General features: G+C 62.9%; 47 protein-coding genes and 1 tRNA gene (2 of these 48 running past the window's edge). 28 read left to right on the forward strand and 20 right to left on the reverse strand.

Going from position 1 to position 57,671, the window contains the following annotated elements; translation table 11 throughout:
• The 5 genes from CAER_RS0117485 to CAER_RS0117505 all read left to right on the forward strand — a co-directional run.
• Positions 1-697 carry the 3' end of a TolC family protein gene (locus CAER_RS0117485; RefSeq protein ID WP_027236571.1) on the forward strand. 764 nt of this gene lie to the left of the window's left edge, so the window shows 697 of its 1,461 coding nt (coding positions 765-1,461); the start codon falls outside the window, past its left edge; it ends in the stop codon at positions 695-697.
• A 14-nt stretch (positions 698-711) separates the two neighbouring features.
• Positions 712-2,070 carry a multicopper oxidase family protein gene (locus tag CAER_RS0117490; protein WP_027236572.1) on the forward strand — a complete coding sequence of 453 codons (1,359 nt, stop codon included), beginning with the start codon at positions 712-714 and terminating at the stop codon, positions 2,068-2,070.
• A 41-nt stretch (positions 2,071-2,111) separates the two neighbouring features.
• Positions 2,112-2,807 (forward strand): copper-binding protein, encoded by a 696-nt coding sequence (locus tag CAER_RS0117495; protein WP_027236573.1) that lies wholly within the window; start codon positions 2,112-2,114, stop codon positions 2,805-2,807.
• Positions 2,808-2,907: 100 nt separating this feature from the next.
• Positions 2,908-4,203, forward strand: coding sequence for an ABC transporter ATP-binding protein (locus CAER_RS28200; RefSeq protein WP_193747987.1), 1,296 nt, complete (start codon positions 2,908-2,910; stop codon positions 4,201-4,203).
• Positions 4,200-4,640, forward strand: a complete 441-nt coding sequence (locus CAER_RS0117505) for a c-type cytochrome (protein ID WP_027236574.1) — start codon at positions 4,200-4,202, stop codon at positions 4,638-4,640. Before CAER_RS28200 ends, CAER_RS0117505 begins: the two co-directional genes overlap by 4 nt.
• Positions 4,641-4,680: 40 nt before the next feature.
• On the opposite strand, the gene CAER_RS0117510 is transcribed toward CAER_RS0117505, so the two are convergent.
• A complete protein-coding gene (locus tag CAER_RS0117510; RefSeq protein ID WP_209320206.1) occupies positions 4,681-5,757 on the reverse strand; it encodes an MFS transporter in 1,077 nt (358 codons plus the stop codon).
• Between the two features lie 193 nt (positions 5,758-5,950).
• Entirely contained in the window at positions 5,951-6,979 is a 1,029-nt protein-coding gene (locus CAER_RS0117515) for a lysylphosphatidylglycerol synthase transmembrane domain-containing protein (protein WP_027236576.1), read from the reverse strand.
• Between the two features lie 77 nt (positions 6,980-7,056).
• Between CAER_RS0117515 and CAER_RS0117520 the strand changes: the two genes are divergently transcribed.
• Entirely contained in the window at positions 7,057-7,482 is a 426-nt protein-coding gene (locus CAER_RS0117520; protein ID WP_027236577.1) for a MerR family DNA-binding protein, read from the forward strand.
• A 217-nt stretch (positions 7,483-7,699) separates the two neighbouring features.
• Positions 7,700-8,383 (forward strand): hypothetical protein, encoded by a 684-nt coding sequence (locus CAER_RS0117525; protein WP_027236578.1) that lies wholly within the window; start codon positions 7,700-7,702, stop codon positions 8,381-8,383.
• Positions 8,384-8,587: 204 nt separating this feature from the next.
• Here the strand turns inward: CAER_RS0117525 and CAER_RS0117530 are convergent, their stop codons facing one another.
• From CAER_RS0117530 to CAER_RS0117545, 4 genes are all read right to left on the reverse strand, one after another.
• Positions 8,588-8,929, reverse strand: a complete 342-nt coding sequence (locus CAER_RS0117530; protein WP_027236579.1) for a copper-binding protein — start codon at positions 8,927-8,929, stop codon at positions 8,588-8,590.
• Between the two features lie 35 nt (positions 8,930-8,964).
• A complete protein-coding gene (locus CAER_RS0117535) occupies positions 8,965-12,144 on the reverse strand; it encodes an efflux RND transporter permease subunit (protein ID WP_027236580.1) in 3,180 nt (1,059 codons plus the stop codon).
• Entirely contained in the window at positions 12,144-14,330 is a 2,187-nt protein-coding gene (locus CAER_RS0117540; protein ID WP_036797408.1) for an efflux RND transporter periplasmic adaptor subunit, read from the reverse strand. Before CAER_RS0117540 ends, CAER_RS0117535 begins: the two co-directional genes overlap by 1 nt.
• A gap of 1,194 nt (positions 14,331-15,524) precedes the next feature.
• Positions 15,525-15,926 (reverse strand): hypothetical protein, encoded by a 402-nt coding sequence (locus CAER_RS0117545; RefSeq protein ID WP_027236582.1) that lies wholly within the window; start codon positions 15,924-15,926, stop codon positions 15,525-15,527.
• A gap of 1,253 nt (positions 15,927-17,179) precedes the next feature.
• Here CAER_RS0117545 and CAER_RS0117550 point away from each other — a divergent pair.
• Positions 17,180-17,269: transfer RNA gene (locus CAER_RS0117550), tRNA-Ser, on the forward strand.
• A 184-nt stretch (positions 17,270-17,453) separates the two neighbouring features.
• Here CAER_RS0117550 and CAER_RS0117555 read toward each other — a convergent pair.
• The 4 genes from CAER_RS0117555 to CAER_RS0117570 are packed head-to-tail and all read right to left on the reverse strand — an operon-like array spanning position 17,454 to position 21,670.
• Positions 17,454-18,236 (reverse strand): arginine deiminase family protein, encoded by a 783-nt coding sequence (locus CAER_RS0117555; protein WP_027236583.1) that lies wholly within the window; start codon positions 18,234-18,236, stop codon positions 17,454-17,456.
• A gap of 4 nt (positions 18,237-18,240) precedes the next feature.
• Positions 18,241-19,845, reverse strand: coding sequence for a 5-guanidino-2-oxopentanoate decarboxylase (locus CAER_RS0117560; protein WP_027236584.1), 1,605 nt, complete (start codon positions 19,843-19,845; stop codon positions 18,241-18,243).
• Positions 19,842-21,026: a pyridoxal phosphate-dependent aminotransferase gene (locus CAER_RS0117565; RefSeq protein ID WP_027236585.1), complete on the reverse strand. Its 1,185-nt coding sequence runs from the start codon at positions 21,024-21,026 to the stop codon at positions 19,842-19,844. Before CAER_RS0117565 ends, CAER_RS0117560 begins: the two co-directional genes overlap by 4 nt.
• Positions 21,023-21,670 carry a TetR/AcrR family transcriptional regulator gene (locus tag CAER_RS0117570; protein ID WP_027236586.1) on the reverse strand — a complete coding sequence of 216 codons (648 nt, stop codon included), beginning with the start codon at positions 21,668-21,670 and terminating at the stop codon, positions 21,023-21,025. Before CAER_RS0117570 ends, CAER_RS0117565 begins: the two co-directional genes overlap by 4 nt.
• Before the next feature lie 96 nt (positions 21,671-21,766).
• On the opposite strand from CAER_RS0117570, the gene CAER_RS0117575 reads away from it, so the two are divergent.
• The 11 genes from CAER_RS0117575 to CAER_RS0117625 all read left to right on the forward strand — a co-directional run bounded on the left by CAER_RS0117575 (position 21,767) and on the right by CAER_RS0117625 (position 33,093).
• The gene (locus tag CAER_RS0117575; RefSeq protein ID WP_027236587.1) at positions 21,767-22,564 is read left to right on the forward strand and encodes an ABC transporter ATP-binding protein; all 798 of its coding nucleotides are present in this window, start codon (positions 21,767-21,769) and stop codon (positions 22,562-22,564) included.
• 40 nt (positions 22,565-22,604) lie between these two features.
• On the forward strand, positions 22,605-23,369 hold the full coding sequence (locus CAER_RS0117580; protein WP_027236588.1) for a transporter substrate-binding domain-containing protein: 765 nt from the start codon (positions 22,605-22,607) through the stop codon (positions 23,367-23,369).
• Positions 23,370-23,378: 9 nt separating this feature from the next.
• Positions 23,379-24,125, forward strand: a complete 747-nt coding sequence (locus tag CAER_RS0117585; protein ID WP_027236589.1) for an ABC transporter permease — start codon at positions 23,379-23,381, stop codon at positions 24,123-24,125.
• Positions 24,122-24,883: an ABC transporter permease gene (locus CAER_RS0117590; RefSeq protein WP_027236590.1), complete on the forward strand. Its 762-nt coding sequence runs from the start codon at positions 24,122-24,124 to the stop codon at positions 24,881-24,883. The genes CAER_RS0117585 and CAER_RS0117590 overlap by 4 nt, the downstream gene beginning before the upstream one ends.
• A gap of 138 nt (positions 24,884-25,021) precedes the next feature.
• Positions 25,022-25,486 (forward strand): hypothetical protein, encoded by a 465-nt coding sequence (locus CAER_RS0117595; RefSeq protein ID WP_245597378.1) that lies wholly within the window; start codon positions 25,022-25,024, stop codon positions 25,484-25,486.
• The gene (locus CAER_RS0117600) at positions 25,477-27,666 is read left to right on the forward strand and encodes a NosR/NirI family protein (protein WP_027236592.1); all 2,190 of its coding nucleotides are present in this window, start codon (positions 25,477-25,479) and stop codon (positions 27,664-27,666) included. The genes CAER_RS0117595 and CAER_RS0117600 overlap by 10 nt, the downstream gene beginning before the upstream one ends.
• A gap of 11 nt (positions 27,667-27,677) precedes the next feature.
• On the forward strand, positions 27,678-29,585 hold the full coding sequence (gene nosZ, locus CAER_RS0117605; RefSeq protein WP_027236593.1) for a TAT-dependent nitrous-oxide reductase: 1,908 nt from the start codon (positions 27,678-27,680) through the stop codon (positions 29,583-29,585).
• A gap of 2 nt (positions 29,586-29,587) precedes the next feature.
• Positions 29,588-30,871: a nitrous oxide reductase family maturation protein NosD gene (locus CAER_RS0117610; RefSeq protein ID WP_027236594.1), complete on the forward strand. Its 1,284-nt coding sequence runs from the start codon at positions 29,588-29,590 to the stop codon at positions 30,869-30,871.
• Complete coding sequence (locus CAER_RS0117615) at positions 30,864-31,760, forward strand: ABC transporter ATP-binding protein (RefSeq protein ID WP_027236595.1); 897 nt, start codon at positions 30,864-30,866, stop codon at positions 31,758-31,760. The genes CAER_RS0117610 and CAER_RS0117615 overlap by 8 nt, the downstream gene beginning before the upstream one ends.
• Positions 31,757-32,578: an ABC transporter permease gene (locus CAER_RS0117620; RefSeq protein ID WP_027236596.1), complete on the forward strand. Its 822-nt coding sequence runs from the start codon at positions 31,757-31,759 to the stop codon at positions 32,576-32,578. Before CAER_RS0117615 ends, CAER_RS0117620 begins: the two co-directional genes overlap by 4 nt.
• A complete protein-coding gene (locus CAER_RS0117625; protein ID WP_027236597.1) occupies positions 32,575-33,093 on the forward strand; it encodes a nitrous oxide reductase accessory protein NosL in 519 nt (172 codons plus the stop codon). The genes CAER_RS0117620 and CAER_RS0117625 overlap by 4 nt, the downstream gene beginning before the upstream one ends.
• Before the next feature lie 28 nt (positions 33,094-33,121).
• On the opposite strand, the gene hisD is transcribed toward CAER_RS0117625, so the two are convergent.
• Positions 33,122-34,399, reverse strand: coding sequence for a histidinol dehydrogenase (hisD, locus tag CAER_RS0117630; protein ID WP_027236598.1), 1,278 nt, complete (start codon positions 34,397-34,399; stop codon positions 33,122-33,124).
• A gap of 148 nt (positions 34,400-34,547) precedes the next feature.
• The gene (locus CAER_RS0117635) at positions 34,548-35,519 is read right to left on the reverse strand and encodes a LysR family transcriptional regulator (RefSeq protein WP_027236599.1); all 972 of its coding nucleotides are present in this window, start codon (positions 35,517-35,519) and stop codon (positions 34,548-34,550) included.
• 180 nt (positions 35,520-35,699) lie between these two features.
• On the opposite strand from CAER_RS0117635, the gene CAER_RS0117640 reads away from it, so the two are divergent.
• The 3 genes from CAER_RS0117640 (at position 35,700) to CAER_RS0117650 (ending at position 38,864) form a co-directional block, all read left to right on the forward strand.
• A complete protein-coding gene (locus CAER_RS0117640) occupies positions 35,700-36,695 on the forward strand; it encodes a taurine ABC transporter substrate-binding protein (protein WP_027236600.1) in 996 nt (331 codons plus the stop codon).
• 100 nt (positions 36,696-36,795) lie between these two features.
• Entirely contained in the window at positions 36,796-37,602 is an 807-nt protein-coding gene (locus CAER_RS0117645) for a taurine ABC transporter ATP-binding protein (RefSeq protein WP_027236601.1), read from the forward strand.
• Positions 37,599-38,864, forward strand: a complete 1,266-nt coding sequence (locus CAER_RS0117650) for an ABC transporter permease (RefSeq protein WP_027236602.1) — start codon at positions 37,599-37,601, stop codon at positions 38,862-38,864. The genes CAER_RS0117645 and CAER_RS0117650 overlap by 4 nt, the downstream gene beginning before the upstream one ends.
• A 68-nt stretch (positions 38,865-38,932) precedes the next feature.
• Here CAER_RS0117650 and CAER_RS0117655 read toward each other — a convergent pair whose 3' ends face one another.
• Entirely contained in the window at positions 38,933-41,368 is a 2,436-nt protein-coding gene (locus CAER_RS0117655) for a GcvT family protein (RefSeq protein ID WP_027236603.1), read from the reverse strand.
• A 688-nt stretch (positions 41,369-42,056) separates the two neighbouring features.
• On the opposite strand from CAER_RS0117655, the gene CAER_RS0117660 reads away from it, so the two are divergent.
• The 4 genes from CAER_RS0117660 (at position 42,057) to CAER_RS0117675 (ending at position 46,688) form a co-directional block, all read left to right on the forward strand.
• Positions 42,057-43,181, forward strand: coding sequence for an extracellular solute-binding protein (locus CAER_RS0117660; protein ID WP_027236604.1), 1,125 nt, complete (start codon positions 42,057-42,059; stop codon positions 43,179-43,181).
• A 159-nt stretch (positions 43,182-43,340) separates the two neighbouring features.
• Positions 43,341-44,453, forward strand: a complete 1,113-nt coding sequence (locus CAER_RS0117665; RefSeq protein WP_027236605.1) for an ABC transporter ATP-binding protein — start codon at positions 43,341-43,343, stop codon at positions 44,451-44,453.
• 13 nt (positions 44,454-44,466) lie between these two features.
• A complete protein-coding gene (locus CAER_RS0117670) occupies positions 44,467-45,387 on the forward strand; it encodes an ABC transporter permease (RefSeq protein ID WP_027236606.1) in 921 nt (306 codons plus the stop codon).
• On the forward strand, positions 45,384-46,688 hold the full coding sequence (locus tag CAER_RS0117675) for an ABC transporter permease (RefSeq protein ID WP_027236607.1): 1,305 nt from the start codon (positions 45,384-45,386) through the stop codon (positions 46,686-46,688). The genes CAER_RS0117670 and CAER_RS0117675 overlap by 4 nt, the downstream gene beginning before the upstream one ends.
• A gap of 65 nt (positions 46,689-46,753) precedes the next feature.
• Here the strand turns inward: CAER_RS0117675 and CAER_RS0117680 are convergent, their stop codons facing one another.
• The 7 genes from CAER_RS0117680 to lpdA form a co-directional block, all read right to left on the reverse strand.
• On the reverse strand, positions 46,754-47,758 hold the full coding sequence (locus tag CAER_RS0117680) for a helix-turn-helix domain-containing protein (protein WP_245597379.1): 1,005 nt from the start codon (positions 47,756-47,758) through the stop codon (positions 46,754-46,756).
• Between the two features lie 97 nt (positions 47,759-47,855).
• Entirely contained in the window at positions 47,856-50,714 is a 2,859-nt protein-coding gene (gcvP, locus tag CAER_RS0117685; protein WP_027236609.1) for an aminomethyl-transferring glycine dehydrogenase, read from the reverse strand.
• A gap of 118 nt (positions 50,715-50,832) precedes the next feature.
• Entirely contained in the window at positions 50,833-51,198 is a 366-nt protein-coding gene (gcvH, locus tag CAER_RS0117690) for a glycine cleavage system protein GcvH (protein WP_027236610.1), read from the reverse strand.
• Positions 51,199-51,219: 21 nt separating this feature from the next.
• Positions 51,220-52,317: a glycine cleavage system aminomethyltransferase GcvT gene (gene gcvT / locus CAER_RS0117695; protein WP_027236611.1), complete on the reverse strand. Its 1,098-nt coding sequence runs from the start codon at positions 52,315-52,317 to the stop codon at positions 51,220-51,222.
• A 69-nt stretch (positions 52,318-52,386) separates the two neighbouring features.
• The gene (locus CAER_RS0117700; protein ID WP_027236612.1) at positions 52,387-53,757 is read right to left on the reverse strand and encodes an alanine/glycine:cation symporter family protein; all 1,371 of its coding nucleotides are present in this window, start codon (positions 53,755-53,757) and stop codon (positions 52,387-52,389) included.
• A gap of 25 nt (positions 53,758-53,782) precedes the next feature.
• Positions 53,783-54,727, reverse strand: a complete 945-nt coding sequence (gene lipA / locus CAER_RS0117705; RefSeq protein ID WP_027236613.1) for a lipoyl synthase — start codon at positions 54,725-54,727, stop codon at positions 53,783-53,785.
• 18 nt (positions 54,728-54,745) lie between these two features.
• Positions 54,746-56,128, reverse strand: coding sequence for a dihydrolipoyl dehydrogenase (lpdA, locus tag CAER_RS0117710; RefSeq protein ID WP_027236614.1), 1,383 nt, complete (start codon positions 56,126-56,128; stop codon positions 54,746-54,748).
• 173 nt (positions 56,129-56,301) lie between these two features.
• Between lpdA and CAER_RS0117715 the strand changes: the two genes are divergently transcribed.
• Both CAER_RS0117715 and CAER_RS0117720 read left to right on the forward strand, forming a co-directional pair.
• The gene (locus tag CAER_RS0117715) at positions 56,302-56,916 is read left to right on the forward strand and encodes a helix-turn-helix domain-containing protein (RefSeq protein ID WP_027236615.1); all 615 of its coding nucleotides are present in this window, start codon (positions 56,302-56,304) and stop codon (positions 56,914-56,916) included.
• A gap of 101 nt (positions 56,917-57,017) precedes the next feature.
• Positions 57,018-57,671 carry the 5' portion of a GntR family transcriptional regulator gene (locus tag CAER_RS0117720; RefSeq protein ID WP_027236616.1) on the forward strand. The gene runs 15 nt beyond the window's last position, so only the first 654 of its 669 coding nucleotides appear in the window; the start codon lies at positions 57,018-57,020; the stop codon falls past the right edge of the window.

The raw sequence follows: 57,671 nt of genomic DNA on the forward strand, positions 1-57,671 counted from the left end.
GTGGGGCAGCGATGCCAATTACTATGTGCCGGATGCGCTGCCGCCGCTGCCAAAGTCCCTGCCGCGGGTTTCGTCGATCGAGACGGCGGCATTGCGGAACCGGGTTGACCTGAAAGTCGCCAAGCTCGGGCTGGAAGCGCAGGCCCGCGCTTTTGGCCTGACCGACCGGACCCGGCTTGTCACCGACCTGGAGCTGATTGCCGGTGCCGAGGCAGAGCGCGAGCGCGAGGACGGGGAAACCCACACCGAAACCCTGCCGCAACTGGAGCTGGAGTTCGCAATTCCAGTATTCGACACCGGCAAGGCGCGGATGCGCAAGGCTGAACTCTCCTACATGCAGGCGGCCAATACGTTGGCGGAACGGGCGGTGAATGTCCGCTCGGAGGCCCGCAGTGCTGAGCTAGCATATCACTCCTCCTATGAGATCGCGCGCCACTACCGGGACGTGCTGGTGCCCCTGCGCAAGTCGATCGAGGAAGAAGGGCTTCTCAGCTATAATGGCATGATCACCAATACCTTCGAACTGCTGACCGATGTGCGTGAAAAACTGGCAAGCTCGCTGGAAGCGGCCAACGCCAAGCGCGACTTCTGGCTGGCTCAGGCAAATGTCAGCGCCGCGATTTACGGCGGCGGTTCCGGCTCAGCCCCGCAGGGCGGAAGCGTGGAAATCGCCGCGGGCGGCGGCGCAGGCCATTGAAAGGATCACATGACATGATGAACAGACGTCAACTGCTTGGGGCCGGCGCCGCGGGTGCTGCGCTGGTGTCCAGCCAGGCCTGGGGCAAGACCGTGAACATGGGCCTGCCCGAAGCCGCCAGCATGGACAGCGCGGCAACCCAGCCGCCGCTGTCGCCCTCCACCGGGCCGGACTACAACCCCGTGGTCACCCTGAACGGCTGGACGCTGCCGTTCCGGATGAACAACGGGGTGAAGGAATTCCACTTGGTCGCCGAACCGGTCGAGCGGGAGCTGGCCGACGGCATGATCGCGCATCTGTGGGGCTATAACGGCCAGTCCACCGGCCCCACCATCGAGGCGGTGGAGGGCGACCGGGTGCGGATCTTCGTGACCAACAAGCTGCCCGAACATACCTCGGTGCATTGGCACGGGATGATCCTGCCCTCGGGCATGGACGGGGTCGGCGGCCTCAGCCACCCAGGCATCCCGCCGGGCAAGACCTTTGTCTACGAGTTCGACCTGATCAAATCCGGCACCTTCATGTACCACCCGCACGCGGATGAGATGGTGCAGATGGCGATGGGGATGATGGGCATGTTCATCGTGCATCCCAAGGACCCGGATTTCATGCGGGTGGACCGGGACTTCCTGATCATGCTCAACGCCTTCGACATCGACCCAGGCTCCTATGTGCCGCGGGTGATGGAGATGACGGACTTCAACCTGTGGTGCTGGAATAGCCGGATCTTCCCGGACATCGACCCGCTGGTTGTGAACCAGGGCGACCGGGTACGGGTCAGGACCGGCAACCTGACCATGACCAACCACCCGATCCACATGCATGGTTATGATTTCGAAGTCACCTGCACTGATGGCGGCTGGGTGCCCGAAAGCGCACGCTGGCCGGAGGTGTCGATCGACATTCCCGTCGGCGCCATGCGCGCCTATGAGTTCGACGCGGTGCATCCGGGCGACTGGGCGATCCACTGCCACAAGTCGCACCACACGATGAACGCGATGGGCCATGACGTCCCGACCTTCATCGGCACCGACAAGCGCAAGCTGACGGGCCAGATCCGCAATCTGCAGCCCGAATACATGCCGATGGGCACCGCCGGCATGGCCGACATGGGCGAGATGTCGATGCCGCTGCCCGACAATACCGTGCCGATGATGGCTGGCTGGGGCCCGTACGGGCCGCTGGAGATGGGCGGCATGTTCTCGGTCGTGAAGGTGCGCGAAGGCATCGATGCAAACGACTACAGCGACCCCGGCTGGTACGAGAACCCGCCCGGCACCCAGGCCTATGAGTGGACCGGCGAACTGCCGGACTTTGCCCGCGCCGAAGACGCGCAGACCCGCATTACCCCAAAACCAACCGCCAAAGGCTGAACGGCCTCAGGCACCCACCCAAACCTCACGAGGAGACAGACATGAACAAGATCCTTTCCGCAGCCCTGATTGGAGCTCTATCCGCTGCGCCGGCCCTTGCTGGCGGCACCCACGGCGGCGGCCATGGCGGCATGGAAGTGGGCAAGCCCGGCGATGCCGCCCATGCGGACCGGGAAGTCGCCGTGACCATGAAGGAAACCGATGACGGCGAGATGCTGTTTGAGCCGTCGAGCTTTTCCTTTGCCAAGGGCGAGACGGTGAAATTCGTGATCACCAACGCCGGCGAGCTGGAGCATGAGTTCGTGCTGGACACGGCAGAGCGCAATGTCCACCACAAGGAGCTGATGGCCAAGATGGAGATGGAGCATGACGACCCGAACTCGGTGCGTCTGGACCCGGGCGCCAGCGGCGAAGTGGTCTGGACCTTCTCCAACGCCGGCACCTTCGAGTTCGCCTGCCTGATCCCCGGCCACTACGAATCCGGCATGCACGGCCCGGTTGCCGTGCTCGAAGGCAGCGGCGGCACCTTCACCGCGGGAACGGTCAAGAAGGTCGATCCCAAGTCCGGCAAGGTCACCATCATCCATGAGGAGCTTGTGGATCTGGACATGCCGGCGATGACCATGGTGTTCCGGGTCGCCGATGACACGATGCTGGAGCAGCTGAAAGCCGGCGACGCCATCGAATTCGTCGCCGAACGGGTCAAAGGCAAACTGACCCTGACCGCCCTGAAATAACCGGTGGCGGAGGCCGCCCGCCGGCCTCCGCCTTTTTCAAACCCCAGCGGTCCCAGCCAGCGCCCAGGAGCAGAAAAACACTTACTTTTCGGCGCCGCTGGTGAACATCAGACAACAGGCAATCATTCCCGCGATGCTGGATCTGCATTCTCTCACACACGACGCCGCGGGCGCTTTCGGGTTCTGGTATGATGATACCGCGCCCGGATGGCTGCACCCGGTGATGCATCTGGTTCTGGTGCTGGCGCCCGCGCTGCTTGTGCTGACCCTGGCAGGTCAGGCCGCCTGGCTGCTGCGCCAGCGTTTTCTGCGGCGGGCGGCACCGTTTACGCCACCCCAGTTACCGGCAGGCGGTCTGGAGCCGGGACTGCCACGCCATATCCTGCGCACGACCGGTAAGCAGCAGACGGTCCTAGTTCTGCTCAGCCTCAGCGCGATGCCGATCCTTTACCTGACCCTGGAATTGCCAAAGCAGATCGTGAACCGGGTCTTCGAAAGCGGAGACGCCGCGATTCCGGTCCTGAGCTTCGAGGTCTCGCAGGTCTCGCTGCTGTTTCTGCTCTGCGGCGGCTATCTGGTCGCGATTTCGCTCAACGGGCTCAACAAATACTGGCTGAACATCCGCAAGGGCCGGGTGGCTGAAAGCTTCGTGCGCCGGCTGCGGCTTGCTGTCTACCGCCAGTGGAGGCAGGATCAGCCCGCGCAGCGCCAGCCTGCCATCATGCCGGTTCTTGGACCCGAGGTTGAACCTGTCGGCGGCTTTGCCTCTGAACTGCTGACCGTCCCGCTGCTGCAGGGCGGGACGCTGGCGACGATCCTTCTGTTCATGTTTGTGCAGGACCCGATCCTTGCGGCGGCCGCCCTGACGGTGCTTCCGCTGCAGCTGATCATCGTGCCGCAGCTGCAGCGGCGGGTGAATGCGGTGTCCCGCAAACGGATCCGCGAGATGCGCCTGCTGGGTGAGAATCTGGACCGGGACATGCGGGCTTCGGGGCAGGGCGCGCTGCCGGTTGCGCGCAGTTTCCGGCAGCTGCAGGACCTGCGGCTGCAAATCCACCGGCTGAAGTTCCTGGCCAAGGCGATCAACAACTTCCTGACCGCCCTGACCCCGTTCCTGTTCTACTCCTTGGGCGGCTATTTCGTGCTGCAGGAGCGGGTTTCGCTGGGCGCGCTTGTGGCGATGCTGTCGGCACACAAGGAGTTTTCTTCGCCGCTAAAGGATCTTTTCCGTTTCTATCAGCAAAGCGAGGATGTGCGGATCCGCTACCAAGAGATCCGCGCCTTCGCATCCGGCTCCCGCGGGGAGCCCGGACCGGCGGAGGCCAGCCAGCATCAGTATGGCCCGAACCCGGCTCACGGCAATTCATTCACCTATGAAAGAAAGAGACCCTCATGAATAAGATTCTCGCCATCCTCGCGGCCGCAGCCGTGGCAGCGGCGGCGGCCTATTTCGTCTACAGCAGCGCCGGCGGCAACGATGCAACTGCGCAGCGCGCCGTTCCGGAGCCCGGCGCCCCGCTCGCCGAGGTTCAGCTGCCGCCGGACCTGAGTGAGGCCGCAAAGATCGGCAAGCGCGCCTTTGACGCGGTCTGCGCCGACTGCCACGGTGACAATGCCGCGGGCCGCAACGGCATGGGGCCGCCGCTGGTCCACAAGATCTATGAACCTTCGCACCATGGCGACGCCGCCTTCTTGCTCGCAGTCCGCAACGGCGTGCGCGCGCATCACTGGGATTTCGGAAGCATGCCTGCTCAGCAGGGGCTGACCGATGGCGACGTCAAAGGCATCACCCAGTACGTGCGGGAGCTGCAGCGTGCCAACGGCATAAATTAATTCGCCGGATGGCCAGGTCAGAGGCAATGTGGATGTGGGATCAAGGTGCGGCCTCCCCGGCCAGCCGGTCAAGTTGTTTAAGCACCGCAAACTGCGCAAGAGCGGCGGTGATGGCCGCCGCAAAAACCGCGGGCGTGGCGATCAGGCTGGCGAGGATGGCGCCCAGCAGGGGTGAGAGGGCGGCAGGTGCAGCGAAGGTGTTGAACCACGCTGAATAGGCGGGACGCCGGTCATCGGGCGAGATTTCCATGAGAAAGCTCAGGTAGCTGATGGTCACGCCATTCATCATTGCGCCGATGACAAGATAAAGCGCCGCAAAGCCCAAAATTCCCGCTCCGGCGGCGAGCAGGGCAAGCATGAGGGCGGGCGCCATGAGGCGGAGGAACGTCACGCACCACAATAATGGCAGTTTGCCCATGCCGTCGCCGATGCGGCCCCAAAGCGGGTTCGAGACCAGTGCTCCTGCGGTCTGCGCGGCCAGGAGCGTGCCAACCCCGGCCAGCCCGATCCCGCTTTCACGTGCAGCTACGATGTAGAAGGGCAGCGCCATCAGCGTGGCGGAGCCAAGCCAGTGAAAGATCAGAAACAGGCGGAACGCGCGGTTCTGCCGGAAGGTGACCAGCCCCTCGCGCAGAAAGTCAGCCGCTCCCGCGCTCCGGACGGCGGGACGCCTGCCGGGCGATGAAGGCGGCTCTCCGGCCGAGACAAACAGTGCTGAGGATAGGAACATCAGCGCCGAACCCAGCGCAAACATGAACGCATAGGCCTGCAACGGGGGCATCACTTCGAGGGCCAGACGCAGCGCCCCCGCGGCGGCGATGGCGAGCAGCCCGCCACCGAAAAACCGCCACGCCAGCATCCGGCTGCGGCGGTTGGAGGGGATCGCACGCCCTACGATATCGTTGTACGGAACCGCAACGACGCCGCTGACAAAAGCATAGGCCGTCCAGAGCGCAAGAAAGCCAGCGGCGAGCGGCTCCGGCGGCCAGTCAACTTGCGGCCAATCCGCTCCACGCCAGAGCAGAAGCGCGATGGCTCCGGCTGCTGCAGCCCGGCCAAAAGCACCAAAAACATAGAACGGCATCCTGCGCTTGGCGCGTTCGGCGAGGTATCCCACCGGCAGCTGCGGCAGAAGCCATCCCAGCCGCAGCACGGCGCTGGCATAGCCGACGGCCAGCGCGCTGCCTGTCAGCATGTGGGTCAGGCTGGCTACAACTGTTGCGCTGTCCACTGCCGCGGATCCGCCCTGAAAAGCCGCGCCCGCACCGGCAATCCGCCAGAACCCCCGCCGGCGTACGGCTTCTTGCGCTTCATGGCCCGGCATTGCCTGTCTCCGCCTTTACACGGGCATGGCGGATGTCGAGACCCGATTGCCAAAGCACAACAAGCCCGATGCCGACCACAAGAATAATCGTGAGGATATAGCTGAAAAGGATCATCAGAAGCGCAGGCTCGTCAGCAACCCCAAGCGCCTTGAGCGCAAAGCCCGCACCGAACACAAAGCCCGCCGGGATCCGCACGAACCGCCCGAGGACCATGGCAAAGCCTGAGAATACCATCAGAAAGAGGTAGTCCCAGGGCCTCAGGAGCACTCCCACCGCAAGTCCCGCCCAAAGGAAATGCGTCGCCGCCACCAGCTTGCCCGCGACGGCCGCGATGATAGCCGCGATGCGCCGCGCGCGCGCCCTTGGCCAGACGATGCCCGCGCCTAGCGATGCCCGCAGCCCCGGACCGCTCGCGCCCATGCGTTCGGTGATCCAGTCGAAGAGACGGCAGATCAGCGGTTCCTCGCGGTTGAAGAGGTCACGGAAACGAAAGAGCACCCAGAGCAGCCCGCCGAAGAGCAGCAGATTCAAGGCACCCGCAACGCTAAGACCGAGGCGCAGATCCCCCTCAATCTGCGGAATGCGCCCTGCGGCAGCCACCGCTCCGGCAAAAAGCGCGAACACGACTCCGTCGAGAAACCTGGCGATGACTGCTGTCGAAAGCACCGTGGCCATTTTTAACCCGTGCAGGCGCGCGACCAGCCAGGCCCGCACCAGCGGGCTGACGCCCAGCGGTACAAGCACGTTCACGCCGTACCCAGCGAGCAGCGCACCTGTCAGTGGCAACGAACCGACCGGTTTCACATCAAAGAGGATTTGCCGCCACTTCCAGCCGCTTAATACCTGTTCAAGCAGGATCGTGGCCGCCAGCACAGATAGCCAAACCGGGTTGGCCTGGCGCAGCCCGTCAAGGAAGCGTGCGAAGTCAAGGCTCCCGTACAGCCGGAAGATCAGCCAGAGCGCCAGTGCTGCACCCAAGACAGGAAGAAGCCAGCGTTTGATGAAAGGTCCCATGCAAATCCCGCTTGCCGGATATGCTACCCTCTGTATCATGGTACGGAGTCAATGGTTGATCCTGAGAGGAGGCTGCCATGGCAACTCTGACGATTGGAAAAGCCGCTCGTTCGGCGGGGATCGGAGTGGAAACTATCCGTTTCTATGAGCGCAAGGGGTTGATCCGCCAGCCGCCGCGGCCAACCGCTGGCGGTCCGCGGGACTATGGCGGCGGAACGCTGCAGCGGCTCAGGTTCATTGCGGGGGCCAAGCGGCTCGGCTTTTCGCTGGCAGAGACCGCCGGCCTGCTCGCGCTTCTGGAAGCGCCCGGCGCGAGCTGTAAGGACGTGCAGGCGCAGGCAAAAGCCAAGCGCGGCGAAGTTCAGGCCAAAATCGAAGGTTTAATCCGCATCCGGGATTCGCTTGACCGCCTCCTTGGTGCTTGCCCTGGAAAGGGAAGTCTTGCGGACTGCGCGATCCTCGAGGCGATTGAGAGTGCTGAGAACTCAGGAGGCACTTCCTGACAAGAGTACAAGTTGATGACGATGGTATGATAACTGGCTGTCAGGGACGGAAGCAGCTTCGCTGCCGCAGCGGATGAGTGCTTTCGTCAATGCCGTTCTCTGCCCGCCCTTTCCTGAATATGTTGACGGATAACCTAACTGGTAGAACAAAACGTTTTGAGGACTATGAGCGCCGCCCATCGGCTTCGTGCCGGAATGGGTGGCAATGCGCTGTGCAATGAATACATACTTCAGCATCAATATGCCTGCCTGGAAATTTGTCCGCAACACATTGGTTGTCAGTTGTGCAGGCCTGTTTCCGCTACTGCTGCTCTATATCGCCCTCACGCCGGGCTTCGGGGCATTGCTTTTGGAAAGTGGGCCCGCGTTCAGCCGGTTTCTGCGGCAGGTCGTGACAAATGGTGTACCTGTTGTATTTGCCGTCAACTACGTGAGCTTCTTTCTTTTTGCCGTAAGTACCGCCAAGCAGCGTGAAGCAGCCATGCAGGCCCGTATCCTCCTGATCGACCTGCCTGCAAGGGTCGTCATTTTCGTCCTGTTGCATGGAGTAATATATTTCATTTCGGCTGACTGGTTCGGCTCGTTCGGAGGGGATCACTGGCAGGCGTTGCAGGTGGTTGGGCCCACACTTGTCCGGTCCGCCTTCTTTGAGAACATTTCCGGTGTTTACCTTTACGCGACGCTGGTCAGCGCCTTGCCCCTATACGCAACAGTGATCGACAGCAGTCTTGAAAGGTGCTCCAGGCGATGGGAATGGCTGCGCGGCTTGGTATGCAAGCTGCCGGGCAAGCTCGGGCCGATCCTGCTTGCGCTGGTTTTCTTCGCAATATTCACGCTTGCTTTGACGGGTGCCGCAGCGGTGATCATGAATCTGCAATCGGTTTGGATCTGCAGCGGATGAGACCCGTGGCGCTATGGCGGGCGGGGCGGGCCCGGGCGGTGGCGGGCAATACTGCAACGGCTGGCAGCGCCGCCGCAAATGTGAACGCCGCGCTTGATGAGTGACCCGCCCCGAGTTTGCCTGTGGCAGCGGATCAGCGGCGCGGCGTTCATGCCCCGAAACCGGAATTTCGGGGCTTCTGGCGCGGCTTCAATGCCGCGCCGGTCAATTCGGCATGATGGCACCGATTGCGTACATTCCGTCAGCGCCCTTGAACAGCATAAGGGTGACTTTGTCGCCGGGTGCGACGTCTCCCATGATCTGCGCGCCGGCCTGCAGTGGCAGGTCCATCGTCATGCCGGGCCAGCCGATTTCGGGAATCGGGTCGTGGCTGACATTTGCGGAACCCTCGCTGATCGCGTTGAGGACGGCGGTGGCGTGTACTGCACCCTCGATCTGGCTCTCGCTCATGTGCATGCCGGAGTGATCCATGCCGTGGGTTGTTTGCGCGAAAGCACCGCTGGCGCAGAAGGCCAGGACAATGCTGGAGAAGGTGAGGTTCTTCATTGGTTTTCCTCTCATGGGTCAGAATTTGGTGCGTTTCATTCGGCCGGAACGGCCGCTTCGTCTGCTGCTGGAGGGGCGCTGATCTCACGATTGACGCGCCGCAAGGCCAACCGCTTCCAGATGACGAAGATTGCGGGGATGACGAAGAGCGTCAGCAGCGTCGCCGTGACCATGCCTCCGACCATCGGCGCCGCAATGCGCTGCATGATTTCCGATCCGGTGCCGTGGCCGTACATGATCGGGATCAGGCCGGCGAAAATCGTCGCAACCGTCATCACCTTGGGACGGACGCGCAGCAGTGCCCCTTCGAACACGGACTCCTCGATGTCGAATGGCGTCAGGCTTCGGTTTTCCGAGATCGCAAGTTTCTTCCTCTTTTCCCAAGCCAGGTTGAGATACAGGAGCATCACGATCGCAGTTTCGACGGCGACACCGGCCAGCGCAATGAAACCCACCAGCACGGCGACTGAAATGTCGAAGCTGAGGTACCACAGGAACCAGACCCCGCCTGCCAGAGCCACTGGCAGCGCGGCAAGGATGATGCCCACCTCGATCACGCGGTTGAATGCCAGGAACAGCATCAGCGTGATGAGCAGAAGTGTGGCAGGTGCCACCAGTGTCAACCGCTCTTGCATCCGCTGAATGTATTCGTACTGGCCCGACCAGGTGATAGAGTAACCTGGCGGGAGCGCTACCTCATCCGCGACGCGGGCGCGTGCCTCAGTCACGTAGCTGCCAAGGTCTCGGCCAGCGATGTCGATGAAGACGAAGCCGGTGCGCCGGGCGTTTTCGGACCGGATCATGCCCGGGCCGTCAACGATGCGGACCTCGGCAAGGGCACCAAGGGGGATGTGCGCCCCCGAGGGAGTCACAACCGGCAGACCCTGAAGGCGTTCAGGGCTGTTTCGCCATTCCTGCGGATAGCGCAGGTTGATCGGGAAGCGTTCGAGGCCCTCGACCGTTTCCGAGACCTGCATGCCCCCGATCGCTGTCTGCACGACATCCTGAACGTCACGCACGCTCATCAGGTAACGCGCGGCGGCTTCGCGGTTGACATCGATTTCGATGAAACGCCCGCCCACGGGCCGTTCGGCATAGGCCGATGCCGTGCCCTCGATCCCGGTCACGGCACGTTCGATTTCAACCCCGATCCCTTCGATGACAGAGAGATCCGCACCCGATATCTTCACCCCCACAGGGGTCTTGATACCGGTCGCCAGCATGTCGATCCGGTTCTTGATCGGCTGAATCCAAACGTTTGTCACCCCCGGCACCTGAACCGTGCGGTCGAGTTCCTCGCGGATCCGTTCCATCGTCATTCCCGGCCGCCATTCGGACTCCGGCTTCAACTGGATTGTTGTCTCGATCATTGTCAGGGGCGCGGGATCGGTCGCCGACTCGGCGCGGCCCAGCTTGCCGTGGACCGTCTTCACCTCGGGCACCGTTGCGATCAGCCGGTCTGTCTGCTGCAGGATCTCGCGCGCCTTGCCGATGGACACGCCCGGATACAGAGACGGCATATAGAGGAAGTCGCCCTCGTTGAGTTCCGGCATGAATTCGGTGCCTATCCGCTGAAGCGGCCACCACATCGAGGCGACCAGCGCCACCGACAGCAGCGTTGTTGCCCAGGGCCAGGCAACCGCGGCGTCGAGAAACGGGCGATAGGCCCAGATCACCATGCGGTTAAGCGGGTTTTTGTGTTCCGGCATAATCCGCCCGCGCACGAAGTACCCCATCAGGACCGGAACCAGAGTAATCGACAGGATCGCCGCCGCGGCCATAGCGTAGGTCTTGGTAAAGGCCAGCGGTTTGAAAAGCCTGCCTTCCTGGCTTTCCAGCACGAAGACCGGGAGGAAGCTTACAGTGATGATCGCCAGAGAATAGAACAGTGCAGGCCCCACTTCGGACGCGCATTCGCCGACGATTCGCCATCGGTTCTGATCGGTCAGCTTTTCCCGTTCCAGCCTGCGGTGCATTGCCTCGATCATCACGATCGCTGCGTCCACCATGGCGCCGATGGCAATGGCTATGCCGCCCAGAGACATGATGTTGGCATTAACGCCCTGCAGTTTCATGACAATGAAGGCCGCGAAGATCCCGAGAGGCAGAGACAGCAGGATCACCAGCGCCGAGCGCAAGTGCAGCAGGAACGCCGCACAAACGAGCACGACGACGATGAACTCCTCGGTCAGCTTGTCCTGCAGGTTGTCAATAGCGCGCTCGATGACGCCAGCGCGGCTGTAGGTAGTCACCAACTCGACGCCTTCAGGCAGGTTCGGGCGGATCTGCTCAATCCGCTCCTCGACGTTTTTGATCGTGGCAAGCGCGTTGCCGCCCCAGCGCAGGATCACGACGCCCCCCACGGCGTCGCCTTCTCCGCCGAATTCGCCAACGCCGCGGCGAAGCTCTGGGCCAAAGCGGATATCGGCGACATCTCCAAGTGTGACTGCCGCGCCTCGCTCGTTCACCATTAGAGGTGCGCGAGCGAGATCCGCCAGTTCATCGACATAACCGGTCGAGCGCACCATGAACTCGGCTTCGCCCATTTCAATGACACTGCCGCCGGTTTCCCGGTTCGCTGCCTGAATGGCGCCCCGCAGTTGCGGAAGTGTGATGTCGTAGGCACGCAGCTTGTCCGGGTCGACCACGACTTGGTACTGACGGACCATACCGCCGATGGTGGCGACTTCTGACACGCCATCGACGGTCTGCAGTTCGTACTTCAAAAACCAATCTTGCAAGGTCCGGAGCTGTGCCAGATCGTGGTTTCCGCTCCGGTCGATCAGTGCGTACTGGTAGATCCAGCCAACGCCGGTCGCGTCGGGGCCCAGCTGCGGAGACACTTCTTCAGGCAGGCGGGATGCGATTTGCCCGAGGTATTCCAGGACGCGGGTCCGCGCCCAGTAAAGGTCGGTGCCGTCCTCGAAGACAATGTAGACATAGCTGTCGCCGAAGAACGAGAAGCCGCGCACATCGCTAGCGCCAGGGACGGCAAGCATCGCGGTGGCAAGCGGGTAGGTGATCTGGTCCTCGACAACCTGCGGCGCTTGCCCAGGGTATGGGGTGCGGATGATCACTTGGACGTCCGAAAGGTCGGGGATGGCATCCACCGGGGTTTCGCGGATCGCCCATACCCCGGCAATTCCGATCATCACAGCAAGCGCAAGGATCATGAACCGGTTGACCAGGGAAAGACGGATGATAGCGGGTATCATTAGCTCACCTCCGGCACAGCTGTGATGCCGACCAGCGTCAGCGAGAAATCGGGGTTACGGCGGAACAGAAGGCCTACTCTCTCGCCGATCGGCAGGGTTGCCTGATCCAGGGTCTCATCCACCGCGAAATCCATGGTCATTCCCGGCATCCCGATCTCGGTCATGGCGTCATGGGTGATGTTCACCATGCCCCGCTCCGGATCCGCCGAGTTGATGGTGCCTGCGACTTTCATCGGGGCGATGACAGGTTCGGCATTCGCCAGCACCAGCGTCATCCCGTCGGGTCGGGCAAAGGTTAGGGTCATCTCGGTCCCAGTGGCCAATGCCGCCGGTTCCAGCTCCTCGGAGATGGGAAAGTCCATCGTCATGCCGGGCATCCCGAGTTCGGTCATCGGGGCATGGCTTATCGTCGCCGTGCGTTCAGCGGGGTCGACGGCGTCGATGGTGCCGCTGACGACGATTGGTGCCGCTGCCGCCATCTCGGTTTTCCCGGACGCCGGCGCCGCAGTGGCAGCTTTTTCCCGGACCGCGATAATGCTGAACATGCCCGCGTCGTTCTTGGCCAGATCGAACTCGACTGGTCTGTCCAGAACGACCGCCTCGGGATCCAGCCCGGCCACCTCGAACTCCATTTCCATTTCGGGCCAGCCAAGCGCCGGAATCGGATCGTGCGACACGGTCAGTGTGCCGTCCGGGTTCACCTCGTGGATCGTGCCAGTCCCCGTGGCGGCAATCCCGTCATCGGCACCGATCTCTATCAGTGCAAGAAGGTTATCCGCGCCCCGGGCAACCGTGAAAGCGATCCCGGAATCTTCGGCCAGATGATCAAGCGGCACATCTGCCCGCACTGGGAAAACGGAGGTCATTGCCGGCCAGTCGAGGCTGTCGAGGGGGCCGTGCTTGATCGTCGCCAGCCGGGTTTCGTGGTCCAGCGTGACAAGCCTGCCAGCGCCGTGCGCGGGCTCTTCGTCTGTTGGCGCCATGCGCATTAGACCGGCGCTGAGCGCGCTTTCGCTGTCAATCAGGAACTGCGCCGACGCGACGACTTCCTCACCCGGCGCGAGCCCTTGTACGATTTCAGTCCGGCCGCCCTCACCGAAACTGTCGCGCAGGCCGGATGTAACCAGCCGCGGTTTGAAGGTTCCTTCACCGGTCTTCAGAATCACGCGCTCGGCCGAACCGGTCCGGATGACCGCCTCGGACGGCACGGTCAGCGCTGTTCGTGTCCGGGACGGAACAAGACTGACGGTTCCAAACATGTTGGGCCGCAAAAGCCCCGCAGAGTTGTCGAACTTTAGCCGAACCGGCAGCGTGCGGGTTTTGGGGTCGAGTTCGGGATAGATATAATCGATTTCGCCTTCGAACGTGCGCCCGGCCAGATGCTCGAAGCGGGCGACCGCGCGCATGTCTTCGCTGAGCCGCGCGATGTCCCGCTCGAATACGTCAACGATCAGCCAGACAGTTTTCAAGTCGCTAAGTGAAACTGCAAGCGTTCCCGGCTGAAGGTACATGCCATCGGCAGCCGAAAGCGAGATCACGACGCCGTCTTGCGGAGCTTCGATCCTGATAGTCCGTGCAAGCTCGCCGCTAGCTTCGATCTCCGCAATCTGAGCCTCCGACATGCCGTGGCTAAGAAGCTTGTTCCGGGCGGCGTCGAGGATCCTGGCGTCTCCGGCCTTGACCGCGCGGACCAAATCTCCGGTCGCCGCGCTGATCACTGGCGAGAACATCTCGAACAGGACATCGCCTTTGAGCACGCGATCGCCGATGGCTCGGGTTTTTAGTTTCTCAATCCACCCGTCTGCACGGGTATGGACATGGCTCGTGCGATGCTCGTCGTACCGCACGAAGCCGACGGTCTCTATCCTCGACGATATGTCCGACATCCGTGAAACAGCGGTGCGTACACCGATTGCGTTGACCTCGGCCGGTGAGAGCGACACTTCAGCGGGATCACCTGCGGGCTCATGGCCGGCATAGACAGGGATCAGGTCCATGCCCATCGGCGATTTCCCGGGCTCGTCGCGCCGGTAGTTCGGATCCATCGGAGCAACCCAGTACAGGATCTCCGGGTCGCCCGAGGTCGGGCTTTCAGTGAGGTTGAGATATGTCCGTTCCAGAAGAACCCCGCCCACCGTTCCTGCGGCAAGGGCAAGGATGCTGAGCGCTGTGTAACGTCCGCGCATGATATCCTCCAGGCTGATCTTCCCGAAGCAGCCTACATAGTTGACAAATTACCGGCGCGTCTCATGAGCTCCGCCGGAAGCGAAATTTGTCAAACGTGCTTTGGAGGCCGGACCGGCGGCGGTGTTTCCAGGTGAACACCGAAATTACCCGCACCAGCTTTCAGGTGGAGCGAGGAGGCTGTCTGGGCTGCAGACGGGATGGCCGCGGACGGCAAGTCGGAGCTGAAGCATGAGCTGCCGATGCAACGGGAAGAAACCTGATCGTTTGCACAGCATGCAAGGTCAAGACTTTGCGATGGAGCCGCCAGGTGCAGGGAATGACCGGACCCGGAATGTGATGAGGGACTGGCTTCTTCCGCGAGGCTTTCCTGGTGCGGCATGTGCATGGCCATCGCTGACGTAAAATTCGCCGCAAAGGAGAAAGCCAGTGCGACGAGAATGATGGTCACGCGCCGTGCCAGACATATCAAGAATCTTCTGCCCACTGTCTGCATATAGCTGCGCTTTGTCTGGTTGCCAAGCTGTCCCGCTAAGGATCCTGTCTCCCAGAGTGCCGACCGCTGTCACAAACCGAGCGGCAGTTCACTTCGCGCTCTTCCAATGGGATGTGTTTCGTGAGTTGGAGCTGCTGGGGAACCTGGCGTGAGTTAGAGTGAGAAGAGGCCGCGCAAGGAACGTACCGGGAAGCTCGGTCAGATTTTGGAAGCTGGGCGTCGAGGCAAGAGTCCTTTCATTGTTACGAACAAAGCATCGGGTGCCCGCTTTTAGGATTTCGGTTTGCGCGATCCGTGATTTTCTATGCCTTTTGGGTTTGCCGTCGTTTCGTGCTGAGACTACGTGGCCTTAACGATGTGTGGGTGGAACGGGGTGTAATCTCCTCGTATGGATCTATCCGCTCGTGGTACAGGTGTTTCGGGTTTGATTTCGCTCTGTGGACACTCTCGGTGCATGCTGGAGCTGCGCAAACACCTCGCGGCTGCGACGACCATGTTTCCGCTCTCCTTCGAACCAGATCGGGCCAAAACTCGCCAGTTTGTACGCCGCCCGCAGCAAGGCCATGGATTCGCTGCCCTGGCAGGCTTTCGCACCGCTGCTTTCTCCCCCATGACCTGTTGCGCGTTGATGCGGCTCCAAGTATTGCGCTGGTTCAGCCACCGTTCACAACGTGGCACTGTCTACTTCCCATTCCGCTTTTCAGAGTTCCGCTTCGGTCTGGGTTTCGCAGAAAACCCGAAAGTGCTCTTCATCGTCCCAATCGTCTGCAACAAATTGCACCAACGAGCTCAGGTTGTCGGGATCCTGCACTGCGTCCAAGAGTATCTCAAAAGCTTCAGGGCTCTCGGCGGCATTGTAACGGGTCAAATAATGCTGGTCATTTTCGGCAATGTCTGAAGAAATCGAGACACCCCAGTTCACCTCCATATCACCATCGCTGTCTGCTTGTACGATTTTATCGACAAACAGGAACTGGGTGGACAGCCTGGCGATGGCAGATTCACGGCTACCGCACTCCCATACGTATTCAGAGAGTGCTTCCTCGCAGACCAGGTGGAGAAGATTTTCCGCGCGCATGATGCGGACAAGGTTTTCGTTCATCTGGTGGTTCACCTTTCATCCTGAATTTAGACTTGGGAGTAATGTGGGCGATGAGGTCGAAAATCCAAAGAGGCATTTGTCAGTTCTCCACAAGTCACGGGAGACATGAACCGCAGCCCCCGTTAACCTTCGAGGATCCCGCGCCGAGACCTGCTGCTGTTGCGGCAAGACCAGGGCAGGCTGCCTTTCAAGCCGGCCATTGCCCCCAGATGGCGCTTTCCCTTCTGTTCAACACAGGCATCAGGGCTCGATTAGCATGCAGGTTCCGTTACATCTTTGAAAACATTTGGTGATTGTCTTTATTTCATTGGCCGCCATACACCGAGGAGCTTGAAAATGCGATGTTCCTACCGCAGGCGGGGGCAGTGGCTCTGAAAAAAGTCATTTAAAATCAACGATGTAACGGTGTTACGCTGAGCGTTACACGCCTGTTACGGGGTTAAGTTATTGAAAATACTGGAAGTTTGTATGTATGTCTATGTATGTAACAAATAAATAGTTATATATATAAAGAGAGAAAGAGATATCCTGCCGGAGAGAGTAAGAGGTATACACTCTCCCCCGCCGTTACAGGCGTTACGGCGTTACGCTTTGTCTAAGCCATTGAAATTATTGAGGCGGTCCGTAACGCTCCAGCTCGATAAACATGAACGTAACCCCTGATATGTAACGCGGGGGTAGCTTCCCGCTGTACCGTGGCGACCAAATCACCGCCCTTCATGCACAGAGGGGATTGCGGATGTTTCCCAAGACGACGGAAGGCAGTTCTTCTGTCATCCGTACCAAGCGCACACTGCTGCAGACGCGGCATTCCCGGGTCGCCTTCCCGGAAGCGGAGGCCCGGTGAGGCGGTACAGCATACTTTGATGCTGTCGGCTGCAATGGCGTCAGCGAAGCGCAATAGGCGTGCATTACATGGTCCAGGCGCAAGTACCTATCTGCCGAAGCGCTTGCAGCGATGGCCTGCGGTTTCCACTATCGCCAGGGGATAGTCTTTCGTCTCCATGTGCGGCCTTTGGAATGCGGTTTGGTGATTTGGCGACTCTCATTGCGACCGGAGCAGGGGAGGGAATCAAATTTAGATCGATTGCCGTGAACATTGCGCGAACACGGCTGCACGGATTTTGCACGTGAATCACGTGCAGTTCCGCAAAGGTTCCCTGAAAACCGGGGAAACTCCCTGTTTTGCTGGCGCGGAAAAAAATTGAAAAAACGCCTTGTTTCTCTGGGTTGCGGCACATATACGGGTCAGCGGAGACGTGGCCGAGTGGTCGAAGGCGCTCCCCTGCTAAGGGAGTAGGCGGGAAACCGTCTCGTGGGTTCGAATCCCATCGTCTCCGCCATTTTCCTGAATTTTCAAGTGGCTGAAGAGTAACGCGACCAGGCGTCAGCGGCCGGTTGCGTCCGGGGATGCAGCTGAAAGCCCCTTGCACAGCGGTAGCCGCGCGCGGCGGAAGGCCTTGGTCCAGCCCCCGTCAGACGGTCACCCCTCTGACGGAAGAAATACCCGGCCTGCCGCGGCGGGGCTCAGAAGCGCAGGGACAGGCAGGACATGCCGCCGTCCAGCTTAGCGCAGTCGGTATTGTCGATCTCGACGATCTCAAAACCCGCGTTATCCAGCATCTCTGCGGTTCGGGGAAAGCCCGCGGCCATCAGAACCAGATTGTTGAAGCGGATGGCGTTGGCGGCAGCTTCCTCACCCTCAGCCACATGCAGAACCCGGTAGCCTTCAAAACAGCCGGAGGCGTCCAGGCGCTTGGTGGACAGGATCGTCTCCGCATCCATCAGCGAGCAGTCGGTCTTGAAGTGCAGCACGCCTTCCGGGGTGAAAACCTCGCGCAGGGCATAGCCCCATTCGGAGGCGATCTCGGCCAGTTCGGCAACGCCTGCGGCGTCGGTGCGGTCGGAGCGGCCGACCAGGATCTCCCTGCCGGTCACCAGGATGTCGCCGCCTTCGATGTGGCCGGGACCGGTGATCGCGCGGACATCGTCGTAACAGACACGGAGGGTGGGGGCCATTTCTGCCACTTCGCCCAGGCGGGAAGGCGCGCCGGGGCGCATCAGGATTGCGCCCTGGGGCAGGCAAAGGGCTGTGTCCTCGACAAACTGGGCGTCCGGGTAGGCTTCCAGGGGATCCAGTTCGATCACTTCGGCACCGGTGCTCCGCAGGGCGGCAACATATGCTGCGTGGGCCTTCAGCATCGATTCCAAGTCCGGGTTGCCAATATCCTCGGCGCGCAGGCCCTGCGCGATTGTGGAGGCAGGGCGGCGGGTGATGGCACGGGTGAACTCAAAGGCGGGGTTTCGCATGGGGTTACTCCTGGCGCGGACCGGATCCGGTGATTTCGATTTCAACAATTGAAGGGGTGCCGCGGCTGCTGGCTTCGCGGACGGCGCCGGCAACTGCCTGCGGCTCCCTCGGGACACGGGTGTAAGGGATGCCGAAGGAGGCGGCAGCGGGGCCGAACTCCGGCGGCGTGGGGTCGCAGCCAATCACGGGCACGTTCACGGCATCCATCGAAGTGGCGATTTCGCCATAGCCGCGGTTATTCCAAAGGACGAAGGTGACCGGCAGCTTTTCGTCCACGGCGGCCATGATCTCTGGCAGGGAGAACTGCGCGCCACCGTCGCCGGCAATGCAGATGACTTGCGCAGAGGGATCGGCAATCGAGGCGCCAATGGCCGCGGGGATGCCGTAGCCAAGCGCGCCGTATCCAGTGGCGGCGTTGAACCAGCCGCCGGGGCGGTCGTGGTCGTAGTAGAGGTTGCCGGCATAGACCGGTTGGGTGGAATCGCCGATCATCAGCGCGCCGGGCACTGCGTTGCGCATGGCGTTCAGCATCTCGACCTGGGCCCGGTACTCCGGGCCGATCTCTTCCAGGGCTGCGGTGCGGGTGTGTGCTGCGCGCACGGCGCCCTGGCTTCGCTTCGGCAGTGCAGGCAGAGCGCCGAGCAGGGCGGTTGCGGCCTCATCGGCGCAAGCGTTAATTGCGATCTCCGTTGCGTGGCGGGCCAGCTGGTCCGCGCATATGTCAATCCGGATCAGCCCGGCCATCCGGGCCATACCGCCGGTGGCATACATGTCGTAATCGGTTGGCCCCAGTTCAGTTCCCAATGCCAAGACGCAATCGGCGTCTTCAATCAGCGCGCGGACGGTCTGCAGGCTGGGGCTGGCCGGGACAGTTAGCGGGTGGCCGTGCATCAGGCCGCGGGCGTTGACTGTCTGCACGACGGGTGCGTCCAGATGCTCAGCCAGGGCCTGGAGGTTTGCGCCGGAACGCTTGGCGCCGCCGCCGGCCAGGATCACTACCTTGGCTGCTGCAGAGAGCCGGGTTGCGGCCTCGGAAATCTCGCCGGGGTCCAGCTGCGGCTGGGCAGCGGCTGGATCCCGCGGGCCAGCCTGCGCCGCTGTGCCGGCCACGTCCAGCGGGATCTGGATATGGGCGGGGCCGGGGCGGCCTGCGGAGAACGGGGCAAAGGCGCGGTCCAATGCGGATTCCAGGTCCTCGGGCCGGGCGACGTGTTCGGAGGCCAGCGCGACCGTTTTCGCCAGCGCATGCTGATCCGGCAGCTCATGCAGGTGGCCGTGCCCCTGTCCTAAGGTGCCGCTGGCGTTGACTCCGGAAACCACCAGCATCGGCACCGAGTCCGCGCGGGCCTGGGCCATAGGGGTGAGCGTGTTGGTGAGGCCGGGGCCAGTGATGACAAAGGCGACGCCAGGCTGGCCGGACACCCGGGCATAGCCGTCGGCCATAAAGCCCGCGCCTTGTTCATGGCGCGGGGTGACATGTCGGATGCCGGACCCAGCCAGGCCGCGGTAAAGCTCAACCGTATGAACGCCCGGGATGCCGAACACGCAGGTGACACCGCGCGCCTGCAGCCCCGCGACCAGAGCTTCGCCAACTGTTGCCTTGGTCATGCGACGCTCCTGGACTTGCGGTTTGCATGGGCCACTATCCGATCGAGAGCGGTGGCAAAGCTTTCGTCATCAATCGTCAGGGCAACACGCACCCAGTGCTTGAGACTTTCGCCGAAGGCGGAACCGGGCATCACGGCAACGCCGCTGTCGAGCAGGTCCCAGGCGTAGGCGTCGCCGTCCATGCCGGTGGCGGAAACGTCGACCAGGGCGAACATGCCGGCTTCGGGGCGGTGCACACGCAGGCCGGTTTCGCCATGCAGCCTCTGGACCAGAAGGGCTGCGCGGGAAGCAAAGCGGGACGTCATGCCAGGGGCAACGGAGGAACCTTTCCGCACGGCCTTTTCGGTCATGTCGGCAATGAAAGGCTGGTTGCCGAACAGCATCGTTTCGGACACTGGCAGCAAGGCGGTGCAGAAGTCCGCAGGCCCAACGGCCCAGCCGCTGCGGAACCCTGGCGCGGCGTGGGATTTGGAAATCGAGGAGACCGCGATCACCCGATCCGCCAGTGCCGGATCGGAGAGGGGGGAGACGAACTCCGCCCTCTCGAACACCAGATGCTCATAGACTTCATCGGAGATGATCCAAAGGTCATGCTGCACCGCCAGCTCACCGATTTCGCGCAGATCCTGAGCGGTCAGGATGGCGCCGGTCGGGTTGTGCGGAGTGGTCAGAAGGATGGCGCGGCTGCGCGGGGTGATGCGGGCAGCCAGGTCGCTGGCCTGCATCCGGAAGCCGGCTTCGGGCCGCAATGGCACCGGCACCATCTCCGCGCCGGAGGCACGGATCACGCCCTCGTAGGTGGCATACATCGGGTCGCCTGCCAGCACTTCGGTGCCGGGTTCGGCAACGCCCTGCAGCACTGCGTAAAGCGCGGTCTGGGTGCCAGGGAAGCACAGGATGTTTTCCGGCCCGAACTTCCGTCCGCGGCTGGTGCTGTAGGCGTCCGCCAGGGCCGCCCGCAGATGCGCCTCGCCGCGTCCGTCGGAATAACCGGTACGGCCCGCGTGCATCGCCTGCGCCGCCGCCTCAAGCAGTTCCGGCGGCGTGGGCACATCCGGCTCGCCGATGGTCATCTCCACAAGATCGGCACCGGCCGCGGCCATCTGCCGTGCTTTCAGGTGCACTTCCCATTTTCCGCCGCCAAGTCCGGCCAGCCGTTCGGTGATTGCTGTCAGCCTCATGCGGTTTCCGCCTCCTGCTCCAAATTCAAACCTGTAATCGCGGCAACGGAGTGCAGTCCGATCTCTGCCAGCTCCCCCGGCGCAAAGGCGTCCGGAAGGGCGCCGCCCTCCAGCCACAGCCCGTCGATCACCGCGTTGCAGGCAATCGCCAGCTGCCGCAGACGGGTGTCGCCGGCGGGGCGGCCGGCTTCCTGCAGTGCGGCTGCGATCAGCCCCTCCAGGAAGTCGCGGAAATAGCCATAAGTGCGTTCGTGGGTGGCCTTCATCTGCTCATCCTGCTGCACCTTGTTGAGAAAGCTTGCCCAAAGCGCGATGGACCGCGGGTCCACCACCGGCGGCGTCAGCGAGGCGTTCACAAAGGCAGTGAGCCGTTCCGACGCCGTGCCGTCTGCCCCCGCCGCGGGGGCAAAGGTCTGGTCGGTCATGGCGGTCATATGATGCTCATAGGCGGCGATGATCAGCTCTTCCTTGGAGCTGAAATAATGCCGGATCAGCCCTTGGGTCACGTCGGCCCGCTCGGCAATGCCCCGCACCGTGGCCCCGCGCACGCCGTTTTCCGCCACCAGTTCCAGCGTGGCGAGAATCAGCGCCTCCTTCCGGGCCTCGGCGGATTCGCGTTTGAATTTGCGGCGATCGTCGCTCACCTCAGCTCCTGTTTTTGCCTGGCGGAGAAATTATACACTTGCATAATTACTGGACTCGCGGCTTACTGCAATCGGAAATTTCAAGGTGACACAACAATGGACACAGCCACTGCCGCCGCATCCGTTCCGGAGACCAACACACGCCGCGAGGCAATCCGTGTGGAGGACCTGCACAAGTCCTTTGGCCATCTGGAGGTGCTCAAGGGTGTGGATCTGACCGCGCGGCAGGGGGATGTGGTGGCGATCATCGGCGGCTCGGGATCCGGCAAGTCGACCATGCTGCGGTGCATCAACTTTCTGGAGACGCCAAGCTCCGGCAAGATCGTGATCGGCGGCGAGGAAGTGGCGATGCGGGCTGATGGCAGCCCGGCCAATCAGAGACAGATCGAAAAGATCCGGACCAAGCTGGCGATGGTGTTCCAGCAGTTCAACCTGTGGACACACCGCACCCTGCTGGAAAACGTGATCGAGGTGCCGGTGCATGTTCTGAAGGTGCCCAAGGCGCAAGCAATTGAGCGCGCGCGCGAATTGCTGGAGCGGGTCGGGCTTGGCGGCAAGGAGGACACTTTCCCCGCGTATCTGTCTGGCGGCCAGCAGCAGCGGGCGGCGATTGCCCGGGCGCTGGCGGTGGATCCGTCGGCGATGCTGTTTGACGAGCCGACCTCAGCGCTGGACCCGGAACTGGTGGGCGAAGTGCTGACGGTGATCCGCGATCTGGCCGCTGAAGGGCGCACCATGCTGCTGGTCACCCACGAGATGAAATTCGCGCGCGAAGTCGCGAACCACGTTGTTTACCTTTACCAAGGACGCATCGAAGAGCAGGGGCCGCCTGCCGAGGTCTTTGGCAATCCGCAATCAGACCGGCTGAAGCAATTCCTGAGCTCAGTCGCCTGATCCACTATCACCAAAACAAAAAACCAACTGGGAGAAGAAGATGAAACTGAAAGCATTGCTTGCCGCCGGTGTTGCAGCTGCCGCGCTGACTGCCGGTGCCGCCGCCGCGGAACAGGTCAAGATCGGCATCGCGGCTGAGCCGTATCCGCCGTTTGCCTCGCTCGACAGCTCCGGCAACTGGGTCGGCTGGGAGGTCGAGGTGATCGGTGCCGTGTGTGCCGCTGCCGAACTGGACTGTGTGATCACCCCGGTTGCCTGGGACGGCATCATCCCGTCGCTGACCGGCCAGCAGATCGACGCCATCATGGCCTCCATGTCGATCACCGAGGAACGGCAGAAGACCATTGATTTCTCGGATCCTTATTACAACACGCCTGCCGTGATCGTGGCGGACAAGTCGATGGATATCGAACCTACGCCGGAATCGCTGGCGGGCAAGATCGTGGGCATCCAGGCCTCGACCATCCACCAGGCCTACGCGCAGGAATACTTCAAGGAGGCGGAGCTGAAGGTCTATCAGACCCAGGATGAGGCCAATCAGGACCTGTTTGCGGGCCGCATTGACGCGACCCAGGCGGACAGCATCGCAATGGCGGATTTCGTGGGCTCCGACACCGGCAGCTGCTGTGAGATCAAGGGCGCGGTGGCGGATGACCCGGCGATTCTGGGCCGCGGCGTCGGTGCCGGCGTGCGCAAGGGCGACGACGAGCTGCGCGAAGCGCTGAACAAGGGCATCGCGGCGATCCTGGCCGACGGCACTCACGAGAAGATCACTGCCAAATACTTCACCACCAGCATCTACTAAGGCGCTGACGTGACCGGACTGCTTGAATTACTGGGCCTTGGCGCCAGCGCGGAGTTGCTGTCGCTGTCAGGCTGGGGGGGCAACCTGCTGCGCGGGCTTGCCAACTCCCTGCAGATCGCTTTCGGCGCCTTTGGGCTGGGGCTGGTGATCGGGCTGTTCGGGGCCTATGGCAAACTCTACGGCGGGAAGGTCACGCGTGACCTTCTCGCCATTTACACCACGGTGATCCGGGCGGTGCCGGAACTGGTGCTGATCCTGATCCTCTATTACGTGGGCAGCGATATCATCAACAAAATCTCCGAAGGCTTGGGCGGCGGCCGGGTTGAGATCAACGGCGTAGCGGCCGGCATCTGGGTCTTAGGCGTGGTGCAGGGGGCCTATGCCACCGAAGTGCTGCGCGGCGCCATCAAGGCGGTGCCGGTGGGGCAGATCGAGGCGGCGAAGTCCTATGGCATGCCGGCCTTCATGACCATGCGGCGGGTGACGATCCCGGCGATGATGAGCTTTGCGGTGCCGGGGCTGGCAAACCTGTGGCTGATCGCCACCAAGGACACCGCGCTGCTGGCCGTGGTCGGCTTCAACGAACTGACGCTGGAAACCCGCCAGGCGGCCAGCAGCACGCGGGCCTATTTCACCTTCTTCCTGGCGGCCGGGTTCCTGTACCTGATGGTGACGCTGTGCTCCGGCGCGGTCTTTGCCCGTGTCGAAAAATGGGCGCGGCGCGGCCAGCCCTCGCTGAAGGGGGGCACCCGATGATCAGCCTTAAGGAACTGATGCAGCCGCACCGCATCGTGATGATGCTGGTCTTCGCGGGCATCGTGATCTGGTGCGCCTTCGCGCTGCGCTGGGACTGGATCCCGAAATACACGCCGCTGGCGCTGGAGGGGCTGTGGACGACGATCTGGATCCTCGTGGTCTCCACTTTCCTCGGCTTCCTCTTGGCGGTGCCGCTTGGATTGGCGCAGGCCGTCGGTCCCTGGTATCTGTCGATCCCTGCGCGCACCTTCTGCACCATCATCCGCGGCACACCGCTCCTGTTGCAGATCTGGCTGCTCTACTACGGGCTGGGGTCGCTGTTTCCGCAGTTTCCCTGGATCCGCTCGTCCGAGCTGTGGCCTTACCTGCGCCAGGCCTGGCCCTATGCGGTGCTGGCGCTGACGCTGTCTTATGCGGGCTATGAAGGCGAGGTGATGCGGGGCGCGTTTTCCGGTGTGGCCAAGGGTCAGCTGGAGGCGGCCAAGTCCTTCGGCATGCCGCGCTTCACCATGTTCCGCCGCATCTGGTTGCCGCAGGCGGTGCGCAATGTCCTGCCGACCCTGGGCGGTGAGACCATCCTGCAGCTGAAGGCAACGCCGCTGGTGGCGACTATCACGGTGATGGAAATCTATGCCGTGTCGTCGCGCGTGCGGTCCGATACATTCATTGTCTATGAGCCGCTGTTGCTGCTGGCGCTGGTCTATATGGCGATTGCCGGAGTGATCGCGCTGGCTTTCCGGCGGTTTGAGAAAGGCTGAGCAGACGGGCGCTTAGGCCATTTTGCGGTGAATTGACGAATGTTCGGGAATTTCAGGTTTATCTGACATACATCAAATAACGGCCCTGCGGTTCCCCGTAGTGTCAGCGGCAAATGCAGCAAGAGAATCTTGTAACAGATGCCGCGCACCCTTTTCATATCCACTGCTTGCCGCGCCGGGCTGTTCCGGCGGCTGGCGGGGATGTGCGCGGCATTCATGCTGGTGCTGCAGGTGGCCTTTCCCGGTGCGGGGCAGGCCGCGGCTGGCGGCGAGTGGATCGAAATCTGCGGCGAGTTCGGCGTGGTGGAGATGCAGGTCGCCGGCGATGACAGCGAAGACACGCAGGACTGCCCGAAATGCAGCACCTGCGCCCTGTGTGCGGCTGAAAACGGGACCGGGCCGGTAAGCCATCAGCCTTCCGGCATCACCCGGGCGGCGGACACCACCGTGCTGCTGCCTGCCGGGGCCGCAGCGCAGCCAAATCCGGCGCAATACTGGCATGACGGCCGCGGACCTCCGCTGGCTAACAAAATAGAACCCGAACGCGCCCTGGGCGCGTCCATGGCAGCCACTCAAAATAAAGGAGAGGCGCCTTGGTCCTGACACGCGCCTTGCGGGGCTGGCTAGCGGCCCTCGTGATAACCATCGCCGCGCTTGTCGCTGCGGCGGCTGAGGCGGACAGCCTCGATTCCTTCCTGACAGAACTGACACCCGCCGATCTGGTGCCCGGCGCCGACGGTTTTGGCCCGGTGCGCAGCGATGTGCCGGTGGCGCCGGTACTGAAGGCGGGCGAGACAGTTGCCTATGCCTTTCTGACCTCCGATTTCGTCGGCACAACCGGCTACAGCGGCAAGCCGATCCATGTGGTGGCGGCAATTGATACCGATGCGGTGCTGACGGGCGTGAAGCTGGTCAAGCACTCCGAACCGATCGTGCTGATCGGCATTCCGAACTCCAAGATGGTCAAGCTGACCGAAAGCTATGCCGGGCTGGACCTGAAGGCCGAAGCAGCGGCAGGCGGCGATGCCCATGATCTCGACATCATTTCCGGCGCGACAGTGACCATCATGGTGATCGACGACAGCCTTGTGCGCGCCGGCATCAAGGTGGCGCGTGCGCTGGGCCTGGGGGGCTTGTCGCCGGTGCAGCCGGATGGGCCCAAGCGCGAGGTCGACATGGCTCGCGAGGAGGTCGCGGACTGGACCACGCTGGCGGGCGATGGCTCTGTGCGGCGGATGACGCTGGACGTCGGCCAGATCAACGCGGCCTTTGAGGCCACCGGCGACCAGCGCGCGATCCGGCGGCGGGAGCGCGGCGCGCCGGACGACACCTTCATCGACATGCATATGGCCCTGGTATCCGTTCCCTCCATCGGCAAGTCGCTGCTGGGCGAGGCGGAATACCAGAACCTCACGTCCTGGCTGAAGGAGGGCGAGCACGCCATTCTGGTACTCGGGCGCGGCAGTTACAGCTTCAAGGGCTCTGGCTACGTGCGCGGCGGGATTTTCGACCGGGTCCAGCTGATCCAGGGCGATGCCTCGGTGCGCTTCTTTGACCGCCAGCACAAACGGCTGGGGGCGCTGTCCACAGCGGACAGCCCCAGCTTTGCAGAGCTGGACCTGTTCAAGATCCCGGCGGATGCGGAGTTTGATCCAGCTGAACCGTTCCGCCTGCAGCTCTTGGTGCAGCGCTCCGTGGGCGCGCTGGAACGGGCGTTCCTGACCTTCGATCTGGGCTACAAGCTGCCGGAACAGTATCTGCTGCCCGCCGCGCCTGCGCCCAAGGTGGTGGAGGATGACACCAGCGAGGCCGCCGCCAAGGCCGCCCTGTGGCAGCGGATCTGGAAAGACCGCACCGTCGAGATCGGTGTTCTTGCCGTGATGCTGCTGGTGCTGACTGGGGTGTTCTTCTTCCAGTTCCAGGCGACTGTGAACGCGCGCACTTTCTACTGGTTCCGGATCGGATATCTGACCGTCACCCTGGTGTTCTTGGGCTGGTACGCCAATGCGCAGCTCAGCGTGGTGAACCTGATGGCGCTGGCCGGGTCTTTGCGCAGCGGCTTTTCCTGGGACGCGTTCCTGCTGGACCCGCTGGTCTTCATTCAGTGGTTTGCGGTTGCTGCTGCGCTCTTGTTCTGGGGCCGCGGCGCCTATTGCGGCTGGCTGTGCCCGTTCGGCGCGCTGCAGGAGCTGACCAACAAGATCGCCCGCGCCTTCAAGGTGCCGCAGATCACCCTGCCGTGGGGCCTGCATGAGCGCCTGTGGCCTGCAAAATACATGATCTTCCTCGGTTTGTTCGCTGTATCGATGGTGTCGATCCCGCTGGCCGAAACCTATGCCGAGGTGGAGCCGTTCAAGACCGCAATCATCCTGAAATTCGTGCGCGACTGGCCGTTTGTGGTCTTTGCCGTGGCGCTCTTGCTGGCCGGGCTGTTCATCGAACGGTTCTACTGCCGCTACATGTGCCCGCTGGGCGCGGCGCTGGCAATCCCGGCGCGGGTGCGGATGTTCGACTGGCTGAAGCGCTATCATGAGTGCGGCCACCCCTGCCAGACCTGTGCCAACGAGTGCCCCGTTCAGGCGATCCACCCGACGGGTGAGATCAACCCGAACGAATGTGTGAACTGCCTGCATTGCCAGGTTCTCTATCAATCCGAAGCCAAATGCCCGGTTGTGATCAAACAGCTGAAACGCCGGGCCAAGACCGGCAGACCCGCACCGGACGTTGCTCTGGGCCGGCCGCCTGCCAATCACCCCAACGCGAACAGGATCAAAGTTTCCTGAAGGAGGACACCATGTCTGAAGACCTGAAAAATAAACTGCCCGTCACCCGCCGCGGCCTCTTGGGGGCCACCGCCTCCGGTGCCGTGCTGGCGGCCACCGGCGCCGGCTCGGCCCTGCTGGGCGCCAAGCCTGCACAGGCTGCGGGCGTCAACCTGGAGCCGGGCGAGCTGGACGAATACTACGGCTTCTGGTCCTCGGGTCAGACCGGCGAGCTGCGCATTCTGGGCGTGCCGTCCATGCGTGAGCTGATGCGGATCCCGGTGTTCAACCGCTGTTCCGCCACCGGCTGGGGCCAGACCAACGAATCCAAAAAGATCCTGACCGAAGGACTGTTGCCGGAGACCAAGGAATTCTTGGCCGCCAACGGCAAGGAAACCTATGACAACGGCGACCTGCACCACCCGCATATGTCCTTCACCGACGGCACCTACGACGGCCGCTACCTGTTTATGAACGACAAGGCCAACACCCGCGTCGCCCGGGTGCGCTGCGATGTGATGAAATGCGACAAGATCATCGAGATCCCCAACGCCAAGGACATCCACGGGCTGCGGCCGCAGAAATTCCCGCGCACCGGCTATGTCTTTGCCAACGGCGAGCACGAGGCACCGCTGGTGAACGACGGCCAGATCCTGGATGATCCGTCGCAATACGTGAACATCTTCTCCGCCGTCGACGGCGACACCATGGAAGTTGCCTGGCAGGTGATCGTCTCGGGCAACCTGGACAACACCGACTGCGACTATCAGGGCAAATACGCCTACTCGACCTCCTACAACTCGGAAATGGGCATGACCCTGGCCGAAATGACCGAGAACGAGCTGGACCACGTGGTTGTCTTCAACATCGCAGCCATTGAAGCGGCCATCGAGGCTGGCGAATATCAGGAGCTGAACGGTGCCAAGGTGGTGGACGGCCGCAAGGGCGCGCCGGGCAAGCTGACCCGTTACATCCCGATCCCGAACTCGCCGCACGGCATCAACACCGCGCCGGACAAGAAGCACGTCTGCGTCAACGGCAAGCTGTCGCCGACCGTTTCGGTCATCGACGTCGAGAAGCTGGACGCGCTGTTTGACGCCGATGCCGACCCGCGCTCGGCCATCGTGGCGGAACCGCAGCTGGGCCTTGGCCCGCTTCACACCGCCTTTGACAACCGCGGCTATGCCTACACCACCCTGTTCCTGGACAGCCAAGTGGTGAAGTGGGACATCGCCAAGGCCATCGAAGCCTACGCGGGTGCCGATGTGGACCCGATCATGGACAAGGTCGACGTGCAGTACCAGCCGGGCCACAACTCCACCTCCATGGGCGAAACCGCTGAGGCGGACGGCAAGTGGCTGATCTCGATGAACAAGTTCTCCAAGGACCGGTTCCTGAACGTGGGGCCCCTGAAGCCCGAAAACGAGCAGCTGATCGACATTTCCGGCGACAAGATGAAGGTGGTGCACGACGGCCCGACCTTTGCTGAGCCGCATGACTCGATCATCGTCCACCGCTCCAAGGTCAACCCGGCCAGCATCTGGGACCGCAACGACCCGATGTGGGAGGATGCGCGCAAGCAGGCTGAGGCGGATGGCGTCGATCTGGACGACTATCAGGACACCATTATCCGTGACGGAGACAAGGTGCGGGTCTACATGTCCAGCCAGGCGCCGAACTTCAGCCTTGAGAAGTTCACGGTGAAGCAGGGCGACGAGGTCACTGTCTATGTCACCAACCTGGATGATATCGACGACCTGACCCACGGCTTCTGCCTGTCGAATTTCGGCATCGCAATGGAAGTCGGGCCGCAGGCCACCGCCTCTGTCACCTTCAAGGCGGAGCGTCCGGGTGTGCACTGGTACTACTGCCAGTGGTTCTGCCACGCGCTGCACATGGAAATGCGCGGCCGGATGCTGGTCGAGCCGCGGAGCGCGTAACAATGAAATGGCTCCTGCCCATATCGCTGGTTGCGGCCCTTTCCGGCCTGGCGTCCGCGGGTTTGACACCCGCCTGGTCGGCGGAATGGGAGGTGCCCAACCGGGCAGGAGCCATCGCTGAAACACTGGCGCAGGCGGCGGATGGCGACACCCTCCGCCTCGCCCCCGGTGAATACGCCGGAACTTTGGTGCTGGACCGGCCTGTCACTCTGGACGGGCAGGGCCACGCCACCTTGGACGGGCAGGGCAAGGGGTCGGTGATTACCGTGACCGGCCCCGGCGTGACCGTGCAAAACCTGACTGTCGTCGGCTCTGGTTCCTCGCATCAGGAGATCGACAGCGGCATCAAGCTGACCAAAACCGCAAAGGCGCCGCAGATCCTCAACAATGTGCTGCTGGGCAATCTCTATGGCGTGGATATTCATGGGGCGAAGGACAGCCTGGTGCAGGGCAACCGGATCGAGGGGCGCCTGGACCGGCACATGAACGCCCGCGGCAACGGCGTATACGTCTGGAACGCGCCGGGCGCGGTGGTGGACGGCAATGATATCCGCTTTGGCCGCGACGGGATCTTTGTGAACAGCTCCAAGAAGAACGCCTTTACCAACAACACCTTCCGCGACCTGCGGTTTGCCGTGCATTACATGTACGCCAACAACTCCGAGGTCTCAGGCAATGTCTCGATCGGCAATCACTTGGGCTATGCCGTGATGTTCTCCAAGCGGGTCAAGGTGACCGGAAATGTCTCTTTGAACGACCGCGACCACGGGGTGATGCTGAACTACGCCAACCAAAGCGTGATCCGCGGCAACTATGTGAAGGGCGCCAAGGACAAATGCACCTTCCTCTATAACGCGCACAAAAACGATTTCTCCGGCAACTGGTTCGAGGGCTGCGGTATCGGCATCCACTTCACCGCGGGCAGCGACGGCAACCGGATGGTCGGGAACGCCTTTGTCGGCAACCGGCATCAGGTGAAATTCGTCTCCACTAAATGGGTGGAATGGAGCGAGGAGGGCCAGGGCAACTACTGGTCCGATTTCGCAGGTTTTGATGTGGACGGGGACGGCATCGCCGATGCGCCCTACCGTCCGAACGACAGCATGGACCACGTGCTGTGGACCCAGCCCGCGGCAAAACTGCTGATGGGATCGCCCGCGGTGCAGCTGGTGCGCTGGTCGCAATCGGCGTTTCCGGCGCTCTTGCCCGGCGGGGTGATCGACAGCCACCCGCTGATGCGTCCGGAGCGGCCCGATGCGGCCAGAAAGGTTGAACAGGATGGATAACTCTCCGCTGCAGATCCGCGCGCTGGACAAGTTCCGCGGCAAGACCCAGGTGCTGCATGGCATCGACCTGGACATCGCGCCGGGCGAGCGGCTGGCGCTCTTGGGCCACAACGGCGCGGGCAAGTCGACACTGATCAAGGCGGTGCTGGGCCTGATCCGGCATGAGGGCGGCAGCATCCAGATTTGCGGTGCGGCCCCCGGCAGTGCTGCGGCGCGGGCCGCGACCGCCTTTCTTCCCGAAGCAGTTAGCTTCCACCCGGCGCTGACCGGACATGAGCAGCTGTCGCTGTTTGCCCGCCTGGCCGGCGAACGCGCGGACATTGACGGCCTGTTGGAACGGGTTGGCCTGGGCGAGGCGATGCACCGCCGTATCGGTGCCTATTCCAAGGGGATGCGGCAGCGGCTGGGCCTGGCGCAGGTGCTGCTGGGCCGCCCGAAGCTGGCACTGCTGGATGAACCCACCAGCGGCCTGGACCCGATCTCGCGCCAGGACCTCTATGCCATCATCAATGAGCTGGCTGAGCAGGGCGCGGCAGTGCTGATCGCCTCCCACGCGCTGACTGAAGTGGAGGCCCGCACCGACCGTATCGCCATCCTGCGCAAGGGGGGGAAGGTGGCGGACGACACGCTTGCGGGCCTGTCGGCGCAGGCCGGGCTGCCGGTCAAACTGCGGGTGCAGGCCAGCGGTGCGCACGCCGACCGGATTGCAACAGAGACCGGCGGGCGGCGGATCAATGGCGCCTCGGTCGAAATCCTGTGCTCGCCTCAGGACAAGATGGCCGAACTGCGCAAGATCGCCGCCATGGGGGACGCCGTGGCCGATATCGACATGGTGCCGCCTCGGCTGGAAGACCTCTATCGCCATTACTCCGGGGAGGACCGCAAATGAGACGTGCCTTTGCCATTGCCCGTTCCGAGATGCTGATCCTGCGGCGCAACCGCTGGCTGTTCATGGCCACGCTGATCATGCTGGCCTTTGCGCTGGCGCTGTCCTTTGCCGGATCGGCGCCGACGGGAACGCTGGGGGTGGATATGCTGACGGTCTCCGTGGCTTCGATGACCACGCTGTCGGTTTACCTCGCGCCGCTTTTGGCGCTGATGATGGGGTTTGATGCGGTGGCAGGCGACCGCGACCGCGGCAGCCTCGCCCTGCTGCTGGCCTATCCCGCGGGGCGGGCTGAGATCCTCTTGGGCAAGCTGATGGCGCATCTGGCGGCCTTAGCTGTCGCCATGTGCATTGGATTTGGCGCTGCCGGGGCGGTTGCCGCATGGTTCGGCGGTGCGGGGGCGGAGAGCCTGATGGCATTGGGGCGGCTGGTGCTGACCTCGATCCTGCTGGGTGCGGTGTTCCTGGTGCTGGGCTATGCGCTGTCGGCGCTCAGCAGCGGGGCCACGGCTGCAGCCGGCCTGTCTGCGGGCGTGTGGCTGATGTTTGTGGTGCTTTACGACCTGGGTCTGCTGGGCGCGGTGGTGATGGACAGCGGCGGGGTCTTCACCCAGAAGATCTTCCCTTGGGTGATGGTCGCCAACCCGGCAGATGCGTTCCGGCTGTGGAATGTGGCGGCCTCGGAAAGCGTCGCCTTGTCCAGCGGCATGGCGGGCGCTGCCGGCGCCTTGCCCGGCTGGGCCGCACCGCTGTCGCTGCTGCTGTGGCCCGCGCTGGGCTTCCTGATGGCCTGGGCCGCGTTCCGGAGGGTGGAGCCATGAAACGCCTGATCCTTGCCGCTGCCCTGGTCCTTGCTGCCTGTCAGGAGGAAGAGGCCAAGGCGCCGCCCGCGCCGGTGGAACTGACCGCGACGGCGCTGAGCTATTTCTGCCAGATGAATGTTGCCGAACATGGCGGACCCAAGGGGCAAATTCATCTGGACGGCTTCCCGGCACCGCTGTTCTTTGCCCAGGTGCGTGATCTGGCCGCCTATATGAAAAGCCCGGAGCGGGATGCAGAGATCACCGCTGTATATGTCAGCGACATGGGCGCCGCGGCTAGCTGGGCCCAGCCCGGCACCCGTAACTGGATTGATGCCAGAGAGGCGCATTTTGTGGTCGGCTCTAACGTGGCGGGCGGTATGGGCGCGCCGGAGGTTGTGCCGTTTGCCTCCGCCGACGAGGCGGCGCGGTTTGCTGACCGCTACGGCGGATCCGTCGCCGGGTTTGAGGCCATACCCGACGACGCGGTCCTGGGACCGGTCGACCTGGATCAGCAGCTGGAAACACCTTCCTGAGAGCCAAGCAGCCCCGCGCCGGGCAGCTTCAGACCGCTACCGGGTGCAGTCTCATCTCCGCGGCAATCGCGTGGCCTTCCATGCCCTCCATCCGGCTGATACGGGCGGTGCGCTGCGCCAGTTCGTGCGACGCTTCTGAATTGCAGCGCTGCCAGGTGACTGTCTTGGTGAACTTATGCACCGAAAGCCCGCCAGTATAGCGCGCAGCGCCGCTGGTGGGCAGCACGTGGTTGGGGCCGGAAGTCTTGTCACCGAAGGACACAGTCGTCTCCTTGCCTAGAAACAGCGAGCCGTAGGCGGTGAGCCGGTTCAGCCACCAGTCGAGGTCTTCCGCTTGCACCTGCAGGTGCTCCGGTGCGTAGCGGTCGGCCACTTGCGCGGCCTCCTCGCGGCTGCCGCACAGAACCACCTCGGCGCGCTCGTGCCAGGCGCGGTGGGCGGCGGAGAGGTTGGGCTCCGGCAGTTGGTCTATCAGCGCCTGAGCGCGGGCCATGACGCCTTTGGCCAGCGCCTCATCGGTGGCGACCAGCCAGACCGGGCTGTCCGCACCGTGTTCGGCCTGGCTGACCAGGTCCCAGGCAACGGTTTCCACATCGGCGGTGCGGTCGGCGATCACCAGGGAATCGGTAGGGCCTGCAAACATGTCGATGCCGACTTCGCCGAACAGCATCCGTTTGGCTTCCGCCACATAAGAGTTGCCGGGGCCGACCAGGATGTCCGCGGGTTCAGCTCCGAACAGGCCCTGGGCCATGGCGGCAATGCCCTGCACTCCGCCCAGGTTCAGGATCAGGTCGGCACCGCACAGGTCCATGGCATAGATGATGGCGTCAGGAATGCCGCTGCCGGGGCGCGGAGGCGAGACCGCGGTGATATGCGGCACACCGGCAACCTTGGCGGTGGTGATCGTCATCAGCGCACTGGCGATATGGCTGTAGCGCCCGCCCGGCACATAGCAGCCTGCGCTGGAAACCGGGATTTGCTTCTGGCCCGCGATCAGGCCGGGGATCACCTCCACCTCGCACTCACCCATGGTGGCCTTCTGCGCCTCGGCAAAGCGCCGGATGTTGGCATGGGCGAACTGAATATCTTCCTTGGTCTGCTGCGAAACGCGGTTGCAGGCCGCGCGGCGCTGGGCCTCTGTCACCACGATCGGGCCGGTCCAGCCATCCAGCTTTTGCGCATACCGGCGCACGGCGTCTTCGCCTTCGCGCTGGATATTGGCGAGCATCACGGCGACGGTGTCGCGGATATCGCTGTTCTCGGCGGCCGGGCGCGGCTGGGCCTGTTTCAGATAGGTGATTGCCATGATCCATGTTCCTTGAAGGGCCGCCGGGTGTGCGGGTAAGCGCACGGCGCGGTTTGCGCTTTAAACAGCGCCCAAGGCCCCGAACGGTCAAGCCGGGGCCAACTGGTTTCGAGAAACACGAATGTTTGTTTCGAATTGCGCTCTGCCTTTACGGGTCTTTCGCGGGCAGCGTCCGGAACTCCTCGGCCAGCCAGGGGAAGCGTGCACTGATCGGGTCAGTGAAATGGTGGCACAGGGACTTTTGCAGCGCCTCGTGGATCAATTGCGAGGTGGCTGCCGGATAGACGTTTGTTGTGAACAGCGACACCGTGCGGGCAAAGCTCTTGCCCGGAAACCGAACCACCTTCACCTTGTCGTGGAAGCGCTGGGCGCGGTGGTAGCTGGCTGCGGTGGTCACGGTCCAGCCGCTGCTTTCGGCAACGAGGCCGATGATCGACTGGTTGCATTCCAGCTCAAACCGGTTTGGCAGCGAGATTTTAAGCCGGGTCAGCTGGGTTTCGATCTGTTTGCCGATGGTGTGGTCGCGGGAATAGCGCAGGAAGGGCAGCGGCGCTTCCGGCTTGGTCAGTTCCTCAATGCTGCCGGTGTACCCGGCCGGCACCACCAGAATGAACGGATCGCGCATCAAGGGGTACTCGATCAGATCCGGCAGCAGCCCGGCCGGGCGGGTGGCAACACCGGCATCCAGTTTCTGCTCCTGCAGTTTTGCGATGATCTCATGGCTGGGCCGGGTGTAGTGGCGGAAATTGCAGCGGGGCAGGGCGGTGGACAGGAACTGGAACAGCTCCGGGCCGACTTCATTGTCGAAATCATCCAGCAGCGCCATCCGCAGATCGGTGGCGTGCTGCCAGCTGCCGGAACGGATTTCCGCCTCGCCGCGCTTCAGTGTCATCAGCCCTTCATAGACATAGCGGGCAAAGACCACCCCGGCCGGGGTCAGCCCCATCGGGCGGCGGGTGTGATCCACCAGATCAACACCCAGCGCGCTTTCCAGGCTGCGCAGATGGTTTGAAACGGTGCTGATCGACAGGCCGGTTTCCGCAGCGACTTTTTGTATTGATCCGGACTTTGAAATAAGCTGGAACACTTCCAGCCACCTCAGGCTCAGGGATTTCTGCACAGGCTGCACCTCCTGTTCACCAATGTGTTTCCGTTAAAAACGAAACTAAGTTTTACTTTGGGCGGAAAAGCAACTTTATTCTACTGTGTATTTTCTTCCCGGATATGGTTTGCCGTGCAAAAATATATGTCCGAGGCCCGCATTGAACGGACCCGGAATTCCACTGGGAGGAGATCCAACATGATTAAAAAGTATCTGCTGACGACTGCTTATGCCGGTATCGCGGCCCTGTCTGCCTCGCAAGCCTCTGCCTTGGATGAGATCACCGTCGCCTATTTCCTTGAATGGCCGATGCCCTTCCAGTTTGCCAAGGCCAATGGCACCTATGAGGAGGAGATGGGCGTCAAGATCAATTGGGTGTCCTTCGATACCGGCACCGCGATGTCGGCTGCGATGGCCTCTGGCGACGTGCAGATTGCCGTGAGCCAGGGCGTGCCGCCGTTTGTGGTGGCAACTTCTGCCGGGCAGGATCTCCAGGCGGTGGATGTGGCGGTGAGCTATTCGGACAACGATAATTGCGTGGTGGCCGAGGCGCTGGAGATTGACAAGGACAGCGCCGGCGAGCTGAACGGCAAGAAAGTCGGTGTCCCGATCGGCACCGCGGCGCATTACGGCTTCCTGTCGCAGATGGCGCATTTCGGGGTCGACGTCGGCTCAATGGAGATCGTCGATATGGCACCTGCTGACGGCGCGGCGGCCTTTGCCCAGGGCAACCTGGACATGGTGTGCGGCTGGGGCGGCGCGCTGCGGCGGATGGTGGAGCATGGCAACGTGCTTCTGACCGGTGCGGAGAAGGAAGAGCTGGGCATCCTGGTGTTCGACGTGACCAGCGCACCCGCGGAGTTCGCCGAGTCGGAAGGCGAGCTGCTGAGCAAGTTCCTGAAGGTGACCGCAGATGCCAACGCCATGTGGAACTCCGGTGACAAGAAAGACGAGATGCTGCCGGTGATTGCCAAAGACGCCGGTATGGATCTTGCGGATGCCGAGGCCACCATCGCCACCTTCACCTTCCCGTCAGCAGAAGAGCAGCTGTCGGAGAAGTGGCTGGGCGGCGGCGCGCAGACATTCATGAAAGGCGTGGCAGACATTTTTGTGAATGCGGGCAGCATCGAGGCGGCGCTGGATTCCTATGAGGGCGCCGTCAACAGCGCTCCGCTGGAAGCCGCGCAGAACTGACCCGCAGCGGTCTGAAGATGTCGAACGGCCCGGTTTTCGGGCCGTTTGCATCCGGGGTTGCAGGGCGGATGCCGCAAGGCCCTAACAGGAAGGGGAGAAGATGTCGGGACTGGACATCAAAAATGTCTCCATGCGTTTTGACCTGCCCAACGGCAGTTCGGTCCAGGCGCTGAAAGACGTTTCATTGAATTTGCAGGCAGGAGAGCTGCTGTCGGTGCTGGGTCCGTCGGGATGCGGCAAGACCACGCTGCTGAATATCCTGGCGGGCTTTCTGGCCCCAACGGAGGGGGTGGTGGAGCTGAACGGCCACGTGGTGACCGGGCCGGACGCGGAACGCGGCATGGTGTTCCAGAGGGGCGCGCTGTTTGAATGGATGAATGTGCGCGACAATGTGGAATTCGGCCCCCGGATGAAGGGCATGGGCAGGGCGGAGCGGGAAAAGATCTCCGACCACCTGCTGGAAATCGTCGGCTTGCAGGACTTCAAGGAAAAGGCGGTTTACGAGCTGTCCGGCGGCATGCAGCAGCGGGTGGCGCTGGCCCGCTGCCTGGCGAATGAGCCGGACGTGATCCTGATGGATGAGCCGCTGGGCGCGCTGGACGCGCTGACGCGGGAAAAGATGCAAGGTTTGGTGCTGAAGCTGTGGAAGGAGACCGGCAAGACCATCATCCTGATCACCCACTCGGTTGAGGAGGCGCTGCTGCTGGGCGAACGGCTGATCGTGATGGCGCCGCGCCCGGGCCGTATCCACCGCGAGTACCAGCTGCCTTTTGCCGAGCGCGGGGTGAATGCCGATCTGCGCGACGTCAAGAAATCCGAAGGCTTTGCCGAGACCCGCGATGAGATCCTTTCGATGATCTGGGAGATGGAAGAGGAGATCATGGGCCGGACGGAGCAAGTGGCATGACGGTTCTGCTGTTCTACGTTGCGTTGTTCGCCGGCGCCTTCTTCCTGGTGAAATTCATTCGCAAGGGCATGCAGTCGCGGCATGATTTTACCAGCCTCAAGACCGTGACCTTCGGCGATGAAAGCGCTGTGAGCCCGGACCGGGCGGCGTCGATCATCTCGGTGCTGGTGATCTTTGTGATCTGGGCGGCCTTCACCGGCTCCAAGCTGTTTCCGCTTCATGTGCCAGGGCCGTTTACCGGCGAAACCACCTTTACCTATACGCTGGAAAACACCGAGGGCAGCACCGATGACGCGGAAGTTGCTGTCCGGGTGGCCGGGTTCGGCGAGGCAAGCCCCAAGTTCGAGGTGGACCCTGGCAACGGCTTTGCCAAAAACGATGCGCTGGCGGCGCAGGCCGGGCGGTCCACGACTCTGATCTTCGACCGCAATGATGAGGCCAAACGCAAGGAGGGCGCCAAGGTGGTCGCCATCAATGGCGAGCCGATCGGGCCTGGCACGGCTGTCGACACCGGCGATGGCACGGTGACGCTGACCGGCAAGGGCGCAATCAGCTTTACCCCCAGCGCCGGAATGCAGATGAACCCGATCTGGCTGCCGGCACCGGAAACGGTGGTGGCGCGGTTCTTTGAAATCGCATCCGAAGGATATCAGAACTTCTCGCTGTGGCAGCACCTGGGCTGGTCTCTGGCACGGGTGATTGCCGGGTTCGTTGCCGGCGCGATTGTCGGCATTCCGCTGGGCTATGCCATGGGCCTGTCCGGGTGGTTCCGCGGCTGGTTCGACCCGATTGTGGAATTCATGCGCCCGGTGCCGCCGCTGGCGCTGATCCCGCTGGTGATCATCTGGTTCGGCATCTGGGAAACCGGCAAGATCGTCCTGCTGTTCCTCGCCGCACTTTGGATCATGACGATTGCGGCGCGGGCCGGGGTGTCCGGCGTGAACATCTCAAAAATCCACGCGGCCTATTCGCTGGGGGCGTCCAAGTGGCAGATCATGCGCCATGTGATCGTGCCGAACTCGCTGCCGGAGATTTTTACCGGTGCGCGGGTCGCCATGGGCGTCTGCTGGGGCACGGTTGTGGCCGCCGAACTGGTTGCGGCGCAGAAGGGCGCAGGGATGATGATCATCGCCGCGTCCAAGTTCCAGCTGACCGATATCGTGATCATGGGCATCGTGCTGATTGGCATCATCGGCTATGGCATCGACATCCTGATGCGCAAGGCGGAGAGCTGGCTGGTGCCGTGGAAAGGCCGCAGCTGATCGCAAGCTGAAAACCGCAACGCAAACGCCCGGGCATTTCCCCGGGCGTTTTGCACTTCAGGACGGGTTCAGCCGCGAATGCGCTCAAACTCCGGGTCGTATGGAGACGGCGCGATGACGGTGGCAGGCACAAGATCACCGCAAAGGTCGAGCTGCATCGTGCTGCCTTCCACCGCAAGTTCCGGTTTCACAAAAGCATACGCCAGGTTCAGTCCCGTCCGGTGCCCCCAGTCGCCGGAGGTCACGGTGCCCACAACCTGATTCCCCTGCATCAGCGACGCGCCGCCATGTGCCGGGGCGCGGGTGGCATCCACTTGCAGCGTGACCAGTTTCTTGCGGACGCCTTCGGATTGGCGTTTCAGCAGGGCTTTGCGGCCGATGAAATCGTCTTTCTCCAGCTTCACGAACCGGTGCAGCCCGGTCTCGAACGGGTCGAACTCGGTGATCAGGTCGGCTTTCCAATGCAGGAAGCCCTTCTCCATCCGCATGGACTCGACCGCTCGGGCGCCAAAGAGTTTGAGGCCGTGCTCTTCGCCAGCCTTCCGCAGCGCCAGATAGGCGGCGTAGAGCGAGGCGTTGGGGACGTGGATTTCATAGGCCAGTTCGCCCGAAAAACTGACGCCCAACACGGTGGCAGGGGCAAAGCCTATGAAGCATTCACGCACCGACAGCCACGGGAAGGCCTCCCGCGACCAGTCGCCCCGGGCGCAGGCTGAAAGCACATCCCGTGCCCGGGTGCCGGCCAAGACCAGGATGGTCTGGTCATTGGTGAGGGAGCGGATCTGCACGTCCTCGCCGGGCCGGATGTGCTGGCTTAGCCAGTCCATGTCATGAGATTCACTGGCGGCGGCGGAACCGTACCAGATACGTTCGGGGCCTCTGTCAGAGGCAGGCAGGTTAGCGACTGTGGCCTCGCCCTTGACCATGCCATGGCGGTTCAACAAGTAGCCAAGCCCGACGCGGCCCGTCCGTTTGGTGACACTGCCGCAGAACATGCGGTCCAGGAATGCATGGCGGCCGGTTCCGGTGATCTCGAACCGGTTAAAGCCGTTGACCTCGGCCAGGCCAGCGTTCTCTTGCACGGTCTTCACCTCGGCGGCCACCACGCCGAAAGCCTCGTCAAAGTTGAAGGTGAGCGCGGCGTGAAAGTCAGGCGAGGGCTTGAAGTAATCTACCCGCTCCCAGCCGTTCACCACGGTGAACTCGGCGCCCTCGGCGGCCAGCACCGGCGTCAGCGGTGTGGTTTTAGCCGGGCGGCCCGCCGGACGATGCTCATGCGGGAAGTGGAAGCGGAATTCGTTCTGATAGTCCTCAATTGCCTTGAGCGCAGTCAATTCCACATTGGCATGGCCCGTAAAGCGGCGAGGATCGAGACACCAGGTGTCATAACACGCCTCGCCATGCACAATCATCTGCGCCAGCAGCCAGCCATGCCCGCCGCCTTCGCCTAGGCCCGCACGCAATCCGATGGCGCAGAAGGCGTTGCGTTTGCCGGGGATCGGGCCAATCAGCGGCGCACCGTCGATGGTGTAAGTGATCGGGCCGTTGACGATGGTGCGTATGCCCGTCTCGCGAAGGGCAGGCATCCGTTCAAATGCGCCCTCCAGCACGTCCATCACCCGGTCCAGATCATCGGGGCACAGGGCATTCACGAAGTTCGGGTCGATTCCGTCCATGCCCCAGGTCTTGCAACCCTGCTCGTAGAATCCGATCAGCAGGCCGTTCTTTTCCTGCCGGCAATAATAGTCCGAGATCGGGCAGCGGATCAGCGGCATCCGGTGGCCTGCCTCTTTGATGGCGGGGATGTCCTCGGTCAGAAAATACTGATGCTCCATCGAGGCGACCGGGTGATGCACCCCCATCATTGCACCGACCTCGTTCACCCGGTATCCGCAGGCATTGACGACGATATCGCAGTCGATATCACCGTGTTCCGTGTGCACGGTCCAGGTATCGTCCTTGTGCTGGGTAAGCGCGGTCACTGGCGTGTTGCGGTAAATCTCGGCGCCGGCCTTACGGGCCCGCCGGGTCAGGGCCTGGCACAACTGCGCCGGGTCGATGTCACCATCCAGCGGATCCCAAAGGCCGCCTGCCAGGTTGCAGGTGGAGATCAGCGGGTGGCGGCGGCCGCATTCCTCGGCGCTGATGATCTCGAAATGCACATCCATGCCGCGCGCCATCGAGGCGAAATGCCGGTACCCCTGCATCTGCGCCTCGGTATTGGCGAGCCTTATGCCGCCGTCGCCGTGGTGGTAGTTGATCGGATAATCCGGGTCCCCGGCCAGCTCCTTATAAAGGTTGATCGAGTGGGATTTGAGCCCGATCATGGTCTGGTTCGTGCCGAAGTTCGTCACCTGCGCTGCCGAATGCCAGGTGGTGCCGCTGGTCAGCTCGTCACGTTCGATCAGGACAACGTCGCTCCAGCCTTCCACGGTGAGGTGGTACAGAGTGGAGCAGCCGGCAATGCCGCCGCCGATCACCACAACCTTGGTGCGCGATTTCATAACGATGAGCCTCCGGGTAGGTCTGAACCGACTAAGCACCCGGAAGCAAGCGGCGGCAATGCGGCCGGCTGTTTTTCGCAGAAATTCGAAAGCGTGCTTGCAGGAACTCAGAATGACCAGCTTGCGATTGCCAACCGAAGGCCGCGGCAGGCACTGCGGTTAGGGTATTTGCCGCATAAGGCCATGAAACGGCAGAGCCTTAAGTCAAAAAAGGCGCACCCAGGGCACAGGCGGCCGGCCGCGGAAATATTGCGGGCTGAAACTTTCTTACGGGCTGAGATTTGGTCTTGCGGACCGTCAGCCTTGCGCCCCCGATACCAAGCGGGGCGTAACGGACCGCTGTTCCAAGGCGGCGCTGAGGCACACCGGATGGACCGCAACAGGCAGCAGAAGCGCGACGCCGCCGGGGCGAGGGGAAATCGCGCCGGTCCTGAGGAAATACATGCCCGTTGACGGCTCGGCCCGGGCAAACGCACACTGCCGGGCAACGGTGGAGCATATATCCTATGGAAATGTCGCAGATGGCCGCAAATTGTGCTGAAACTGGCGTCATGCCGAGGAGGTTGACCGGCAATCTGGCCTTATCATTTTTCCAAACTGTATCTGTCGGAGCTATGCAAGCCTCCGCAAGGTTTCACCGTTCAAAAAAGAAAATAATGAACACAAGTCCAAAGGGAGAATTGATCAAATGACTGTAAAGGCGAAAGTTTCGCGGCGCGGGCTGCTGCAGGGGGCGGGGGCTGCGGCTTTGGCGGCGCCGCTTTATTCGAAAAGCGCGCTGGCGTCTTCGGGGGAAGTGAACATCCTGATGTGGTCGGACTACCTGCCGCCGGAATTCATTTCCGGCTTTGAGGCCAAGACCGGCATCAAGGTGAACTACACCGGCATCGGGTCGAACGAGGAAATCATCAACAAGATGAAGGCCACCAAGGGCCAGGGCTTTGACATCGTCAGCCCGACCAACAACCGCTCGCTGCAGTGGGGGCCGCTGGAGCTGCTGAAGCCCTTCGACATGAGCAAGGTGAACATTGATGCGGTGAACCCGGCGATGGCCAAGATCGGCACCGATGCCTGGAACTTCGGCGGCCAGGGCGTGCATTGGCTGCCGCATATCTGGGGCACCGAGGGCATCGCCTACCGCACCGACAAATGGCTGCCCGCGGGCGATGCGCCGTCCTACGGCGACGTCTGGAGCGAGGAGAACGCGGGCAAGACCATGGGCCGGGCGCATTCGATGATGCTGGGCGCAGGCCTTTACATGGAAGCCTCGGGCGAGATGGAGCCTGGCTCGATCTGGGCGGCTTATGACGACGAGGAGACCATGCGCAAGGTCTGGGGCCAGGTCACCGACTGGTGCGTGGCGCGCAAGGACCGGATCAAGCTGATCTGGAACGATGCCGACACCCAGAAGAACGGCCTCCTGAACGAGGGCGTGGTGGTCGGGCAGACCTGGGACGGCCCGCCGCTGGCGCTGAAATCCGCAGGCGAGCCGGTGCATTACCAGGCGCCGGTCGAGGGCGCGATGGCCTGGGTCGACGGCATGTCGATGCCGGTGGGGGCGCAGAACGAGGAGCAGGTCTATGCCTTCATCGACTATGCCTACCAGCAGGAGCCCGCAGGCAAGGCGATCGACAGCCACGGCTACAACTCGCCGGTGCTGGGCGCCGACAGCTTCTCCGGCGATGTCTACAAGAAGAACTTCGCCGAGGCCTATCCGGGCGACAGCCTGGCCAATCTGAACCCCTGGCCGGCCGAGGCGCCCTGGTACGCCGACGTGCGCACCGAGTTCGTCAACAAGTTCAAGAGCGCCTGACGCCCGGGCGCGCGATCACACCGGCCCCCGAACGGCGTCCCGGGGGCCGGCAGCGCGCCGGTGCGGCGCAGTAACATACCACCATGAAATGGGGAGGCAGGCCTGGCGGGGCCGGTGGCAGGCCACCGGACTGGCAGCTGCACCCTGGGGAGAAGCCAAATGAGTGCTGGGGTCGGCGTTGATCTCGAGAACCTGTGGATCCGCTTCGGCGACTTTGTTGCCGTGCGCGATGCCAATGTGACCATCAACGGGGGGGATTTCTTCTCCTTCCTGGGGCCGTCGGGCTGCGGCAAGACAACCATCCTGCGCGCGGTCTCGGGGTTTCTGGAGCCCAGCGACGGCCGCGTCCTGATCGGCGGCAGCAACATGAAGGGGATCGGGCCGAACAAGCGCCCGACGGCGCTGATCTTCCAGAACCTGGCGCTGTTCCCGCTGATGAAGGTCTGGGAGAACATCACCTTTTCGATGGAAATCAAGGGCGCCTCGGCCCGCGAGCGCCGCAAGCGCGCCGATGAGCTTTTGGACATGATCGCGCTGCCCGGCCAGGGCGGCAAGCTGCCCTCGGAACTGTCGGGCGGCCAGCGCCAGCGGGTGGCGATTGCGCGCGCCCTGTGTGCAGAACCCGATGTCCTGCTCCTGGACGAGCCGCTGTCAGCCTTGGACCTGAAGCTGCGCCAGCACATGCGCACCGAGCTGCGCGAGATCCAGCAGCGGGTCGGCATCACCTTCATCTACATCACCCACGACCAGGGGGAGGCGCTGACCATGTCCGACAACATCGCGGTGATGAAGGCGGGCGTGATCGACCAGATCGGTGACGGCAAGACCATCTACAATGACCCCGCCACCGCCTTTGCCGCGTCTTTTGTGGGCGAAAACAACGTCTTCCGCGGCAGGATCAAGCGGGTGATGGGCGATGAGGCGCTGATCGCCACCAACCGCTCCGGCGAGCTGGTGGCGCGCATTTCCAGTGCCAACCAGGGCAGGATGAAAGAGGGCGACGAGGCGATGATGTTCATCCGCCCGGAGGCCTTTGCGCTGGCGCCGCAGGGGGCCAGCGGCGATCACTTCGTCACCGCCCGCGTCAACCACGAGGAGTTCGAGGGCAATGCCTTCAACATCTTCATGGAAGGCGACGGCGGCAAGGAGCTGAAGGTCTCGATCCCCAACCTGGGCCAGTCGTTCGACGATCACACCGGCCAGAACATCACCCTGGAATACGAGACGAAAAACGCCGTCATCGTGCCTGCGGGCGAGCTGGCCGCGGAATGAGGAGGCCCGGATCATGCCAAGCTTCCTGAGGGAGTTCTTCAAACGCAACGGCACCGGCATGGGCAGCCTGATGCTGGGGCTGGTCCTGTTCTGGACCATCGGCCTCATCATCCTGCCGCAGCTGTCGATGCTCGACTTTTCCTTCCGCCCCAACCTGCCGCCGCCGGAAATCGGCGGGCCCAGGGACGTCTACACGCTGGAGAATTACAAATACCTGATCTACGGCCCCGAGGGCGGCAGCCAGGACTATAACGCGGTCGACCTCAAGGTGTTCTTCCGCACCCTGGTGGCGGCGGTCTGCGTTACAATCTTCAACCTGATCCTGTGCTACCCGATCGCCTATTACCTGGCCCAGACCAAGGGCAATCACATCCGCATCTTCGCGCTGATGCTGATCATCCCCTACTGGATCAACGAGATCCTGCGCGCCTTTGCCCTGCGGATCATCTTCGGCGAGACCGGGGTTCTGAACAACGCCCTGGTCGGCCTGGGGATTTTCGACACGCCCTTCGACTTCATCCGCAATGACATCGCGCTCTATGCGGGTCTGGGCTACGCCTACATCCTCTTGATGATCTTCCCGATCTACAATGTGATCGAGAGCCTGGACCGCAACCAGATCGAGGCAGCGCGGGACATGGGCGCCAGCTGGACCAAGATCCACCGCAGGGTGGTCATCCCCTATGCCAAGCCGGGCATCAGCTCGGGCTGCACCATGGTGTTCATGCTGTCGGCGGGCGCGCTGGCGGCGCCGCAGATCCTGGGCGGGCCGTCCAGCTTGTGGTTCACCCAGCTGATCTATCAGCAGTTCAACGACAACTCCGACTGGCCGCAGGGCGCAGCCTATGCGGTGGTGCTGCTGGTCACCTGTATCCTGCTGGTGCTGGCCGTCATGCGGCTCTTTAAGGTGAACATGGGGGATATCGGCAAATGAAGTCCTTCTCCTTTATGCGCCTGAGCCTGTGGGTCTATCTGGCGATCTTCTTTGCCTATCTCTTGGGCCCGCTGGTGATCATGTCGGCCACCGCCTTCAACTCGCCGTCGTTCCCGCGGATGACGCCCTGGGAATGCCTGACCTTCGAGTGGTTCGCGGCGCTGTTCCGCGACGAGCGGATCCTGAACGGCATCTGGAACTCGATCCTGGTGGGGGCGGGCACGGTGGTCCTGTCGGTGGCGATGGGGCTGGCGGGCGCCTTGATGCTGACCCAGATCTGGCCCAAGCTCAGGGCGACCTATTACACCATCATCATCGCGCCGATCCTCATTCCCGGCGTGGTGCTGGGGATCTCGACCCTGGTGTTCTGGGACCGGATCAACCGGATGCTGGGGCTGGGGGCGGACAGCTGGCTGTCGAACGGTCTGTTCCTGACCATCATCGGCCAGTCCACCTTCATCGCCAGCTACTGCATGCTGGTGCTGGTGGCACGGCTGCAGCGCTATGACACCGCGCTGACCGAGGCGGCGCTGGATCTGGGCGCGACCCACGCCCAGGCCTTCCGCAAGGTGCTCTTGCCGTTCATGCGGCCCGCCATTGCCTCGGCCGCGGTGCTGGCGTTCCTGGCGAGCTTCGAGAACTACAACACCACCACCTTCACCTTCGGCGAATACCCGACGCTGACCATCGAGCTGGCGCAGAAGGTGCGCTATGGCATCACCCCCGCGATCTCGGCGCTGGCCTTCATCATCGTGGTGCTGACGGTGATTGCAGCATTGGCCAATGAGGCCTCGATCCGCCGCAAGGAGCTGGTCGCGGCGGCGCGCCAGAAGGCCACGGTGGAGGAGCTGGAAAGCGGCAGGCTGCGGCTGCCCGGCTTCCTCAGCTCCAACGCCGCGGCGGTGGCGCTGGTGGTTGTGGCCTGCGCCACGGTGGCGGTGGTCGGCACCGCATCGGTCTACAGCCCGGCGCAATGCATCGCCGATGTGCAGGAGCAGAAGCGGCTGGAGACCGAACAGCGCATCCAGGAGCTGCGCCGCCAGCGCGAGCTGCGCCGCCAGGAGCAGCTGGAGCAGCAGGGCGGCAGCCCCGCCCCGGCCCCAAGCGCGCCCGCAACCGGCGGCAGCTCCGGCTTCGGCGGCGTCTTCGCCCCCGGCAACCTGTCCGGCGGCAGCGAAGATGGCGCAGAGGCGGAGCAGGACCCGCAGGACAGCGGCGCGGGCAGCAGCTCCGGCTTCGGCGGCGCCTTCGCCCCCGGCAACCTGTCCGGCGGCAGCGATGACAGCAGCTCAGGCAACTGAAACCGGAAATAAAACAGAAAAGGCGGCCGAAGGGCCGCCTTTTTCATGACTGGGACCGGGTGCTTTCAGGCCAGAGACCCTGCCGGATGGCGGTCTGCGTAATACTGTTTGCGAAAAGCCTGCGGACTGGTCTTGTACTCGCGCTTGAACCATTCCGTCAGGCTGCTGCGGGAGCCGAAGCCGGTGGCGGCGACTATTTCGGCCAGCGGCAGGGTGGTGTGCAGCAGCAATTGGCGGGCCTTTTCGATGCGCAGCTTGCGGTAGGCGGCCAGCGGGCTGGTGCGGGCCTTTTGCTGGAAGCGGCGCTCCAGCTTGCGGGGCGAAACGCCGGCCTGCTGGGCAATGTCGCGGATCAAAAGCGGCTCTTCGAGGTTCTGCTGCATCAGGTCGAGGATCTTGACGATCAGCGCATCGCCGCCTGCGGTCTGGCGCAACTGCAGCGAGACCTTGGACTGTTCCGACACAGGCCCGAAGGCAAGGCCGAGGTAATCGCAGACCGCATCAGCGATGAACGGCCCGCGGTCGGCGCGCAGGAAGCCTGCCAATACGCGCAAGGCAGCAAAGCTGCTGACGGCGGTGCTGATGCGGCCTGAATTCGTAATCAGAGTGCCAGCCGGGGCGCAAGCCAGCTGCTCTTCCTCTGCGGCGGCGGCAAAGTTTGAATGCACGGCGCTTTCAACCGGTGCATTTATCCCGGTTTCGGGCAGCAGAAAAATGGCGCTGCCGGCAAAGAGGCTGCGCTGTGCCTGGCGGCAGATCCGCTGCAGGCTGGCCTTTTCGCCGGAGTTGAGCGGCCAGCGGCTGGTAATGCCGCCGAGGAAAATCACCGTTTGCGGCTTCCATCCGGGGGGAACTGCGCGCATCTGCGAGCTGAGGTTGCGCACGGCGGTGCGGTAGCCGCTGTCGGGGAACAGATCATTGGCGGCGCGGAAAACTTCGCAGATCATCTGGGCCGCGGCAGGGGGCTCTGACTGCGGCAGAATGATTTCGACGTCGTGGAGGCGGGCCTGCGCCACGTTGTCAGCGGAGCGCCGGGACGCTGGCACGGTCAGCGGTTCGAGACGGGACATCATTCTCTCCTCTGAGCGGTCATGCGGGGGTGCAGCGCTGGGGGGGGCTGCGGGGGTGCCCCGCCGGGCAGGCCGGCGGGGCGGGAGGCCTGACGGATCAGGCCTCGCTTTCTTCGTACTCCGACATCGGCGGGCAGGTGCAGACCAGGTGACGGTCGCCGTAGGCGTTGTCGACCCGGTTCACCACCGGCCAGTATTTGTCGACACCCAGGTTGCCCGGCGGGAAGCAGGCCTGTTCGCGGCTGTAGGGACGGTCCCATTCGCCGACCAGGTCGCGCACCGTGTGCGGTGCGTGCTTGAGCGGGTTGTTCTGCGCGTCGATCTTGCCGTCGATGATGTCCTGCGCCTCCGAACGGATTGACAGCATGGCATCGCAAAAGCGGTCCAGCTCATCCTTGGGTTCGGATTCTGTCGGCTCAACCATCAGCGTGCCTGCCACCGGCCAGGACATGGTCGGTGCATGGAAGCCCGAGTCGACCAGGCGCTTGGCGATGTCGTCCACGGTGACGTCGCCTTCCTCTGCCAGCGGGCGGGTGTCCAGGATGCACTCATGCGCAACGCGGCCCGTTTCCGAGGTGTAGAGGATCTTGTAGGCCTCTTTCAGGCGCGCCGCGATGTAGTTGGCGTTCAGGATCGCCACACGCGTCGCCTGGGTCAGGCCTTCGCCGCCCATCAGCAGGCAGTAGGCCCAGCTGACCGGCAGGATCGAGGGTGAGCCGAACGGAGCTGCCGAGACCGGACCCACGGCGGTGCCGTATTCCGGGTGGCCCGGCAGATGCTCTGCCAGATGCGCCTTGACGCCGATCGGACCCATGCCGGGGCCGCCGCCGCCATGCGGAATGCAGAAGGTCTTGTGCAGGTTCAGGTGGCTGACGTCGCCGCCGATGTCACCCGGACGCGACAGGCCGACCATGGCGTTCATGTTGGCGCCGTCGATGTACACCTGGCCGCCGTGCTCATGGGTGATGCCGCACACCTCCTGCACGGTGGTCTCGAACACGCCATGGGTGGACGGGTAGGTGATCATGCAGCCTGCGAGATGGTCAGAGTGCTTTTCTGCCTTCTCGCGGAAGTCGGCCAGGTCGATGTTGCCGTTGTCATCCGCCTTGATCGGAACCACTTTCCAGCCAACCATCTGTGCAGAGGCCGGGTTGGTGCCATGTGCGGAGGTCGGGATCAGGCAGACGTTGCGGTGACCTTCGCCGCGGGCGGTGTGGTAGTTGCGGATGGTCAGCAGGCCCGCGTATTCGCCCTGCGCGCCGGAGTTCGGCTGCTGGGAGATCGCGTCATAGCCGGTGATCTGGCAGAGCTTGTCGTTCAGATCGGCGATCATCTGGTGGTAGCCCTGCGCCTGGTCCTCCGGGCAGAAGGGGTGCAGGTTGCCGAATTCCGGCCAGGTGACCGGGATCATTTCGATGGTCGCGTTCAGCTTCATGGTGCAGGAGCCCAGCGGGATCATTGCACGGTCCAGCGCCAGGTCGCGGTCGGCCAGACGGCGCATGTAGCGGGTGATCTCTGCCTCGGCCCGGTTCTTGTGGAAGATCGGGTGGGTCAGATACTCGCTTTCCCGCAGCGCATAGTCGGGCAGGCGGTAGGCGCGGTTCTTGACGCTGTCGTCCTTCTTCCCGATGCCGAAGGCGCCCCAGACCGCTTCGATGGTCTCGGCGCGGGTCTGCTCGTCCAGCGAGATGCCGATACGGTCTTCACCCACCTTGCGCAGGTTCACGCCGCGGGCAACGGCCGCTTCCATGACGGTTTTCTGCAGCGGGCCGACTTCGACGGTGATGGTGTCAAAGAACACTTCCGGCTCCACCTTGAAGCCGTGCTCCTCCAGACCAGCAGCCAGGCGCGAGGTTTTGCGGTGCACCGACTGGGCGATGGCCTTGATACCGTCGGGGCCGTGGTAAACCGCATACATCGACGCGATGACGGCCAGCAGCGCCTGCGCGGTGCAGACGTTGGAGTTGGCTTTTTCGCGGCGGATGTGCTGTTCGCGGGTCTGCAGCGCCAGGCGGTAGGCCTTGTTGCCGCGGGCGTCAACCGACACGCCGATGATGCGGCCGGGCATGGCGCGCTTCAGCTTGTCGGTGGTCGCCATATAGGCCGCGTGCGGGCCGCCATAGCCCATCGGAACGCCAAAGCGCTGGGTGGAACCGATGGCAATATCCGCACCCATCTCGCCGGGCGACTTCAGCAGCGCCAGCGCCAGGATGTCGGCGGCGACAACGGCGATGCCCTTGTGCTCATGGATGGCTTCGATTTCCTTGGTGAAATCACGCACATGGCCGTAGGTGCCGGGATACTGGAAGATCGCGCCAAACACCGCGCCCGGGTCCAGCTCGTCCGGATCGGCAACCACCACGTCGATGCCCAGGGGCTCGGCGCGGGTCTGGATCACGGCGACGGTCTGCGGGTGGCAGTTTTTATCGACAAAGAAGGCCGCGTTGTTCGCCTTGGAGCGCGAGCCGCGGTGCGCCATTGCCATGGCTTCGGCAGCGGCGGTGGCTTCATCCAGGAGCGAGGCGTTGGCGATGTCCAGGCCGGTCAGGTCGCTGACCATAGTCTGGAAGTTCAAGAGCGCTTCAAGACGGCCCTGGGAGATTTCCGGCTGATAAGGGGTATAGGCGGTGTACCAGGCCGGGTTTTCCAGGATGTTGCGCAGGATCGGTGCCGGCGTGGTGGTGCCGTAGTAGCCCTGGCCGATCAGCGAGGTCAGAACCTGGTTCTTGGAGGCCACCTGCTTCATGTGGAAGAGGGCATCGCGCTCGGTCATCGCCGGGCCCCAATCCAGCGCCTCTTTCTGGCGGATGGCGGGCGGCACGGTGGCGTCGATCAGCTCGTCCAGGGTTTTAAAGCCGATCACCTGCAGCATATCGCGCATCTCGGTCGGAGACGGGCCGATATGGCGCCGGTTGGCGAAGTCGTAGGCTTCGTAATCGGTAAGTTTGAAGGCCATTTAAAGCGCTCCTGTATGAAGGTCACGCCCGGCCGGAAGCGCAGGAGCCTCCGGCGGGGATATTTTTAGCCAGATGAAAAGCGGATCCGGGCGGGTTGCGGCGGGTCCGCCAGGGGCCTCAGCCGATCAGGGCCTTGTAGCCGTCCAGATCCATCAGATCGTCCAGCTGGGAGGCGTCGGAGATCTTGATCTTGTAGATCCAGGCATCACCTTCCGGGCTTTCGTTCAGCGCGGCGGGGTTGTCGGCCAGGGTTTCGTTCACCTCGATCACTTCGCCGTCCAGCGGCGCGTAGATTTCCGACGCGGCCTTTACCGACTCGATGACGCCGATCTCGCCGCCTTTTTCGAACTCGTCGCCGGCTTCGCGCTGCTCGACAAAGACAACTTCGCCCAGCTGGTCGGCGGCGTGCTTGGTAATGCCCAGAGTTGCAGTGTCGCCTTCAACGGTGATCCACTCGTGGTCTTCGGAATAATAGGTGGCCATGTTGACTCTCCTGATGATGTCTTAGCGTTTGTAGTTCTGAGTGACGAAAGGCAGGGCGACGATCTCAGCCGGTTGCGCCTTGCCGCGGATGATGAGGTTCACCTTGGTTCCCGGCGCGGCATGGTCGGCCGCAACATAGCCCATGGCGACCGGGCCGCCGACGGTGGGGCCGAAGCTGCCCGAGGTGATGGTGCCGAGAGTATCGCCGCCTTCGCTTTGAACTTCCACACCCTGACGGGCGGGGGCGCGGCCTTCGGGTTTGATGCCGAGCAGTTTCTTGGACGGGCCCTCGGCCAGTTCCTTCTGGATGCGGGCGGCACCGGGGAAGCCGCCTTCTTCCTTGCGGCGCTTCTGGATGGCCCAGGAGAGCGACGCCTCGATCGGCGAGGTCGACTGGTCGATGTCGTTGCCATAGAGGCAAAGGCCGGCCTCCAGGCGCAGGCTGTCGCGGGCGCCGAGGCCTGCCGGTTCGCAATCGTCATGGGCCAGGAACAGTTTGGAAATGCGGATGGCATCGGCTTCCGGGATCGAGATTTCGTAGCCGTCCTCGCCGGTGTAGCCCAGGCGCGAGATGCGGCACTCGGCGCCGTCAATGTCTGCCACGGTGGTTTCCATGAACTTCAGGTCACGGGCGGCGGGGCAAAGTCCGCCCACCACGTCCTCGGCCTTGGGGCCCTGCACGGCAACCAGCGCGCGGTCGAAGATCTCAGTCACTTCGACGCCGTCCAGGTTGGCCTGCATGTGCGGGATGTCCTGGTGGCGCAGCGCGGCATTCACCACGACAAAGTAGTGGTCGCCGGCGTTGGAGACGATCAGGTCGTCCATGATGCCGCCGTCTTCGTTGGTGAAGAAGCCGTAGCGGGCCTTGCCCTCTTTCAGGGAGGCATAGGCCTGCGGGCAAAGCGTTTCGAGCTTCTCGCCCACATTGTCGCCGCGCAGGATCACCTGGCCCATGTGGGAGACGTCAAACAGCGCGGCCTTTTCGCGGCACTGCTTGTGCTCGCCCATGATGCCCATGGGGTACTGGACCGGCATTTCCCAGCCGGCGAAGTCGACCATCTTGCCGCCAAGCTCGACGTGCAGGTCATAAAGCGGGGTGCGTTTGGGTGCGTCGGTCATCCTGTGCAGCCTTTGAATTTTTATGGTTTCGGGGTGGGGGAGGGCGCAGGGCGCGCCCTCCCGGAGGGATTACTCGGCAGCGTGGCCGGCTTCTTCCGATTTGCCGCCGGTGGCGAAGAACTCTTTCGTCACCTTGAAGACGATCGGGCTCAGCAGCGCCAGGGCAACCAAGTTCGGGATGGCCATCATCGCGTTCAGCGTGTCAGCCAGCAGCCAAATGAAGCCCAGGTCGGCAGTTGCGCCAAAGTAGATCGCGATGATCCACAGGATGCGGTAAGGCAGCATCACCTTCACACCGAACAGGAACTCCATGCACTTCTCGCCATAATAGGACCAACCGAGGATGGTGGTGAAGGCAAAGATCGACAGTGCGATGGCGATCAGGTAGCCGCCGATGCCCGGAAGCGAGGTTTCGAACGCCAGCGAGGTGAGCGCCGCACCGGATTCACCTGAGGTCCAGGCGCCGGACGCGATGATCGCCAGTCCGGTGATAGAGCACACGATGATCGTGTCGATGAAGGTGCCCAGCATGGCGATCAGGCCCTGGTTGACCGGGCCTTTGGTCTCAGCCGCTGCGTGGGCGATCGGGGCAGACCCCAGGCCTGCTTCGTTGGAGAACACGCCGCGGGCCACGCCAAAGCGGATCGCTGCCCAGACTGCCGCACCGGCAAAGCCGCCTTCGGCTGCGGACGGCGTGAAAGCATAAGTGAAGACCATGCCGAAGGCGGTGCCGATTGCATCTGCGTTGATGACCAGCACGATCAGGCCGGCGATGATGTAGCTGACCGCCATGAACGGAACCAGCGCGCCGGCCACAGCGCCGATGCGGGTGATGCCGCCCAGGATCACAGCGCCGGTCAGAACCATCAGCACGATGCCGGTGATGGAGGTGCTGAAGCCGAAGTTGGCTTCCAGAACCTGCGCCACGCCGTTGGCCTGCACGCCGTTGCCGATCCCGAAGGCCGCGATGGAGCCGAACACGGCAAAGGCGACGCCCAGCCAGGCCCATTTCGCGCCAAGGCCGTTCTTGATGTAGTACATCGGGCCGCCGACATAGTTGCCCTCTTCATCCTGTTCGCGGAATTTCACGGCGCAGACGGCTTCGGAGTATTTGGTGGCCATGCCGACCAGCGCAGTCATCCACATCCAGAACAGCGCGCCCGGGCCGCCGAGGAACACGGCGGTGGCGACGCCTGCGATGTTGCCGGTGCCGATGGTGGCCGACAGGGCGGTCATCAGCGCGTTGAACGGGGTGATCTGGCCTTCGCCGGTGCCTTCACGGCCCTGGAACATCAGGCCAAAACCCATGCCCAGTTTCCGGATCGGCATGAACTTCAGGCCAACCTGAAGGAAGAAGCCGACGCCGAGAATGAGGACCAGCATCATCGGCCCCCAAACCACGCCGTTTACGGCTCCTACGATTGAATTTAACGCTTCCATGGGTCTCCTCCCGCTTGCGTTAAGGTTAAATGCCCTTTGCCAAAGCCATCTGACGGGCCTCTTTCAGGGCGGCAAAATCTTCATCCGCGTGGAACGATGAACGGGTCAGCGGTGTCGCCGACACGTGCAAGAAGCCCTTGGCGCGGGCGATCTGTTCCAGCTGCGCAAATTCTTCCGGCGACCAGAAGCGGTCGATCGGGTGATGTTTGGGGGTGGGCTGCAGGTACTGGCCCACGGTCAGGAAATCGACCTGAGCGGCGCGCAGGTCATCCATCACCTGGCGCACATCATCCAAGGTTTCGCCCAGGCCGACCATGATGCCGGACTTGGTGAACAGCTGGGGGTTGGCGCGCTTGGCATCATCCAGCAGCCGCAACGAAGTATAGTAGCGCGCGCCGGGACGCACACGCGGATAGAGGCGCGGCACGGTTTCCAGGTTGTGGTTGAACACATCCGGTGCGGCCTCGAACACCGCCTGCGCGGCTTCGCCCTTGCCCAGGAAGTCCGGGGTCAGCACCTCGATGGTGGTGCCGGGGTTCTGGTGGCGGGTGGCGCGGATGGTCTGGGCGATGTGTTCAGCGCCGCCGTCCTCCAGATCATCCCGGTCAACGGAGGTGATCACCACATGGCGCAGGCCCAGCTTCTTGACCGCCGCCGCAACCCGGCCCGGCTCAAATGCGTCCAGCGTGTCCGGCTTGCCCGTGGTCACGTTGCAGAAGGAACAGCCGCGGGTGCAGACCTCGCCCATGATCATCATGGTGGCGTGGCGCTTGGACCAGCATTCGCCGATGTTGGGGCAGGCGGCCTCTTCGCAAACGGTGGCCAGATCATGCTCCCGCATCAGCTTGCGGGTCTCGTAATACTCCGCGCTTTCGATCTTCTTTTTGCGGATCCATTTCGGTTTGCGCGGGATGGCGCTGTCGGCCTTGTGGGCCTTTTCCGGATGGCGGGGGCGCAGCTGGATTGTCATCTGACAATTTTCTCCCGTTCAGGCGTGAATGGCGCGGCCAAGCGCGTCGAGGCAGGCTTCTTTCACCGCTTCGCCCATCGCCGGGTGCGCGTGGCAGGTGCGGGCGACATCCTCGACCGTGGCGCCCTTGGTCATCGCCAGCACCAGCTCGGCAATCAGGTCGCCGCCATGCGCGCCGCAAATATGGGCACCGAGGATCTTGCCGCCGGGTGTTGCCAGCACCTTCACCGCGCCGTCGGTTTCACCGGTGGAGCGGGCGCGGGAGTTGGCCATGAAGGCGAATTTTCCCGTGATGTAGTCGGTGCCTGCCTCTTTCAGCGCTTCCTCGGTCTGGCCGACGGAGGCAACCTCGGGGTCGGTGTAAACCACGCCCGGCACGGTGTTGTAATCCACATGGCCGTGCTGGCCTGCCAGCATCTCGACACAGGCGACGCCGTCTTCCTCTGCTTTGTGCGCCAGCATCGGCCCAGGCACACAGTCGCCGATGGCAAAGATGCCCGGAACGGAGGTAGAGAAGCGCTCGTCCACCTCAATGAAGCCCCTTGGGTTGATGGAAACGCCCAAGTCTTCCAGGCCCAGCCCGCGGGTTACCGGGCGGCGGCCGATGGCGACCAGCACCTTGTCTGCTTCAAGCTGCTCTTCCTTGTCCTTGCCGACGCGGTCCAGCGTCAGGGTCAGGCCGTTTTCGCCCTTTTCGACGGTCTTCAGCGCGCGGCCCAGCTGGAACTTCAGCCCGCGCTTGCTCAGCGCCCGCTGGGACAGCTTGGCGATCTCGCCGTCGATGCCGGGCAGGATACGGTCGAGGTATTCCACAACCGTGACCTTGGAACCAAGGCGTGACCAGACCTGACCGAGTTCAAGCCCAATCACGCCGGCGCCGATCACCACCAGATGCTCCGGCGCGGCGTCCAGCGCCAGTGCTCCGGTGCTGCTCAGCACATCCACCTCGTCGATTTCCACGCCGGGGAGGGCGGCGGGTTCCGATCCGGTGGCGATGAGGATGTTTTTTGCAGTGTAGCTATCGTCTCCCACCTTGACCTGGCCAGGCGCCGGAATGCTGGCCCAGCCTTCGATGTGGTCGACACCGTTCTTCTTGAACAGAAACGCGATGCCCTTGGTCAGGTCGCCGACGATTTTGTCCTTGCGCGCCATCAGCGCACCCAGGTCCAGGCTGGCGCCCTCGACGGCGATGCCATGTGCGGACAGATGGGACAGCTCGGCATATTTGGCGGAGGAGGTCAGCAGCGCCTTGGAAGGGATGCAGCCGACGTTGAGGCAGGTGCCGCCCAGCGCGCCGCGGCCTTCGACGCAGGCCACCTTCATGCCCAGCTGCGCCGCGCGGATTGCTGCGACATAACCGCCCGGCCCAGCCCCGATCACGATCAGATCATATGCGCTCATTTGGTTTCTCCTCCGAATAACGGTTCAGGACCGGCACGTATGCTGCCGTATACGACGTCTCGTCTCCTATAGGAAACTTTTTCCCTTTTGCAAACTAAAAGTGCTGATAGGGAAATTTTGACCCGCGAATACATCAAAGCTAAGCTGCTTCCGGAACAGGAGAATTCGCAGAAATGGAACCAATTCCCTCAGAAGAAACAGGACTGGGCCCCGAGGCCATGGAGGCTCCGGACGGGGAAGTCTTGGGGAAAATGATTCGCGACGCCCGCAAGGAGAAGGGGCTGACGCTGGAGGAAGCGGCCAAGGCAGCGGCCATCGGGCGCTCGACTTTGTCGAAGATCGAGAACAACCAGACCCGTCCCAGTTTCGAGATCATCCGCCGCCTGATGCAGACGCTGGAGCTGGAGACGCCGCAGCTGTTCGTGCAGTCCGGTCAAAGCGGCGTTACCGGGCGGCGGGACTTCACCCGCACCGGCGAGGGCGAGCACAAGGAAACCACGACCTACGACCACGAGCTGCTGTGCAGCGAGCTGACCAGCAAGCGCATGGTGCCCTATATCAGCACCATCAAGGCCCGCGATGTCACCGAATTCGACAATTGGGTGCGCCACCAGGGCGAAGAGTTCATGTTTGTGCTGAGCGGCGAGGTGATCCTCTATACTGAGCATTACCGGCCGCTGCGCATGGGGCCGGGCGACTCGGTCTATTACGACAGCGGCATGGGCCATGGCTGCGTGTCGGTCAGCGCGGATGACGCCAAGGTGCTTTGGGTCTCGCTGGAAGTGTGACGGGGATGCTGCCCGGCGGGCCGCAGACCCGGACTGCCGGTTAAGCCGCTTTTCCGGGCCGTCAGCTTGGCATACACCTGCTGGAAAGGAGGCGCGCTGCCATGAAACTGGACCCTGTTGATATCTCGAAAACGGCCTCGGCTTCGGCAGCGGTGTTCGAGGCCCTGCGCCAGGCCATCATCGAGGGGCGGCTGGCGGAGGGGGAGCCGCTCCGCCAGGATGAGATAGCCCGCCGCTTCAAGACCAGCAGGCTGCCCGTGCGCGAGGCAATCAACCGTCTGGAGGAGCACGGGCTGGTCCGGACCCAGCGCTTCAAGGGTGCGGTGGTGGCCGGACTGTCGGCGGATGAAGCCGCCGAGATCTTTGACTTCCGCGCGCTGCTTGAGCCGGAAATCATCCGCGATGCAGTGCCGCGTATGCCGCCAGAGCTGCTGGCACAGGCCCGCGCTGACTTTGCGGCTTTTGACGCCTCGAAAAATCCGATGGAATGGGGGGTGCTGAACCGCGCCTTCCATGACGGGCTGTACAGTGCCAGCAAGCTGACCTTTTTCCGCGAGGCGGCCAGCGGCGCAATGGACCGGATCGACCGCTATATCCGGGCGCAGCTGGTGATGAGCAACGGCATGGAACGCGCTGGCCGGGAGCATCTTGCCATCCTGGAGGCCTGCGAAGCGGGCGATGCCCGGCGGGCCTCGGACCTGACCAGAGCGCATATTCTGGAAGCCAAAGCATCCTTGCTGGCGCATTTCCCGGTG

It is taken from the genome of Leisingera caerulea DSM 24564, from assembly GCF_000473325.1.
Classification (GTDB): domain Bacteria; phylum Pseudomonadota; class Alphaproteobacteria; order Rhodobacterales; family Rhodobacteraceae; genus Leisingera; species Leisingera caerulea.

Coding starts and splice junctions, on each gene's coding strand:
- CAER_RS0117490 (WP_027236572.1), top strand. CDS start 712: ATGATGAACAGACGTCAACTGCTTGGGGCCGGCGCCGCGGGTGCTGCG.
- CAER_RS0117495 (WP_027236573.1), top strand. CDS start 2,112: ATGAACAAGATCCTTTCCGCAGCCCTGATTGGAGCTCTATCCGCTGCG.
- CAER_RS0117505 (WP_027236574.1), top strand. CDS start 4,200: ATGAATAAGATTCTCGCCATCCTCGCGGCCGCAGCCGTGGCAGCGGCG.
- CAER_RS0117515 (WP_027236576.1), bottom strand. CDS start 6,979: ATGGGACCTTTCATCAAACGCTGGCTTCTTCCTGTCTTGGGTGCAGCA.
- CAER_RS0117520 (WP_027236577.1), top strand. CDS start 7,057: ATGGCAACTCTGACGATTGGAAAAGCCGCTCGTTCGGCGGGGATCGGA.
- CAER_RS0117525 (WP_027236578.1), top strand. CDS start 7,700: ATGAATACATACTTCAGCATCAATATGCCTGCCTGGAAATTTGTCCGC.
- CAER_RS0117530 (WP_027236579.1), bottom strand. CDS start 8,929: ATGAAGAACCTCACCTTCTCCAGCATTGTCCTGGCCTTCTGCGCCAGC.
- CAER_RS0117535 (WP_027236580.1), bottom strand. CDS start 12,144: ATGATACCCGCTATCATCCGTCTTTCCCTGGTCAACCGGTTCATGATC.
- CAER_RS0117540 (WP_036797408.1), bottom strand. CDS start 14,330: ATGCGCGGACGTTACACAGCGCTCAGCATCCTTGCCCTTGCCGCAGGA.
- CAER_RS0117545 (WP_027236582.1), bottom strand. CDS start 15,926: ATGAACGAAAACCTTGTCCGCATCATGCGCGCGGAAAATCTTCTCCAC.
- CAER_RS0117555 (WP_027236583.1), bottom strand. CDS start 18,236: ATGCGAAACCCCGCCTTTGAGTTCACCCGTGCCATCACCCGCCGCCCT.
- CAER_RS0117560 (WP_027236584.1), bottom strand. CDS start 19,845: ATGACCAAGGCAACAGTTGGCGAAGCTCTGGTCGCGGGGCTGCAGGCG.
- CAER_RS0117565 (WP_027236585.1), bottom strand. CDS start 21,026: ATGAGGCTGACAGCAATCACCGAACGGCTGGCCGGACTTGGCGGCGGA.
- CAER_RS0117575 (WP_027236587.1), top strand. CDS start 21,767: ATGGACACAGCCACTGCCGCCGCATCCGTTCCGGAGACCAACACACGC.
- CAER_RS0117580 (WP_027236588.1), top strand. CDS start 22,605: ATGAAACTGAAAGCATTGCTTGCCGCCGGTGTTGCAGCTGCCGCGCTG.
- CAER_RS0117590 (WP_027236590.1), top strand. CDS start 24,122: ATGATCAGCCTTAAGGAACTGATGCAGCCGCACCGCATCGTGATGATG.
- CAER_RS0117595 (WP_245597378.1), top strand. CDS start 25,022: ATGCCGCGCACCCTTTTCATATCCACTGCTTGCCGCGCCGGGCTGTTC.
- nosZ (WP_027236593.1), top strand. CDS start 27,678: ATGTCTGAAGACCTGAAAAATAAACTGCCCGTCACCCGCCGCGGCCTC.
- CAER_RS0117610 (WP_027236594.1), top strand. CDS start 29,588: ATGAAATGGCTCCTGCCCATATCGCTGGTTGCGGCCCTTTCCGGCCTG.
- CAER_RS0117615 (WP_027236595.1), top strand. CDS start 30,864: ATGGATAACTCTCCGCTGCAGATCCGCGCGCTGGACAAGTTCCGCGGC.
- CAER_RS0117620 (WP_027236596.1), top strand. CDS start 31,757: ATGAGACGTGCCTTTGCCATTGCCCGTTCCGAGATGCTGATCCTGCGG.
- CAER_RS0117625 (WP_027236597.1), top strand. CDS start 32,575: ATGAAACGCCTGATCCTTGCCGCTGCCCTGGTCCTTGCTGCCTGTCAG.
- hisD (WP_027236598.1), bottom strand. CDS start 34,399: ATGGCAATCACCTATCTGAAACAGGCCCAGCCGCGCCCGGCCGCCGAG.
- CAER_RS0117640 (WP_027236600.1), top strand. CDS start 35,700: ATGATTAAAAAGTATCTGCTGACGACTGCTTATGCCGGTATCGCGGCC.
- CAER_RS0117645 (WP_027236601.1), top strand. CDS start 36,796: ATGTCGGGACTGGACATCAAAAATGTCTCCATGCGTTTTGACCTGCCC.
- CAER_RS0117650 (WP_027236602.1), top strand. CDS start 37,599: ATGACGGTTCTGCTGTTCTACGTTGCGTTGTTCGCCGGCGCCTTCTTC.
- CAER_RS0117655 (WP_027236603.1), bottom strand. CDS start 41,368: ATGAAATCGCGCACCAAGGTTGTGGTGATCGGCGGCGGCATTGCCGGC.
- CAER_RS0117660 (WP_027236604.1), top strand. CDS start 42,057: ATGACTGTAAAGGCGAAAGTTTCGCGGCGCGGGCTGCTGCAGGGGGCG.
- CAER_RS0117665 (WP_027236605.1), top strand. CDS start 43,341: ATGAGTGCTGGGGTCGGCGTTGATCTCGAGAACCTGTGGATCCGCTTC.
- CAER_RS0117670 (WP_027236606.1), top strand. CDS start 44,467: ATGCCAAGCTTCCTGAGGGAGTTCTTCAAACGCAACGGCACCGGCATG.
- CAER_RS0117675 (WP_027236607.1), top strand. CDS start 45,384: ATGAAGTCCTTCTCCTTTATGCGCCTGAGCCTGTGGGTCTATCTGGCG.
- CAER_RS0117680 (WP_245597379.1), bottom strand. CDS start 47,758: ATGTCCCGTCTCGAACCGCTGACCGTGCCAGCGTCCCGGCGCTCCGCT.
- gcvP (WP_027236609.1), bottom strand. CDS start 50,714: ATGGCCTTCAAACTTACCGATTACGAAGCCTACGACTTCGCCAACCGG.
- gcvH (WP_027236610.1), bottom strand. CDS start 51,198: ATGGCCACCTATTATTCCGAAGACCACGAGTGGATCACCGTTGAAGGC.
- gcvT (WP_027236611.1), bottom strand. CDS start 52,317: ATGACCGACGCACCCAAACGCACCCCGCTTTATGACCTGCACGTCGAG.
- CAER_RS0117700 (WP_027236612.1), bottom strand. CDS start 53,757: ATGGAAGCGTTAAATTCAATCGTAGGAGCCGTAAACGGCGTGGTTTGG.
- lipA (WP_027236613.1), bottom strand. CDS start 54,727: ATGACAATCCAGCTGCGCCCCCGCCATCCGGAAAAGGCCCACAAGGCC.
- lpdA (WP_027236614.1), bottom strand. CDS start 56,128: ATGAGCGCATATGATCTGATCGTGATCGGGGCTGGGCCGGGCGGTTAT.
- CAER_RS0117715 (WP_027236615.1), top strand. CDS start 56,302: ATGGAACCAATTCCCTCAGAAGAAACAGGACTGGGCCCCGAGGCCATG.